At 67.4% G+C, this 55,458-nt stretch carries 49 protein-coding genes, 1 tRNA gene and 2 pseudogenes; 25 read left to right on the forward strand and 27 right to left on the reverse strand.

Annotated elements, in window-relative coordinates; genetic code table 11:
- Positions 1-403 precede the first annotated feature (403 nt).
- Positions 404-1,384 (forward strand): transposase, encoded by a 981-nt coding sequence (locus ORI27_RS26545; RefSeq protein WP_266000147.1) that lies wholly within the window; start codon positions 404-406, stop codon positions 1,382-1,384.
- Positions 1,385-1,400: 16 nt separating this feature from the next.
- Here ORI27_RS26545 and ORI27_RS26550 read toward each other — a convergent pair.
- Positions 1,401-1,676 (reverse strand): annotated as a pseudogene (locus tag ORI27_RS26550) (transposase); the annotation flags it as partial.
- 80 nt (positions 1,677-1,756) lie between these two features.
- Positions 1,757-2,893, reverse strand: a pseudogene (locus tag ORI27_RS26555) (IS256 family transposase); the annotation flags it as partial.
- A gap of 462 nt (positions 2,894-3,355) precedes the next feature.
- Between ORI27_RS26555 and ORI27_RS26560 the strand changes: the two are divergent.
- Both ORI27_RS26560 and ORI27_RS26565 read left to right on the forward strand, forming a co-directional pair.
- Positions 3,356-3,949 (forward strand): DNA-binding protein, encoded by a 594-nt coding sequence (locus ORI27_RS26560; protein WP_266000146.1) that lies wholly within the window; start codon positions 3,356-3,358, stop codon positions 3,947-3,949.
- Positions 3,934-4,596, forward strand: a complete 663-nt coding sequence (locus ORI27_RS26565; protein ID WP_266000145.1) for an RES family NAD+ phosphorylase — start codon at positions 3,934-3,936, stop codon at positions 4,594-4,596. The genes ORI27_RS26560 and ORI27_RS26565 overlap by 16 nt, the downstream gene beginning before the upstream one ends.
- Before the next feature lie 289 nt (positions 4,597-4,885).
- Here the strand turns inward: ORI27_RS26565 and ORI27_RS26570 are convergent, their stop codons facing one another.
- The gene (locus ORI27_RS26570) at positions 4,886-6,280 is read right to left on the reverse strand and encodes an ATP-binding protein (RefSeq protein ID WP_266000144.1); all 1,395 of its coding nucleotides are present in this window, start codon (positions 6,278-6,280) and stop codon (positions 4,886-4,888) included.
- Between the two features lie 11 nt (positions 6,281-6,291).
- Complete coding sequence (locus ORI27_RS26575; protein ID WP_266000143.1) at positions 6,292-6,975, reverse strand: response regulator transcription factor; 684 nt, start codon at positions 6,973-6,975, stop codon at positions 6,292-6,294.
- A gap of 135 nt (positions 6,976-7,110) precedes the next feature.
- Between ORI27_RS26575 and ORI27_RS26580 the strand changes: the two genes are divergently transcribed.
- Genes ORI27_RS26580 through ORI27_RS26595 form a run of 4 tightly spaced genes read left to right on the forward strand, consistent with a single transcriptional unit; the run spans position 7,111 to position 10,057 of the window.
- Positions 7,111-7,389 carry a hypothetical protein gene (locus tag ORI27_RS26580; protein WP_266000142.1) on the forward strand — a complete coding sequence of 93 codons (279 nt, stop codon included), beginning with the start codon at positions 7,111-7,113 and terminating at the stop codon, positions 7,387-7,389.
- Positions 7,373-7,660, forward strand: coding sequence for a hypothetical protein (locus ORI27_RS26585; protein ID WP_266000141.1), 288 nt, complete (start codon positions 7,373-7,375; stop codon positions 7,658-7,660). Before ORI27_RS26580 ends, ORI27_RS26585 begins: the two co-directional genes overlap by 17 nt.
- On the forward strand, positions 7,653-8,573 hold the full coding sequence (locus ORI27_RS26590; RefSeq protein WP_266000140.1) for an FAD:protein FMN transferase: 921 nt from the start codon (positions 7,653-7,655) through the stop codon (positions 8,571-8,573). Before ORI27_RS26585 ends, ORI27_RS26590 begins: the two co-directional genes overlap by 8 nt.
- Positions 8,570-10,057, forward strand: coding sequence for a 2Fe-2S iron-sulfur cluster-binding protein (locus tag ORI27_RS26595; protein ID WP_266000139.1), 1,488 nt, complete (start codon positions 8,570-8,572; stop codon positions 10,055-10,057). Before ORI27_RS26590 ends, ORI27_RS26595 begins: the two co-directional genes overlap by 4 nt.
- A 435-nt stretch (positions 10,058-10,492) precedes the next feature.
- Here the strand turns inward: ORI27_RS26595 and ORI27_RS33050 are convergent, their stop codons facing one another.
- Positions 10,493-10,798, reverse strand: a complete 306-nt coding sequence (locus tag ORI27_RS33050; protein WP_323055675.1) for a hypothetical protein — start codon at positions 10,796-10,798, stop codon at positions 10,493-10,495.
- Here ORI27_RS33050 and ORI27_RS26600 point away from each other — a divergent pair.
- Positions 10,761-12,440: a CocE/NonD family hydrolase gene (locus ORI27_RS26600; RefSeq protein WP_323055676.1), complete on the forward strand. Its 1,680-nt coding sequence runs from the start codon at positions 10,761-10,763 to the stop codon at positions 12,438-12,440. The two genes, ORI27_RS33050 and ORI27_RS26600, sit on opposite strands and share 38 nt — an antisense overlap.
- Before the next feature lie 2 nt (positions 12,441-12,442).
- Here the strand turns inward: ORI27_RS26600 and ORI27_RS26605 are convergent, their stop codons facing one another.
- Genes ORI27_RS26605 through ORI27_RS26620 form a run of 4 tightly spaced genes read right to left on the reverse strand, consistent with a single transcriptional unit; the run spans position 12,443 to position 16,123 of the window.
- Positions 12,443-13,663 carry an MFS transporter gene (locus tag ORI27_RS26605; protein ID WP_266000137.1) on the reverse strand — a complete coding sequence of 407 codons (1,221 nt, stop codon included), beginning with the start codon at positions 13,661-13,663 and terminating at the stop codon, positions 12,443-12,445.
- 4 nt (positions 13,664-13,667) lie between these two features.
- Complete coding sequence (locus tag ORI27_RS26610; RefSeq protein WP_266000136.1) at positions 13,668-14,432, reverse strand: GAP family protein; 765 nt, start codon at positions 14,430-14,432, stop codon at positions 13,668-13,670.
- 4 nt (positions 14,433-14,436) lie between these two features.
- Complete coding sequence (locus tag ORI27_RS26615; protein WP_266000135.1) at positions 14,437-15,057, reverse strand: DsbA family oxidoreductase; 621 nt, start codon at positions 15,055-15,057, stop codon at positions 14,437-14,439.
- 40 nt (positions 15,058-15,097) lie between these two features.
- Positions 15,098-16,123, reverse strand: a complete 1,026-nt coding sequence (locus ORI27_RS26620; protein WP_266000134.1) for a TIGR03617 family F420-dependent LLM class oxidoreductase — start codon at positions 16,121-16,123, stop codon at positions 15,098-15,100.
- Between the two features lie 103 nt (positions 16,124-16,226).
- Between ORI27_RS26620 and ORI27_RS26625 the strand changes: the two genes are divergently transcribed.
- Together ORI27_RS26625 and ORI27_RS26630 are read left to right on the forward strand one after the other, a co-directional pair.
- The gene (locus ORI27_RS26625; RefSeq protein ID WP_266000133.1) at positions 16,227-17,897 is read left to right on the forward strand and encodes an alkaline phosphatase family protein; all 1,671 of its coding nucleotides are present in this window, start codon (positions 16,227-16,229) and stop codon (positions 17,895-17,897) included.
- Between the two features lie 40 nt (positions 17,898-17,937).
- Positions 17,938-18,795, forward strand: a complete 858-nt coding sequence (locus ORI27_RS26630; protein ID WP_266000132.1) for an SDR family oxidoreductase — start codon at positions 17,938-17,940, stop codon at positions 18,793-18,795.
- 15 nt (positions 18,796-18,810) lie between these two features.
- On the opposite strand, the gene ORI27_RS26635 is transcribed toward ORI27_RS26630, so the two are convergent.
- Positions 18,811-20,547, reverse strand: coding sequence for an acyl-CoA dehydrogenase family protein (locus tag ORI27_RS26635; RefSeq protein WP_266000131.1), 1,737 nt, complete (start codon positions 20,545-20,547; stop codon positions 18,811-18,813).
- Between the two features lie 154 nt (positions 20,548-20,701).
- Between ORI27_RS26635 and ORI27_RS26640 the strand changes: the two genes are divergently transcribed.
- From ORI27_RS26640 to ORI27_RS26655, 4 genes are read left to right on the forward strand one after another with little or no spacing between them, the layout of a single operon-like run.
- On the forward strand, positions 20,702-21,250 hold the full coding sequence (locus ORI27_RS26640; protein ID WP_266000130.1) for a hypothetical protein: 549 nt from the start codon (positions 20,702-20,704) through the stop codon (positions 21,248-21,250).
- A 10-nt stretch (positions 21,251-21,260) separates the two neighbouring features.
- Positions 21,261-22,193 carry an LLM class F420-dependent oxidoreductase gene (locus ORI27_RS26645; protein ID WP_266000129.1) on the forward strand — a complete coding sequence of 311 codons (933 nt, stop codon included), beginning with the start codon at positions 21,261-21,263 and terminating at the stop codon, positions 22,191-22,193.
- 48 nt (positions 22,194-22,241) lie between these two features.
- The gene (locus tag ORI27_RS26650) at positions 22,242-22,892 is read left to right on the forward strand and encodes a hypothetical protein (RefSeq protein ID WP_266000128.1); all 651 of its coding nucleotides are present in this window, start codon (positions 22,242-22,244) and stop codon (positions 22,890-22,892) included.
- An 18-nt stretch (positions 22,893-22,910) separates the two neighbouring features.
- Positions 22,911-23,468, forward strand: coding sequence for a hypothetical protein (locus ORI27_RS26655; protein ID WP_266000127.1), 558 nt, complete (start codon positions 22,911-22,913; stop codon positions 23,466-23,468).
- Positions 23,469-23,471: 3 nt separating this feature from the next.
- On the opposite strand, the gene ORI27_RS26660 is transcribed toward ORI27_RS26655, so the two are convergent.
- The gene (locus ORI27_RS26660) at positions 23,472-24,947 is read right to left on the reverse strand and encodes a dynamin-like GTPase family protein (RefSeq protein WP_266000126.1); all 1,476 of its coding nucleotides are present in this window, start codon (positions 24,945-24,947) and stop codon (positions 23,472-23,474) included.
- A 57-nt stretch (positions 24,948-25,004) separates the two neighbouring features.
- Here ORI27_RS26660 and ORI27_RS26665 point away from each other — a divergent pair, with 57 nt between their 5' ends.
- Positions 25,005-25,451: a hypothetical protein gene (locus tag ORI27_RS26665; protein WP_266000125.1), complete on the forward strand. Its 447-nt coding sequence runs from the start codon at positions 25,005-25,007 to the stop codon at positions 25,449-25,451.
- Here ORI27_RS26665 and ORI27_RS26670 read toward each other — a convergent pair.
- The 3 genes from ORI27_RS26670 to ORI27_RS26680 all read right to left on the reverse strand — a co-directional run bounded on the left by ORI27_RS26670 (position 25,423) and on the right by ORI27_RS26680 (position 29,175).
- Positions 25,423-27,282, reverse strand: a complete 1,860-nt coding sequence (locus ORI27_RS26670) for a dynamin-like GTPase family protein (RefSeq protein ID WP_266000124.1) — start codon at positions 27,280-27,282, stop codon at positions 25,423-25,425. The two genes, ORI27_RS26665 and ORI27_RS26670, sit on opposite strands and share 29 nt — an antisense overlap.
- A gap of 89 nt (positions 27,283-27,371) precedes the next feature.
- Positions 27,372-28,385, reverse strand: a complete 1,014-nt coding sequence (locus ORI27_RS26675; RefSeq protein WP_266000123.1) for an IniB N-terminal domain-containing protein — start codon at positions 28,383-28,385, stop codon at positions 27,372-27,374.
- 223 nt (positions 28,386-28,608) lie between these two features.
- Positions 28,609-29,175, reverse strand: a complete 567-nt coding sequence (locus ORI27_RS26680) for an Rv0340 family IniB-related protein (RefSeq protein ID WP_266000122.1) — start codon at positions 29,173-29,175, stop codon at positions 28,609-28,611.
- Between the two features lie 231 nt (positions 29,176-29,406).
- On the opposite strand from ORI27_RS26680, the gene ORI27_RS26685 reads away from it, so the two are divergent.
- The 3 genes from ORI27_RS26685 to ORI27_RS26695 all read left to right on the forward strand — a co-directional run bounded on the left by ORI27_RS26685 (position 29,407) and on the right by ORI27_RS26695 (position 36,798).
- Positions 29,407-31,311: an Hsp70 family protein gene (locus ORI27_RS26685; protein ID WP_266000121.1), complete on the forward strand. Its 1,905-nt coding sequence runs from the start codon at positions 29,407-29,409 to the stop codon at positions 31,309-31,311.
- A gap of 6 nt (positions 31,312-31,317) precedes the next feature.
- On the forward strand, positions 31,318-33,819 hold the full coding sequence (gene iniR, locus ORI27_RS26690; protein ID WP_266000120.1) for an isoniazid response ATPase/transcriptional regulator IniR: 2,502 nt from the start codon (positions 31,318-31,320) through the stop codon (positions 33,817-33,819).
- Between the two features lie 129 nt (positions 33,820-33,948).
- A complete protein-coding gene (locus ORI27_RS26695; protein WP_266000119.1) occupies positions 33,949-36,798 on the forward strand; it encodes a (Fe-S)-binding protein in 2,850 nt (949 codons plus the stop codon).
- Positions 36,799-36,811: 13 nt separating this feature from the next.
- On the opposite strand, the gene ORI27_RS26700 is transcribed toward ORI27_RS26695, so the two are convergent.
- From ORI27_RS26700 to ORI27_RS26715, 4 genes are all read right to left on the reverse strand, one after another.
- On the reverse strand, positions 36,812-37,144 hold the full coding sequence (locus ORI27_RS26700; RefSeq protein ID WP_266000118.1) for a hypothetical protein: 333 nt from the start codon (positions 37,142-37,144) through the stop codon (positions 36,812-36,814).
- Positions 37,145-37,150: 6 nt separating this feature from the next.
- On the reverse strand, positions 37,151-37,558 hold the full coding sequence (locus ORI27_RS26705; protein ID WP_266000117.1) for a YidH family protein: 408 nt from the start codon (positions 37,556-37,558) through the stop codon (positions 37,151-37,153).
- Between the two features lie 26 nt (positions 37,559-37,584).
- Positions 37,585-38,919, reverse strand: a complete 1,335-nt coding sequence (locus ORI27_RS26710) for an HNH endonuclease signature motif containing protein (protein WP_266000116.1) — start codon at positions 38,917-38,919, stop codon at positions 37,585-37,587.
- 66 nt (positions 38,920-38,985) lie between these two features.
- Positions 38,986-39,402, reverse strand: coding sequence for a hypothetical protein (locus ORI27_RS26715; protein ID WP_266000114.1), 417 nt, complete (start codon positions 39,400-39,402; stop codon positions 38,986-38,988).
- A 167-nt stretch (positions 39,403-39,569) separates the two neighbouring features.
- Between ORI27_RS26715 and ORI27_RS26720 the strand changes: the two genes are divergently transcribed.
- Both ORI27_RS26720 and ORI27_RS26725 read left to right on the forward strand, forming a co-directional pair.
- Entirely contained in the window at positions 39,570-40,862 is a 1,293-nt protein-coding gene (locus ORI27_RS26720) for a pyridoxal phosphate-dependent aminotransferase (protein ID WP_266000112.1), read from the forward strand.
- 32 nt (positions 40,863-40,894) lie between these two features.
- Positions 40,895-42,136 (forward strand): YibE/F family protein, encoded by a 1,242-nt coding sequence (locus tag ORI27_RS26725; RefSeq protein WP_266000110.1) that lies wholly within the window; start codon positions 40,895-40,897, stop codon positions 42,134-42,136.
- Here the strand turns inward: ORI27_RS26725 and rfbA are convergent.
- The 7 genes from rfbA to ORI27_RS26760 all read right to left on the reverse strand — a co-directional run bounded on the left by rfbA (position 42,087) and on the right by ORI27_RS26760 (position 49,978).
- On the reverse strand, positions 42,087-42,953 hold the full coding sequence (gene rfbA / locus ORI27_RS26730; protein ID WP_266000109.1) for a glucose-1-phosphate thymidylyltransferase RfbA: 867 nt from the start codon (positions 42,951-42,953) through the stop codon (positions 42,087-42,089). The genes ORI27_RS26725 and rfbA overlap by 50 nt on opposite strands.
- A gap of 5 nt (positions 42,954-42,958) precedes the next feature.
- Entirely contained in the window at positions 42,959-43,333 is a 375-nt protein-coding gene (locus ORI27_RS26735; protein ID WP_266000108.1) for a nuclear transport factor 2 family protein, read from the reverse strand.
- 18 nt (positions 43,334-43,351) lie between these two features.
- Positions 43,352-44,116: a maleylpyruvate isomerase N-terminal domain-containing protein gene (locus ORI27_RS26740; protein ID WP_266000107.1), complete on the reverse strand. Its 765-nt coding sequence runs from the start codon at positions 44,114-44,116 to the stop codon at positions 43,352-43,354.
- Positions 44,117-44,126: 10 nt separating this feature from the next.
- Positions 44,127-45,455 carry a UDP-glucose dehydrogenase family protein gene (locus tag ORI27_RS26745; protein WP_266000106.1) on the reverse strand — a complete coding sequence of 443 codons (1,329 nt, stop codon included), beginning with the start codon at positions 45,453-45,455 and terminating at the stop codon, positions 44,127-44,129.
- Positions 45,456-45,535: 80 nt separating this feature from the next.
- Positions 45,536-47,323 carry a DUF7159 family protein gene (locus ORI27_RS26750; protein ID WP_456085469.1) on the reverse strand — a complete coding sequence of 596 codons (1,788 nt, stop codon included), beginning with the start codon at positions 47,321-47,323 and terminating at the stop codon, positions 45,536-45,538.
- Positions 47,324-47,480: 157 nt separating this feature from the next.
- Positions 47,481-48,062 carry a dCTP deaminase gene (dcd, locus tag ORI27_RS26755; protein ID WP_266000104.1) on the reverse strand — a complete coding sequence of 194 codons (582 nt, stop codon included), beginning with the start codon at positions 48,060-48,062 and terminating at the stop codon, positions 47,481-47,483.
- A 20-nt stretch (positions 48,063-48,082) separates the two neighbouring features.
- The gene (locus ORI27_RS26760) at positions 48,083-49,978 is read right to left on the reverse strand and encodes a glycoside hydrolase family 64 protein (protein WP_266000103.1); all 1,896 of its coding nucleotides are present in this window, start codon (positions 49,976-49,978) and stop codon (positions 48,083-48,085) included.
- A 212-nt stretch (positions 49,979-50,190) separates the two neighbouring features.
- Between ORI27_RS26760 and ORI27_RS26765 the strand changes: the two genes are divergently transcribed.
- Positions 50,191-50,264, forward strand: a tRNA-Gly gene (locus ORI27_RS26765).
- Between the two features lie 52 nt (positions 50,265-50,316).
- Here the strand turns inward: ORI27_RS26765 and ORI27_RS26770 are convergent.
- Entirely contained in the window at positions 50,317-50,511 is a 195-nt protein-coding gene (locus tag ORI27_RS26770) for a hypothetical protein (RefSeq protein ID WP_266000102.1), read from the reverse strand.
- A 367-nt stretch (positions 50,512-50,878) separates the two neighbouring features.
- Here ORI27_RS26770 and ORI27_RS26775 point away from each other — a divergent pair, with 367 nt between their 5' ends.
- From ORI27_RS26775 to istB, 4 genes are all read left to right on the forward strand, one after another.
- Positions 50,879-51,919 (forward strand): Fic family protein, encoded by a 1,041-nt coding sequence (locus tag ORI27_RS26775; protein ID WP_266000101.1) that lies wholly within the window; start codon positions 50,879-50,881, stop codon positions 51,917-51,919.
- A gap of 231 nt (positions 51,920-52,150) precedes the next feature.
- Positions 52,151-52,354, forward strand: coding sequence for a hypothetical protein (locus tag ORI27_RS26780; RefSeq protein WP_266000100.1), 204 nt, complete (start codon positions 52,151-52,153; stop codon positions 52,352-52,354).
- A gap of 135 nt (positions 52,355-52,489) precedes the next feature.
- Entirely contained in the window at positions 52,490-53,995 is a 1,506-nt protein-coding gene (gene istA, locus ORI27_RS26785; RefSeq protein WP_266000099.1) for an IS21 family transposase, read from the forward strand.
- Positions 53,992-54,789, forward strand: a complete 798-nt coding sequence (istB, locus tag ORI27_RS26790) for an IS21-like element helper ATPase IstB (protein WP_266000098.1) — start codon at positions 53,992-53,994, stop codon at positions 54,787-54,789. Before istA ends, istB begins: the two co-directional genes overlap by 4 nt.
- A gap of 390 nt (positions 54,790-55,179) precedes the next feature.
- Here the strand turns inward: istB and ORI27_RS26795 are convergent, their stop codons facing one another.
- Positions 55,180-55,380, reverse strand: coding sequence for a hypothetical protein (locus tag ORI27_RS26795; RefSeq protein ID WP_266000097.1), 201 nt, complete (start codon positions 55,378-55,380; stop codon positions 55,180-55,182).
- Between the last annotated feature and the right edge of the window lie 78 nt (positions 55,381-55,458).

Raw genomic sequence — 55,458 nt, forward strand, 5'->3', positions numbered from 1 at the left:
CCGCTGCGCCTATTCCAGCCCCGCCACCTACGAAAACAACCACACATTCGCTACGCTGCCACAAGCGGCGTAACCACAAATCCCGTGTCCACTACACCGGGGCAAGGCCCCCGAACCGCTCGCGCAACGCCGTGACGGCGCTGCGCGAGCGGTTCGGGGTCAGAAGTTTCCAGTGATGATGGTTTCTGGATGCCGGCCCCGAGGTTGTGACCCCGAAATTTCCTGGCCGATCGAGTGCCTTTCATAGGACCTGTCGAGCCTCGGACCGGCGCCCACCACACATCAACCTCGGGCGTCCGCACGAAGGGTGTGACCTAATAGGAGCGTGCTCGTCCGCGGCCCATCACTGGCCTGTCCACCCTTCTCCTAACGGCGCCCGGTCAACGAGAGGAACCAGCCCCACATGGCGCGCAGCAAACGATCCATCATCGGCGGAGTCGACACACACACGGCAACACATCACGCCGCGGTCATCGACCTCAACGGCCGACTGATCGACGATGCCGAATTCCCCTCCACACCTACCGGTTACGCATCGATGCTGACATGGATGCGCGGGAAGGGGAAACTTGGCCAGGTCGGCGTCGAAGGAACCGGCGCCTATGGGGCCGGGCTGGCTCGCTACCTGCACGATCAAGGCATCGACGTACTCGAAGTACCTCGACCTGACCGACGCCTCCGCCGCCAACGCGGCAAGAGCGATCCGATCGAAGCCATCCGGATGTTGCGCGTCACCCGCAACGGAGCAGTCAAGGCCCGCACCGCCGCCCTCAACACCCTGCGCTCGATGGTCATCACCGCCCCCGAGTCGTTGCCCACCCAGCTGCGGCCCCTGTCAAAAGCGCAGCTCGTCACTGCCTGCGCACGTCTGCGGCCCGACCTGGCCAACCTCGCCGAGCCCGTCCAGGCCGCGAAACACGCGTTGCGGTCGATAGCCCTGCGGGTTCAACATCTCGACATCGAAACTCGCTCTCTACGAAAGCAACTGGACGAGCTCACCCAAGCCGCCGCACCGGCCACCAGCGCCGTGTTTGGGCTCGGCCCAGACACCGTCTCGGCGCTACTGATCACCATCGGTGACAACCCCGACCGGCTACGCAGCGAAGCCGCGTTCGCCCACCTCTGCGGTGTCGCCCCGATCCCAGCATCGTCGGGCAAAACCAACCGACACCGGCTACACCGAGGGGGCGACCACGCCGGCAACAGCGCGCTACATATCGCCGCCGTCGTACGCCTTCGCTACGACCCCCGCAGCCGGGCCTACGCCGACCGCCGAACCACAGAGGGCCTGTCCATGCCCGAAATCATCCGCTGCCAGAAGCGCTACCTCGCCCGCGAAATCTTTCACACGCTCCGCGCCGACTACGCCAAAATCAGCACTTGACATCTATAGGAGCGTCCGCCGAAATCTCCTTGAGCATGTCGATGTCGAGGGCCTGGTTGGCAACCAACTTCTTCAGCCGGGCGTTCTCGGTCTCGAGTTCTTTGAGCCGTTTGGCCTCGTTGGCCTTCATGCCGCCGTACTGGGCCAGCCAGCGATGCCACGTCGACTCAGCGATCTCCAGGTGCCGGCACACCTCACCCAGCTCCTGGCCGGTCCCGAGGAGCTTGTTGCCCTCGGCCAACTTGCGGATGATCTGGTCCGGCGTATGCCGCCGGCGCTTATTCGATGCCATGTCGTCGTCGATTCTTCCTGCCCAAACACTCGGGCAACAGAGTCTCACAACGACTGGACCACTACGACGGGCTCACCTCATTCGGCCCATTCGTCGTGTTGTTCGGCCAGGACGGCGCCAACGAGGCGGATCAGGGCGTTGCGGTCGGGGAAGATGCCGACGACGTCGGTACGCCGTCGGATTTCCTTGTTGAGACGCTCCTGGGGGTTGTTCGACCAGATCTGGCGCCAGATCGCCTTGGGGAAGGCGGTGAACGCCAGCAGGTCCGCGCGAGCGTTCTCGAGGTGCTCGGCGACCTTGGGCAGCTTGTCGGCGAGGGCGTCGATGATCCGATCATATTGGGCACCAACGGATTCGGCGTCGGGCTGGTCGAACACCGAGTGCAGCAGGGTCCGCACCCACGGCCAGGACGCTTTCGGGGTGATAGCCATCAGGTTGGTCGTGTAGTGAGTGCGGCAACGCTGCCAGGCCGCCCCGGGCAGGGTGGCGCCGATCGCAGCTACCAGCCCGGCGTGGGCGTCGCTGGTGACGAGTTTGACCCCGGTCAGGCCGCGGGCGGTCAGCGACCGCCAGAACGCCAGCCAGCCGGCGCCGTCCTCACCAGTCGTGACGTCGATGCCCAGGATTTCGCGGTAGCCCTCGGCGTTGACCCCGGTCGCGATCAGAGCATGCACGTTGACCACCCGGCCGCCCTCGCGGACCTTCAGGACCAGGGCGTCTGCGGCGACGAAGGTGTACGGGCCGCCGTCCAGCGGCCGACTCCGGAAGGCCTCCACCGCGGCGTCAAGTTCCTTGGCCATCACCGACACCTGCGACTTCGACAGACCGGTGATGCCCAGCGTCTCGACCAGGCGATCCATCCGACGGGTGGACACCCCGAGCAGGTAGCAGGTAGCCACCACCGTGGTCAGGGCCCGCTCGGCACGCTTGCGGCGTTCCAGCAGCCAGTCCGGGAAGTAGGACCCCTGGCGCAGCTTGGGGATCGCGAGATCCAATGATCTTGCGCGGGTGTCGAATCGGCGCTGCCGATACCCGTTGCGGGAGTTGATGCGCTCGGCACTGCGTTCCCCGTACCCCGCGCCACACAGGGCATCGGCTTCCGCACCCATCAGGGCGTGGATGAACGTGGCAAGCAGATCGCGCAGCACGTCGGGATGGGCGGTGGTGAGTCGTTCGGCCAGCACCGTCGGCAGGTCGATATTGTGGGCAGTGGTCATCGCGTGTTTCCTTTGCTCGAGTGACTTTGGTCGGTCTCTCGAAGAATCACGCGATGACCTTCAATCACTCGGCTACGACACGCCGGTGACTCCGATCAGCTCCGACTCGTACACCACTCTGCTGGACGCAACCTTGCTCTCGAACACCCCGCCCGGTTCCGGCGCCTACAGTCACAGATTCGGGAGGTCGTGCCAGAAAGCCGTTTCCTGGTACAGCGACAGCCTGTCGCAATGGGCTGCTCGCCGCCACCGAGGATTCCGACACCTTAGCGAGAAGCCACCGTCCTACACGGTGTTGAGAATACCTAGTCACCGGTTCTCACATCCGACCCAAATCACCGACTTCCTACAGGCGGCTGTAGGCACATGGTCGTACGAGGCCAGTACGCATAGCACGTCATGGTTGATTAACGGTGATATGATTTCGTTAACTACCGTTACACAAGCGTGAAGGTTCCCACAATGACCACAGATGAGCTCGACCAACTCCTCCTAGACCGCTTCAACTTGCACCGCTCCGACCTGATCGCGGCACTCAAGACCCTCCCCGCGCATCGGCCGTGGGCGGCCACTCTCACCGCCGACGAAGCCCAGCTACTCGACGACGTCGGCTTCACCGAAGACCCAGAAGCGTACGCGGAGATCGCAGCCGACGTGACCGCCCACATGGCCAGGCTCTACAGCACGGCCTACACCGCCGCCGAGGTCAGAGAAGGACTGAGCGTCAACGATTCCCGCGTGCGGCAGCGCCGCCTCAACCACACGCTATGGGCGATCAACGACGGCGGCACATGGGTATACCCCGCGATTCAGTTCGAGATCGTCGACCGCGACAAACCACTCAAGCTCAAGCAGGTCCGCGGCCTCGACGAGGTGCTACCGGCCCTGCTCGCCAGGGAGCTGCACCCCACTGCGGTAGCCGGCCTTCTCATGACCCCGCAGCCCGATTTGCGAATCGATGGTCAACCGAAGTCGGTGCGGGAGTGGCTGTTGCACGGTGAATCCGTCGAGCCCGTACTCGGACTGATCGAGATCGGCGAATGGGCGGCGACTTGACCGTCGACCCCATGCTGCCGGGCCCTCCGCCACCGCACGTACTGCGTTCGCTCGGTATCGACGATGACGAGATGCGCGCGATCGACGTCGACGAGATCTGGTGGCGCGCCCATCGCACTGAGGGCGCGCACATACTCGCGTGGAACGCATTGCGCACTTTCGGGCCGGTGCTGCGGTTCGATCCTCACCCCTTCCCCAAAGGGGTACATGTGCAGCATGGCGTTTGGTACGGAGCCTCAACCCCGTGCGCTGCACTCGGCGAGGCCTACCAAGTGGACCGGACAATTGACCGTCAACGCGGCCGCCCATATCTAACGGGTTTGTCATTCACCCGCTCACTCATGGTCCTCGACCTCGCCGCTGACAGCCAGGGAGCGTGGGCCACACGCGCCGGCGGCACGTTCGCCATCTCCACAGCCCCGCATACCGTGACTCAGCAGTGGGCGCGGCACATTACAGAGGCGTTCCCCGATCTGGACGGCCTGCGGTACAACAGCCGATTCGCTGGCGACCCATGCCTAGCACTGTTTACACCGGCCACATCTGCGATGCCGGCGCGGCCGAGAATATCGCTGCCCCTGACCCATCCCGATCTAGCCGGCCGCATCGCCAGCGCTGCGAAACGTCTCGGCTATGGCGTGGTTTGACAGAGGATGCGGTGGGGATTCCCGACGCCCACCGCGGCAAGTCGGCGCCGAGGAATCCGACAGCCTAGTAACAATCGGCGACCGACACGTTACTGAGAACGCCGAGGTCGGATTGGTCAGGTTCCGACACATTCACTGAATTCCTACACTCGCCTTAGGAAATCGCGGGATGGTGTCCAAATCCCCCTTTCGTGTCCACGCCGCGGGAAACCAGCTCAAGCCTCCTCGACTTTGGCGACACCTCATTGAGAAGGCTGATCCGAGAGCGGGGTAGCGGCGGCGACATCACTCAGCTACGGCGCTCCTCGGCGCCGGAGAACCGGACGTGAGCATCGAGCCCGCGGGCGCCGGTGAGCGAGCGGGGTATCAACTCCGCAGTGGCTCCGCTGACGCGGGCGAGCCGGGCCACGATGGCAAGGCCCAGCCCGCTGCCACCGGTGTCGCTGCTGCCGCGCCAGAACCGGTCGAAAGCCCGCACACAGTCCTCGGCGGACATACCCGGGCCCTCGTCACGGACATGCACGTCGACAAAATCGGCATCCAAAGCCGGCGCCACGGCCACCTCGATGGTGCTGCCGGGCGGTGACACCGCTAGCGCATTGTCGATGAGATTGTCGATGATCTGTTCGGCGGCCCCCGGCACGGCCAGCGCGGGGGCAGTCGGCGGCGCCGCCACGGCGATCCGCACGTCTGACTCGTCGGCGAGTGGCTGCCATTGATCAGCCCGTGCTCGCGCCAACTCGGCGAGATCCACCTCTTCCGGTGCGATCCCAGCTTGGGTCCGGCTGAGCATCAACAGTCCATCGATGATGCGTTGCAGGCGAATTGCTTCCTCTTGCGCCGAAACGAGCGTGTCGCGTGCGGCATCCGGATCGGTGTCGAAGAGCTCGGCGGCGCTGTCCAGACGCAATCGCAGCGCCGTCAATGGCGTGCGCAGCTGGTGGGAGGCGTCGGCGGCGAACGCACGTTGCTGGCGCAGCAGATCTTCGAGCCGATCGGCCATCCGGTTGACCGACCTTTCCAGGCTGCGGATTTCGGGTGCCCCGCCGGCGAGGGGGGTCCGCGTGTCCAGCCGCCCTTCGGCTAGCAACTCGGTGGTGCTGCGCAACTGTCGCAACCGGCGCGTGACCGTGCTGGCCATGACGTAGGCCAGCGCACCGGCCAGCAACACCGTGATCCCCGCGACCAGCCACAGCATGGCTAGGTGCCCACGAACTTCATCGGTCACCACCTGTGTCGGGTAGGTCAGCCGCACCGCACCGATGACCCGGTCGCCGCTGACCACCGGAACCGCCACGTAAAGCAGATCGGTGTCGAGGCTGACCGAATGGCGTTGCCCCGTAGCGATTTCGCCCGACAACGCCGTCGCGATCTCGGGGCGCGACCGATACGAGGATCCAGTCGCGGACTGGTCGTCGTCGGAGGTCAGAATGGCGACACCGGCGGAGTTGACGATTACCACCCTGGCCCCGCTGCTTTGGCGGTAGCGGTGCACGTCGGCCGCCACTTGCGGGTTCGGCGCCGTAGCCGCTTCGAGCGTGTCCTCCACGCGGCCGGCGAGCAGGAACGCGTCACGTTCCAGCGCGGTGACGATGCGGTCGCGTTCGACGCGCTGGAGGTAATTGCCGAGCGGGATGTCCTGCACAACCACGACGACGAGCGTGACTGCTGCGAACGCGGCCATCAGCCGCCACTTCAAGCGAGAACCCCGATACGAAAGCCGACACCGCGAACCGCCTCGATCCACCGCGGATCTCCGAGCTTCTTGCGGATGGCCGCCACGTGTGCGTCGAGCGTCTTGGTGGTGCCATACCAATTCGCACCCCACACCTGATGCAATATGTCGGATCGGCGGTAGACCGCGCCCGGGTCCTCGGTGAGGTACCAGAGCAGATCGAACTCCTTCGGCGTCAGGTGCACCTCACGCTCGCCAAGGTGGACGCGCTGGGCGCGGCGGTCGATGTTCAGCGCGCCGAGCGAGCGAGTGGCCGAGGTCCGATCGACGTCGCCGCCGTCCCGGGCGATGACGCGTCGGCCGACGGCACGGATCCGTGCCACCAGCTCGTGCATGCCAAATGGCTTGACCACGTAGTCGTCGGCACCCATCTCCAGCGCTAGAACCCTGTCGATCTCCTCACCGCGGGCACTGACGACAATGATCGGCACCTGTGAACCTGCCCGGATGGCCCGGCACACATCGGTGCCGTCCATGTCGGGCAACCCCAAATCCAGCAGCACAAAATCCGGTGCGGTCCCCGCCACGGCATCAATGGCCTCGGCACCGGTCGCGACGTGGTGGGCGTCGAACCCGGTTCGGATCAGGCCGTCGCACACACCGGCGGCGACCGATTCATCATCTTCGACCACAAGAACCTGCACATGGAGAATTATGGGCTTGCCGGGTCGGCTGCCGGGGGCTTGCGGAGGCGTCCTCACCAAGTACCAACGCAATCTTGGACGTTTCTTGGACTTCGGGCGGACCATCCTTGACCGGCGCAAATCTACTGTGAAGTGATGAGATCGAAAGTAGCGGTGATCGCTTCGCTGCTGTTCGTCCTGGTCATCGGAGCGGCAGCGTTGGCGGTCAATACCAGGATCTTGGATACGTCGCCCCGGCCAGACATTGGTCGCGCCAATGAACTGTTGGCCCCCAACAGCGCGTCACCGACCGCGGCGACCGGCGTGCCTGCAGCTCCGGCCGACCAAACAGCCCCGCCACCGCCGCGAAGCGACGACGGTCCGCGCGACAACCACTACGAATCGGAAGAGCTTGACGATGATTTCGACGACTGATACCGGCCCGCGGCAGTCGCCGGCGCGGCGGTCCAAGATCGTCGCCGGCACGCTGTCCGCAGGGGCGCTGGTCGCCATTGTCACCGGGCTAGCCGGGCCCACACATGACGGGCCGGTCGCGCCGACCAGCACGGGCAATGCCGCCGGCTCGACGCCGACCGCGACCTTCCCGCCCGCCCGGCTGGCGACGCCTGCCGCGGTTCCCGCGCCCGCACCGGCACGCGGCGCGCCAGCTGCTCCCCACGCTGTGTCGAAAGCGTCCGGTGGTTGAGACCGAGGGGCTGCGGGTGCAGTCGGGTCGGCGACCGGCGATGGGCGGCACCGCGGCGGTCACCCTGGTCGGGGGAACACCCGAGCTTCTCGACGACTGCTTCGGGTTGTTGTTCGACCTCGAGCAGGCGTGGAGCCGATTCCTGGAAGGCAGCGACGTGTGGCGGCTGAATTGGTCGCAGGGACTGCCCGTCCGGGTCCGCCCATGCACCGCCCGGCTGGTGAGCGAGTTGATCGACGCGTGGGCGATGACCGGCGGCGATTTCGACCCGACCGTCTTACCGCGGCTCGTGGCCAGTGGCTACGCAACGAGTCGCGTCGATGCGTCCCGGCACACGGCGCTGCCCGACGCCGCAGTATGGCCGGGCGCTGCCGCCGACATCGAGGTGGCAGGGTCGTACATCAGGGTTCCGCTGGGCACGACCCTCGATCCCGGCGGGCTCGGGAAGGGTCTCGCCGCCGAGATGGTCGTCGAGTTCGCGCTCGATCGTGGTGCCGACGGTGCGCTGGCCGAGGTGGGTGGCGACGTTGTGGTCGCAGGGCAGGCACCCGACGGCGCTGCGTGGACCATAGGCATCGAAAACCCGCACGCCCCAAACGAACTACTGACGACGGTTCGACTCAGTAGCGGAGCCGTCGCCACCTCGAGTCGGCTGGTGCGGGCCTGGGCCGGCGCCGACGGTCTCGCACACCACCTGATCGACCCGGCCACCGGCCGCAGCGCAGCCACACCGACAGTGACCTCGACCGTCATTGCCGGCACCGGCGCACGGGCTGAGGTCTTGGCGAAACTCGCCTTCCTCCGCGCACCCGATCCGCTGCTGGCCTGGCTCCCCAGAATCGGCGCCGCGGCGCTGATCGTGGACGCCGATCACGAGCGACGGTACTCGGCGAACTGGGTGGATTTCGCGTGATCGATCCGCATCTGTGGTGGTACGTCACGCGCGCCAGCGGCCTGGTGGCATGGGCGGCGCTCACCGGCTCGGTGCTGTGGGGCGTGCTTCTCGCCACCCGGGTGCTGAGATCCATCGACAACCCCGCCTGGCTGCAGGACCTGCACCGCTGGCTAGGCGGGACAGCCCTCACCATGACGGGGCTGCACATGCTCTCGCTCATGCTCGACAGCTGGGCACATTTCGCACCGACGGACCTTCTCGTCCCGCTCGCAGCGGACTACCGGCCCTGGCCGGTGGCGCTGGGCGTCGTCGCGTTCTACCTGCTCGTCGCGGTCTACACATCGTCGCTGCTGCAGACGAGGATGCCCCGTCGCTTCTGGAAGGCACTGCATTACGGCAGCTACGCGGCGGTGGTGCTGGTGTCCTTTCACGCGGGCTGGTCGGGCACCGACGTCGGCGCGTGGGGGTATCGGCTGGTTGCCTTCGCCCTGCTGGGCCTGACCACCGCGGCCGTGCTGGTGCGGATCCTGACCTCGGCGGGCGATGCGCCGGTTTCCGCTTCGCCGCGACTCCCGGCACCACGAACGATGACCGTGACCGCGACATACCCACTAGCCCGCGACATCGTGGGCATCGACCTGGCATCCGCCGACGGGACCGACCTGCCGATCTGGACGCCGGGTGCCCACCTGACGGTGCACCTACCCAACGGGTTGCGGCGCTGTTACTCACTCTGCGGCGACCCCGCCGACCGGAGTCGATACCGGATCGCCGTGCATCGGGCGCCACATTCTCGCGGTGGCAGCGACTGGCTGCACACTGCCGCGACCCCGGGCACGACCCTGGATGTATCGGGCCCGGACAACAATTTCGCGCTCGAGCCCGCCCGGGAATACCTATTCCTGGCCGGCGGCATCGGCATCACCCCCATCAAGGTGATGATCGAATCGCTTCCAGCGCATCGGAGTTGGCAGTTGATCTACATCGGCCGCAGCAGGGTGACCATGGCGTTCGGCGACGAGTTGGAGCGCCGATTTCCGGCTAACGTGTCGGTGCACGCCCGCGACGAAACCGGCGCGCGACCGGATCTCGCGCGACTCCTCGCCGGCACCACCGCCGCCGTGTACTGCTGCGGACCCGCGTCGTTGACCGAGGCGGTCAACGCCCTTGTGCCGCCCGCGCAACTGCACGTCGAAAGATTCGCCCCAGCAGATCAGTCGACGCAACGTCCGCCCCGCCCGTTTGACGTGACCTGCAGCCGCAGCGGCACACACGTTCACGTCCCGGAGAACCGGTCGTTGCTCGACGCACTCGAGAAAGCCCACATACCCGTCTATTCCTCATGCCGCGAAGGAGTCTGCGGCGCATGCCGAATTCCGGTCCTCGCCGGCCGCGCCGAACACATGGATTCCGTTGCACCTGACGAGGACAAAGACGCAGCAGGAATCATGTACCCCTGCGTCTCTCGGGCGCGCACCCCTATGTTGACGCTCGATGTCTGACGGCCTTGTAGATCTCGAACCACGCGACGCCCGCGCCGACGGCAACGCCCTACCCCTCCGCAAGCCTGCATCACTTCACGCCGGTACCCTAGCGCTCGATTCCCCCAGGGACAGCGACCCAGATCGCGTCGAATAACACTGCAACAGAAAAGAACTCATAGCTAGCTCTAGTTGCGTCAGCGACCGCTACTTTTGACATACTCGTCAGACTTGTCTCAGTTCAGTCAACCTTCAGACAAACAGGACACGTCACGCTACCTATAGACGCATGGGTGCTGGGGCGTACGTGGGTCGAATCGGTGGGCTTGCTGTCGGGCTGGGGATCGGAGCGGCGATCGTCTCCGGCGCCGGATACGCCTCGGCACAGCCGTCCACCTCGTCAGATTCATCGTCGTCATCGTCCACGGCAGCATCCGCGTCGCGATCGCCGGCCCATCACGCCGGCTCGGCGAGAACGGCAAGAACCTCCTCGGCCGCGCGCGCCAAAGCCACGTCCAGCGTCGCCGCGAGCAAGACCGCGTCGCGGGCGACCCTGCGGCACGCACCGCTGATCCGCGTCGGAGCCACCGGGGCCATCAGGCGGGTCCACACGCCGGTCGACGTCCCGACCACGCCGGCCGATTCCCCGGTGACCCTGGCGCTGGCGGCCGCCTCCCGCCGGGAGCCGGTGGCCGGCACACCCGCCACCGCCACCACGACAACGGTGACCACGAACGCCGCCCCTGCGCCGGTGGTGGCCATCCCCCAGACCGCGCCGCTGGAGTTTCTGCAGCACGTGCCGGTCCTCGGACCGGTCGTGGTGATCCCGATCGTGGCGTTCATCCACCAGATCCCGGTTCTCGGTGACGTTCTCCACCCACTGCTCGGTTACCCGGTTGCGCCCGGTGCGTCGCCGAACGCCGCGCAGCCGTTCGACGTCAAGGTGGTCTCGTACGACGGCACGCAGATCTACGTCCACTTCATGCCGGCCACCGGACTGCAGAACGGCGAGCAGGCTCCGACGATCCTGGACGGCCCGGGACTGGGGATGCCCGGCCAGACCAGCATCAACGGCAGTTTCCTGGACGGCGTCCTCACCAACGCGCTGGGTATGCCGAGCATCCTGGACCTGCGCAATGCCGGCTACAACGTGGTGACGTGGGACCCCCGCGGCGAATACAGCTCGGGCGGCACGCTGCAGATCGACTCACCCGATTACGAGGCCAAGGACGTGTCGGCGATCATCAGCTGGCTGGCCACCCAGCAGGAGGTCCAGCTCGACGGCGATCCGGCGAACCTCGATCCCCGGATCGGCATGGTGGGTGCGTCCTACGGCGGCGGCATCCAATTGGTAACGGCGGCAACCGATCACCGGGTCGACGCGATCGTGCCGACCATTGCGTGGAACAGCCTGAACACCTCGCTGTACAAATCCCAGTCCTTCAAGACCGGCTGGGGTTCGATCCTGGCCGGCGTGCTGGTCCTCACGCTGGCGCGCACCAACCCGGAGATCATTCCCGCCAGCATCTACGGCGACCTGACCGGAATGCTGACCCAGTCCCAGCAGGACCTGTTGGCGCAGCGCGGCCCCGACTACCTGCTCGACCAGATCACCGCCCCCACGCTGTTGATCGAGGGCACCGTCGACACCCTGTTCACCCTGGCCGAAGCCGACGCCAACGCCCAGGCACTCATCGGCAACAGCGTCGAGACCAAGGTGCTCTGGTTCTGCGGCGGGCACGGGCTGTGCACCAACGACCCGTTCAACACCGGCGGCGTGCTGATCGAGCAGCGCACCCTCGACTGGCTGGACCGGTACGTCAAGGGCGACATCTCGGTGTCGACCGGCCCGCAGTTCGAATGGGTCGACCAACGGGGCCAACACCTTTCGTCGGCTTCTTACGAACTGACGCCCGGCGACCCGGTCGTCGCGACCAGCACAACGACCAGGACGTTGCCGCTGGTGCCCTTCCTGGGAGCTGGTGGGCTACTCGGCGTGCTGCCCATCGGGTCGGCGCGGGCGATCGACGCGCTGAATCTCACGACGCCGGCCGCCACGACCACCACCTATGTCGTGGGCGCACCGCAGCTCACCTTCACCTACTCGGGCACGGGCAGCGGCAACCACCTCTACGCCCAGCTCGTCGACAACTCCACCGGCCTGGTACTCGGCAATCAGGTCACCCCGATCCTCGTGACGCTGGACGGTGACGAGCACACCGTGAGTGTCCCACTGGAGATGGTGGCCCAGACACTCAAGCCCGGCCAGAAGGTGACCGTGCAGTTGTTCTCCTCGTCGGCGTCGTACCGGGCCGTCGGGTCGCTGGGTGAGCTCACCGTGTCGAGCATGCAGCTCACGCTGCCGACCGTCGATCCAACGAGCGTGACCACGGCGTCGGTATAGCCCTACAGATTCGGATCGCCCCTGCGGGCGTACAACCGAGCCAAGGCCAATTGGGCCACGGCGAAGATCCCCAGCATGCCCCCGACGATCCCGAATGCGCCGTACACGCCCACTCCCGACGAAAACGCCCCGCCGACAGCGCTGTTGACACCCACCGACACCGCGGTCCGGCCGAACTCCGACGCGGCGGTCACCCCGCCGGCGTGCTCGAGCGGGGTCAATTCCTGCCGCCACCGGGTCAGGACCAGCCGGGCGCACACGTTGCCGACCCCGAACAGGAACACCGCGGCGACCATCACCGGCAGGTTCACCGGCATCCACCCCACGGCGAGCACCACCGTCCCGACCACCCCGCCGAACACCCACCCCAGCCCGGTTTTCCGGTGCCGCGTCACCGAATACAGCAGCGCGCCCGCCACCCCACCCAGCGCGAAGGCGGCCCCCACCTGACCGACCGCGGCGGGATGGTGAAGCAGTCCTTTCGCGAAGAACGCACTGAGGATCTTGCGTAGCTCGTAGAGGTGGAACACCATCAGCCCGAGGACGACGAGCAACAGATACGGGTGGGCGAGAACGTATTTCAGGCCTTCCCACGATCCCCCGTGCGGCTTGGCCCCGGCGTCGGCCGACGGATCGGTCCGCTTGGGGATCAGCAGATAGCACGCCGCGGACGCGGCGAACCCGATCGGGATGACGATATGCGCGACGATGCCGGGGGCCCAGAGCATGAGGCCGCCGAGCATCAGTGGACCGGCCACCGCGCCGACCTCGAAGGCCACTTCATACCGGGAGTTGATCCGGTCCAGCAGATCGCGGCGATGGCCGACCATGTCGAGCGGAACGGTGTGCACCGCGGTGTCCACATACCCGCGGACCAGTGCCTCGAGTGTGTAGCAGCACATCACCCAGGGCAGGGTGGCGAACCCGAAGGCCATGGCGATCGGAATGCCGGCCAGCACGACGCCCCGAAGCAACGTCGAGAAGACCAATACCAGCCGGGCGCCGAACCGATCGGTCGGCCAGCCACCGAGGTAGGTGCCGAGCATGTGGACGGCGGTGCCGAATGCCGTGAAGAACGCGGCGGTGCCCAACGATCCGGAGAGATCGGCGACCAGCAGAGGCTGGGCCAGATGCACGGCGCTGTTGACGATCTGGGTGACCAACACACCGCTCAGCAATCCCCCCAGGCGGACCGAATCGGTATCGGCCCTGGTCGAGATCACGCGATCAGTGCTTCGGCATGTGATCGAACGCACCGTGGCCGACGGCGAGGGCGGCGGCCAACAGCAGCGTGGCGATGATCCAACGCCCGTGCACCTTCATGATGCGTTCGTAGCCCTCTTTGATCTGGCCGGCGGCACCCGGCCGGACGATTTCGATGACGGTCGGCGCCACCGCGGGGATGACGGCGATCGCGGCGAACACCACGACAGCTAGGGTGCGCTCGCCCCGAGCGCTGATGTCCAGGATCTGATGCCCGGCGGCGATGGCGATCGGGAACACCTTCGGATGCAGGCCGCACACCGCGAACCCGGACAGCGCGGCCCGGACGATCCGCTGCCGGACCGTCAGATCCGCTTCCGGGTTCAGCGCACGGGCCACCGTGGGGAACCGCTCGACGACCCGGGTCCGCAGCGGGTTCGACCGCTGTTCGGGTTTCGAGACGTCGGCGATCGGCTTGTGCCGGATCGCGCCGATCGCGCGGCGGATACCGATCGCCAACAGCGCCGCCGCGATCAGCAGGCGCACGATGAAACCCGGCCACGAGGTGTGGTGCGCGCCCGCCACGGCGCCGCCACCGGTCAATGCCGCGATCCCCACACCGATACCGGTGGCGAAGGCGATGCCCGCGATCGCCCCGGCCGAGAAGGCGAGGGTCGCCTGCCGGGGAACCTTCGTGTCGCTGGCGATGACCAGGCCCAGGACCAGGGTCTCGGGGCTGAACAGCAACGCGAGTGCGAGGGTGGCGATCACCGCCAGGTGGGTGGCCACCACCTCACCCCAGCAAGCTGTTGACGAAGTCCTCGGTGCCCTGCTTCCACGCGATCACGAAGTCGCCGACGTCGTCGCGACTGATGTCCAGGACCGGGCAGAACATCCCGGCTCCGCCGCCGACGAAGAAATGCGGTGACCCCACCACGCCCCGTTCGCGACCCTCGGCCCAGTCGGCCCGTACGGCAGCCGAAGTCGCGTCGGCGTCGAGGGGTTCCAGGCCGAACCGCTCGGCGATGGGGGCGACGACCTCCGGCAACCCGATGTCGAGACCCTCTTCGAACACCGCGTCACGCAGCGCGATGCCCACCGCTTCGCTGAGCGTGGCGTCATCGGCCCGGTCAGCGGCGGCGGTCAGCGCGAACGCGGTCATCGAGGTGGTGGGAAAGGTGTCGGCCGAGAAGCCGGCGAAGAGATCCGGGCGCACCGAGGCGCGCAGGGCGGCGACCTCCGTGCCGATGTGGTGTGGGTCCAGCGGCTTGCCGTTGATCAGCTCGAGCGGCCAGGCGCGGATACGCAGCCGCGGCTCGGTATGCCCGAGCTGGGCGCGCCGATCGATCAGGGTGTGCAGCCCGGCATGGGTGAACGGACACAGGACATCGGCGAAAACCTCAACCGTGCGCATTGCGGCAGGCTACCCCAGCCGACCACGCCGGGCACCGGCTCTATCCGGCCACCCGGCCCGAAAGCTGGCGCGCCACCTCGCCGTAACGTTCGAACCGCTCGCCGTCTCCCAGCGCGTTGTACAACACGATGCGGGTCGCGGTTCCCTGGTATTTCGCGGCGAGCGCGTCGGCCAGTCCGTCCCAGGTCGACTCGGTGGCGAACGCGGCGATATGGTCGTCGGTGATCTGGGCGGCCATCCCGGGCACGTCGCCGGATTTCTGCTTCTCCCGGATCCGTGCCGTGGTGCCCTCGAAGCCCGCTTCGTCCCAGATGAACGCGTAGTTGGGGGTGCTCCCGTAGAAACTCATGGAGAACCGCACCCGCTCCCGCTCGGCCGCGCGTTCGGAGTCGGTGTCGCCGACGATGGTCATCACCGGCACGATCAGCGCGATATCGGACGGCGAGCGCCCTGACTTCGCCGCTCCCTCGGCGACTTTGGGCACCACGTGGCGGGCCAGATACCCGGGTTCGCCGATCGGATGGACGTGCACACCGTCGGCCACTTCACCGGCCATCCGCAGCATCCACGGGTTCACCGCGGCGATGTCGACCTTGGGGTCGGGCGCTTCGATGGGACCAGCACTCCACTGCGGAGTGATGAAGTCAAGGTCGTAGAACTCACCGTGGTGATCGAGCGAACCGGTGCGGAATGCGGAGAAGCAGGCCTTGACGGCCAGCACATAGTCCCGCAGCCGCGGGCCCGGACGTTCGAACGGCATGCCGTAGCGCCGCGTGACGTGAGTGCGCACCTGGGTGCCCAGCCCCAGCCGGAAATGCCCGCCGGTCGACTCCTGAAGTTCCCACGCGGTGGCCGCCGTGACGAACGGGCTGCGCGGGAAGGCCACCGCTACACCGGTTGACAGCTCCAGCCCCGGCGCGGCCTGCGAGGCCACCGCCGCGTTGAGGTAGGGAGTCCGGCCGGTCTCGGTGAACAACATTCCGGAGAAGCCCACCGCCAGTGTGCGCTGCGCCAGGCTGCCGATCTGTCCGAGCGGAAGCGCGGTGGTCATGACGTCGACGTCCACCAAACGGATAGTAACGGGGTGTCGGATTCGCCATCCGCGGACTCGTCCCCGCTCTACTCTGTGACACAGCTGTGCAATAGCTGGGAGCCGATCGGAGACGACGATGACGACGATCAAGCAGGTATGTCTGGGAATCGCGGTGGCCGGCGTGGTCGCCGGCACCGGTTCGGCGGTCGCGACCGCGGTGGCCTCCGCCGATTCCGGATCACCGGGCGGGCAGGGCTCGGCCAAGTCGTCGAACTCGACGTCGTCGGGATCGACCGCCCGGTCGCGCAGGCCGGCCGTCAAGTCCGGCGGCCTGGCCACCGGACCGCGCCGCACCGTGATCAAGGGCGCGCCCAGCGCCGCTGCGACAGGCACACCGGCGCCCGCGGCCACGGTGAGCGCCCGAACGGTACGGCGCACCATCACTCCGATGAAACTCGCAGCGGCGCTGCCCCTTCCGGCCCCGATTCCGGCGCCGCCGCTGCCGCTTGCTCCAGCCGGCAGCGGCGCCACCGGCTACTCCTACCGCGCCCGCAGCGCCAGCGCGACGGTGGTGACCGTCACCAACGACGCGGCCGACCCGACCGATGTCCACGTGCTGGTGCTCGGCGTGGACGGCACCAACCTGCGCCGGGTCCTGGCCCAGCCCGACATCAACGTGAACTTCATCGACCTGATGAACGACAGTGTCACCGGGGTCGCCAGCATCGTCGGGCACACCACGATCTCGAACCCGTCGTGGACCGCGATCCTGACCGGGGCCTGGGACAACCAGACCGGCGTCATCAACAACATCTTCAGCGCGGACACCTACGTGAAGTGGCCGACGGTGTTCAACCAGCTCGAGTACTACGACTCCGACATCGACACCATGGCGATCGCGGACTGGGACGTCATCACCGATATCGCCGGCGCCGGCCTCTACCCGGCCGACACGGTCACGTTGGTGCCGCAGGTTGCCGGCGACAGCAACTGGTCGCAGACCGACGCCGAGGTCACCGCGCAGACGGTTGCCGCGATCGAGAGCGGTGATCCGCCGAACTTCCTGTTCTCCTATCTGGTCCAGGTCGACGAGGCCGGCCACCAATACGGCGGTGCGTCACCGCAATACGCGGAAGCCATCAACCGCACCGACACCAATATCGGCGCGATCATGGACGCGGTGATGAACTCCGGTGAGAACTGGACGGTCATCGTCGTCACCGACCACGGCCATCAGCCGCAGCTCGGCTTCGGGCACGGATTCCAGTCTCCCGACGAGACGGCGACGTGGGTGATCGCCTACGGCGCCGGTTTCGACCCGGGGCAGATGAACCTGTCGTACTCGATCGTCGACGTCACGCCCACCGTCATGGACCTGTTCGGCGGGCCGCCGCCGGCGGGCTCCGACGGGGTGTCGCTGACGACGCTCGGGTCCAGCCAGGTCGACCCGGCCGATCTGCAGCAGGCACTCCAGGACGCGATCGCCATGAACGGCTGGCCGGATATCGCCACCAATGTGGCGCTCAGCGTGCGGACCATCTTCGCCAGCATCCCGTACTTCCTCGATGGCGGCATCAGCAGCCTCACCGCGACGCTGCAGGACATCGCCGAGGCGAACATCTTCCTGATCAGCCAGCTGGCCGCGGTGTCTGAGGTGGTGGTGCAGGTCGCCGGTGACGCGCTGGTCTCTGCCACCGGAGTCGTCGCCGAACTGGTCGCGTGGATGACGGGGGTGGACATCTTCTCACCGGGACATCCGCTGCCCCCGCCACCGGTCGCCACGGAACCGTCCCGCCTGGCGGTCTAACCGTTCCGGACCCCGACGCCGATAGGCCATACTCGCGTCGATGGGTACCTACGCAGTCACCGGCTCAGCGTCGGGAATGGGGCAGGCCGTCGCGGCGAGGCTGCTGGCCGACGGCCACACCGTGATCGGTGTCGACGTCCGCGAAGCCGACGTGGTGGCCGACCTGTCGACACCGGCCGGTCGCCGGGCCGCCGCCGAGGCCGTGCTCGACGCCTGTGGCGGGCGACTCGACGGCGCGGTACTGGCGGCCGGGCTCGGCCCCACCCCGGGCTCGGGGCAGTCGACGCTGATCACCCAGGTCAACTATTTCGGCGTGGTGGAGTTGCTGGCGGCGTGGCGGCCCGCGCTGGCGGCCGGTGAACGGGCCAAAGTGGTGGTGTTCTCCAGCAACTCGACGACGACCATTCCGGCGATACCGCGCCGTGCGATCCGGGCGCTGCTGGCCGGGGATGGCGACAAGGCCGTGCGGACCCTGCGGATCTTCGGCCGCGCCGCGCCGTCGATGGCCTACGGGGCCTCCAAGGTCGCGGTGAGCCGCTGGGTCCGGCGCCACGCGGTGACCCGCGACTGGGCGGGCGCGGGAATCCGGCTCAACGCCATCGCCCCGGGCGCGATCCTGACACCACTGCTGGAAAAACAGCTGTCCACCCCGGCCGAAGCCAAAGTCATCCGCGCCTTCCCGGTGCCGATCGGTGGATTCGGCGACGCCGGCAAGCTTGCCGACTGGGTGATCTTCATGCTGTCCGATGCCGCCGATTTCCTCTGCGGCAGTGTGGTATTCGTAGACGGTGGGTCGGACGCGTATTTCCGTGCCGATGACTGGCCGACTCCGTTGCCGGCCCGGCGGCTGGCCCCCTACCTGTGGCGTCTCAAACGGTTCACCAGCTTCGCAGAGTGAGCGCCCAACGCAGCGCTACGGACGCATCGCGTACGCGCCGTCGAGCGCCTTCACCTGTTGCCACACCCGATCGAAGCGGTCGGGGTCGCTGACCGGCTTGCGCACCGCCGCAAGCGCCCATTCCTGTTGCACCGGAGTCGAACTGGGCTTGCCGTGTAACGCCACCGCATAGGCGGAGAAGTCCCTGACCTGGACATCGAAGATCTGGTCGGTCAGGTCCGGGTCCAGGCCGCGCAACTCCGCCTGCTCCAGGATCAACTGGCCATACACCACCAGCGTGAACAGATGGCCGACGACCAGCATGAAGTCGAGGTCGCGCTGCTGCTCGGCATCCGGCGCGGCGGTGGCCAGCAGCTGCTGCAGGGCCCGCGCCTGCTCCAGGAAGCGAGCCACATTGCCGATCGTCGAAGCCTTTTCATACACCGGAACCCAGTCGGCGAACTGCACCTTCGACGCCCCACGGGCCGGGCCCTGCGACCAGAAGAACACGTCGTCGGCCGGATCGTCGCGAGTCCCGATCTCCGGGTAGGCCGCGGGACTGAAGAGATAGTTGGGCATGAACTTCAGGATCTGCGCCACGTTGACGTGCACGGTGCCTTCCAGTCGCGGCAGCGCACCGATCAGGTCCTTGACTTCGGCGAAATAGGTATTGCGTTCGAAGCCCTTGGCGGCCAGCACATCCCACAGCAGCCTGACCACGTTCTCGCCCTCGGAAGTCACCTTGGCCTTGGTCACCGGATTGAACAGCAGATAGCGGCGGTCGGAGAGGCTGGCGCTGCGGAAGTAGTCGATCGCGCGGTCACTGAACAGCTTCATCGCGATCAGCCGGGCGTAGGCGTCGACGAAACCGGCCCGCACGTGCGGGAAATCGGTGACCGGGTTGCCGTAGAGGATGCGATTGTTGGCATGGGTGATCGCCTCGTAGAAAGCGTGCTCACACATCCCGATCGAGGCGGTGCACAGGTTGAACTTGCCGACGTTGACGGTGTTGAGGGCCACCGAGAACGCCTCCGGCCCGGTGCACAGGATGTCCTCGGTGTGTACCGGATAGTCGTGCAGCGCAAAGTTGCTCACGAACATCTGGCCGTGCACGACGTTGCCGATGAGTTCATAGGCGGGATGCGTACTGTCGGCGACGAACCACACGTACCCGTCGGGTCCGTCGACGTCGGCGCGGCGGGAGAACACCGACACCATGCCCGCCACGTTGCCGTTGCCGATGTAGTACTTCTGACCGGTCGCGCGAAAGACGACCCCCTCGTCGTCGGTCGCGGGTGTCAGGATCATGTCGGTGTTGTAGATGTCGGCACCGTGGTCACGTTCGGACAACGCGAAGGCCATCACGCCGCCGCCGTCGAGTTGCTCGGCGGCGCGTTGCTTGGCTTTGACGTTGTCGCTCTGCCAGATCGGGCCGAGCCCCAGGATGGTGACCTGCTCGGCGTACCAGTACGCCAGGCCGTAGAAGCCGAGGATCTCGCTGAGCGCGGCGTTGCGGGAGGTGTCCCAGCGTTTGTCGTCGTCGCCGAGACCGTACTCCGACGGGGTGAGGAAGGTCGCGAAGATCCGCTCACGCTTGATGAATTCCAGGAAGTCCGACACCCAGGCCGCATCCAGGTGGTCGTGCAACAACCTGGCCTTCCCGCGCTCCTCGAACCAGGCGATCAGCGCCCGCAGCCGACGCCGGGTCTGCGGATCGAACTGTCGCGGGTCGTAGGTGTTCGGATTGAACAGCAGCCCGCCGGCGTCCGTCATGGCGTGCCCTCCCGTCGTTGAGGCGTCGAATCTAACGCGATCGTGGGCACCGGATGCCGGTTTGCGGGATGCCGGCCAGGCACCGCCCCGCGAGTCACTGGAGTCACTTCCGTCACTGGTTGCGTACCCTGACATTCGACGGCGGGAGTTCGGTGTGCGGATATCCAACGGCGTGAGGGCCGGTGTGGCGGTGGTGTGGCTGGTGGCCGCCGGGGCGCTGGGGGCCGGATGCAGCAACACCGTCGACGGCGCCGCCCAGTGCCCCGGCTGTGGTCAGGGCGGCGAGCCGGGCTTCCCCACCACCAAGCCGACCGTGTCGCCGCCGACGTCGTCAGTCACTCCAACCCTGCCCCCTCCAGGCGGACAGACACTGGCCCCCAGCGACACCGGCTACGTCTACATCGAGACGAAGTCGGGCCTGACCCGCTGCCAGATCAACGCTCGGACGGTCGGCTGCGAATCGGACTTCACCAACCCGCCCGTCGTCGACGGCGCCCCCGCCAACGGGGTCGAGGTGACCGCCAGCGGCAGCGTCCGCTGGATCGTCGGCAACCTGGGCGACATCCCGACCACCCAACTCGACTACACGACATACCACGCGGTCGGCTGGACCATCGACGCCAGCAGCGACGGAACCCGGTTCACCAACGACGGCACCGGCCACGGACTCTTCATCAGCACCGAAGGGGTCGAGGTTTTCTAAGCTGGCGTCCATGGATTTCCGTGTCTTCGTCGAACCCCAGCAGGGCGCCAGCTACGCCGACCAGCTCGCGGTGGCCCAGGCCGCCGAATCCCTCGGCTACTCAGCGTTTTTCCGCTCCGACCACTATGTCGCGATGAGCGGAGACGGGCTGCCCGGGCCCACCGACTCCTGGGTGACGCTGGCCGGCATCGCGCGGGAGACGTCCACGATTCGGCTCGGCACGCTGGTCACCTCCGCGACATTCCGTCATCCCGGACCGCTGGCGATCTCGGTGGCACAGGTGGACGCGATGAGTTCGGGCCGGGTCGACCTCGGGATCGGTGCGGGCTGGTTCGCCGAAGAACACCTCGCCTACGCGATCCCGTTCCCGCCGCTGGGCGAGCGGTTCGAGCGACTCGGCGAGCAGCTCGACATCATCACCGGGCTATGGACCACCCCGGCGGGCCAGACCTTCGACTACGACGGCGCCCACTACACCGTCAAGGACTCCCCCGCGCTGCCCAAGCCGGTTCAGGACCCCCATCCGCCGATCATCATCGGCGGCAACGGCGCCAAGCGCACCCCCGCGCTGGCCGCGCGGTTCGCCGCCGAGTACAACCTGGCGTTCCCGGCTCTGGACTTCGTCGGCCCGCAGATCGGCAGGGTGCGCGCCGCGCTGCAGGAGGCCGGCCGCGCGCCCGACGGGATCGTCTATTCGGCGGCGTTCGTGGTGTGCGCCGGACGCGACGGCGCCGAGATCGGCCGCCGGGCACAGGCGATATCCAGGGAGGTCGACGAGCTGCGCACCAACACTCCGCTGGTCGGGACGCCCGCCGAAATCGTCGACCAGATGGGACCTTTCATCGAGGCGGGTGTGCAGCGGGTGTATCTGCAGCTGTTGGATCTGGCCGATCTCGACCACATCGAATTGTTCGCCAGCGAGGTGGTCCGCCAGCTCGCCTGATTGCGGAATGCTGCATCGGCCCTGGCGAGCCCTTTAGCATGGGTAGCCATGCGGAAGCAGGACCCCGCTGGGGGGGAAGTCGACGAGGCTGCCACGCCCGTCCCTTTCGGGGATCCGTTCGGCCCCTATCCCGAGGAGCCCTACCCGGGTTCCGTGCTGGCGGCCGAAGCACCGACCGAGGCGCCGCCGAAATCCGCCACGACCTCCCGCGACGACGACCAGGATCCGCCGACCGACCCCGCGCTGCCCGCCGTCGTCCTCGAGGAGGGTTTCGACCCGTTCGCCCCCGACGCGTTCTGGTTTCCAGAACGGCCCTGGTATCGCAAGAAGCAGGCGACGCTTGCCATGGGCGCCATCGGTGCGGCGGTGGTGGCGATCGTGGTCGCGGCGGTCCTGCTCGCCTCGCTGGACGGCGGTGACGACGGCCGCTCCAAGAACAACCCCTCGGCGACGACCAGCGCACCGACGACCACCGCTTTGACCAGTTCACGGCCGCCCGAACCGCCACCACCGCCACCACCACCACCGGAGAGTCCGCCGTCGGCGCAGACTCAGGGCACCTGGGCGCCGCGGTATCCCCAGTACCCGCAGAACAACGGCGGCCGTCCTCACGTCACCACTCCGCAGACCAGGCCGCCCCAGATCAGCGTCCGCCCCAGCCACCGACCGGCATTCCCGGGCCAGCCCGGCGAGAACTGACCGTTACTATCGGAACCCGTGGCACGTGACGGTTCCGACGACCCGAACAACTACTCCGACACTGACCCGACGCAGTACGCGAACTACGGCGGCACCGGCGGTGAGGCCTACAGCGACTACCAGCAGCCCGGCTACGGCGCCTACCCTCCGCCCGAACCCACCCCGTGGTATCGGAAGCCGGCGGCGCTGGTCGGCCTCGGGGTGCTGACCGCGATCATCCTGGCCTTTCTCGTCTACGCCATGGTGAAGTTCACCGGCAGCGGCGGGTCGGGCCCGGCCACCACGACGTCCCCGGCGACCCCCACCACGGCGACATCGGTGACGGTCGTCCCTGGGCCCGGCGGCACCACCCAGACGGTGACGGTGTCCCCGACCGAGACCCCGACTTCCGAAGAACCCACCACCACAACGACGGAGTCGCCGGTCACCACGACCACCGAAGCCCCGTCGACCAGCACCAGCACCAGCACCAGCACCAGCACCTCGGTGAGCACGGTTACCGAGACGGTGACCTCGACGCAGCGAGTGCTGCCGACGTTCCCGCTGCCGCGCCCGGGCGGCGGTGGCGGCGAGTAGCCGTCAGCTGGCGTACATCGCGACCAGCGCCTCGGCGCTGCGCACGGCGCCCCGGCACGCCCGGGTGGTGAACGGGTCGTTGAGCGGGTGTTCCGAGCGGCGGCGCCAGCGAAGCGCGGCGGCGAAGGCGGCCCGTGGCCCGTCGTCGGGGGTTTCGGCGGTCAGGCCGAGCCTGCTCGCCGGGTCGGTCCCGGACCCGCCGATGATACGGCGCAGCGACACCATCTCGTCGTCAGTCAAAGTCGTTGGGCGCGAACGAAGTTGACTGAGCAGGCGAAGTTCTTCGAAGGCGTGGGTGTCGGCCAGCAACGGGTCGATGTCGGCGATGATGTACGGCGTCGCCGTGATGGGATGCCGCTCGACGAACCGGCGCAGCGTGACCAGCGCGGTGTGCGCCTTGAGCAGCTCCGATCGCTGCGCGAACTGCTGGTCGATCACGTCACGCAGCGCGACCAGCCCGCTGCGTTCCAGCAGCTCGTCGGCCAGTCGAACGGAATCGCTGACCCCCGAGCGCAGTACCGCGATGGAGATCCGGATCCCGAACATGCCGAACCGGTCCAGTAGTTGCGCCCGGGTCGGCGCGTCGACCGGCAGTGCGCTGTCCGCGCGGACGAATCGGTCGACGGAAAGCATCGCCTTGTTCAGCTCGCCCACGTCGACGGCCGCCAGTTTCTCCAGCGCCGCGAACTCGCTCTGCCGCAGCGTGCGTGCGGTCAGCGCCAACAATCCCGAGACCGGCACCACCGCCTGGCAGATGCCGGTCCGGTCCAGCTCGCTGGTGAATCGCTGCGCGACGTCCTTGGCCGACAGCATCGCGTCGAGACGGCCGGCGCCGATCTCGTCGGCCCGCGACGCCACCCCGATCACACCGAGGGCCCCGGAAGAACCGCCGACCAGCTCGCCGATCTGCTGGAGCAGGGCGATGTCGGCGGCATTGAGCGTGCGCAGCAGAAATACCACCGCGTCGACCCGGGGCACGCCGTCCTCGGGCACCAGCAGCCGCAACGTGCGTTCGGAGACGTCCCGCGACAGCGAGGAGGTGCCGGGGGTGTCGATGATCGTGGCGTCGATCAGCTCGGCGGCCGGCCACTCCACGTCGAGGTCGACGATGTCGTTGGCGTCGAGGCGACCGAAGTCGAAGGTCAGGCCACCGTCGCGGGCGATCGGCACGTTCGAGCGCCGCCCACCGACGTGGTTGGCGGTGACCTTCGGGATCGGCCCGTGCCGAAACCACGTGACGATGCGGGTGGCCTCGGTGGCATCGGTGGGCGCGATACTCTCCCCCACCAGGGCGTTGACCAGGGTGGACTTACCTGCCTTGAGGGTGCCGGCCAATGCGATGCGAATGGGCTGGTTGAGCCGTCCGGCGATGCGGTCCAGTTCGCCCCACACATCGGGCCGCTCGCGGTAGGCCGGTTCGCCCTGGTATGCGCGACGGGTGCCGCTCAGGATGGCGCGAACCTGATCGCTGGTGCTCATCGAACGACGAGTCTACGGTTCGGCGGGTCGCGCGCATCGCAGCTAGGATCAGCCGCCATGCCCCAGCAGACGACGACGCCGTGGTATCGCACGTCGGCCGCCACCTCCGCGGCGGGGCTGCTCGGCCTGGCCCTGATTGCGATCCTCGTCTACGCCGTGATCACGATGTCGAGCAAGTGGAGCTCGCCGGAAAGCGATACTGTGCTGCCGCCGGGCACGCATCTGCCCGAGCCGCCCCATGTCGTGGGCAAGTCCTCCTCGTCGACGTCCACGTCCTACCCCAACGTGCGGCTGTCGACCACCGACATCGGGCTTCCCGGCGAGAGCACAACGACCAGCGGCACGCCATCGTCAAGCGTCGATCCCGAAGCTGATATCCCGCCCTCGGAGCGGGTGGCCCCGACGTTCCCGGGAACCTTCCCGACCCGCGTCACCAATCCGCCCGGGCCGCGCACCAATCGCTCCGGGCCCCGTCTCAACGAGACTCGGACGGCCTCGCCCTAGCCGAAAGCGCTGCCGAAGAGAGCTTTTCGGCATTGTCGATCACCTGGGTGAGGATGTTCAGCTGCCGCTCGAGTTCGCGGACCCGATTGTTTCGGTCGGCCTCTTCCAGCCGCGCGGCGGCGATGGTGGACTGCAGCGACTCGTTGAGCGATCGGGTGGTCTGGTTGGCGATACCGCGATAGTGGTCGCGCAGCTGTCGCTGAACGTTCTTGAGCCGATCCCGGGATTCCTTGGATACCACGAACAGCACATCGTCGACGAATCTGCGCAGGTTGGTCTTCGCCTCGTTGCGCACCCGCAGCATGCGGTTCTCCATGTCCTCTTTGTAGGCCTTGCGTCCCAGCAGCAGACCCGCGCCCAGCGACAGCGGGTTGAACATGCCCAGGCCGGCCACCGAGGTGAGCATGCCGAACATCAGCACACCCCCGTAGGAACCACGCATGCTGGTGATCGCCTTGTGGCCCTTGCCGATCGGCTTGGACTCCAGACGGGCCAGGGATTTGAGCCGGCCCACTCCGGCACCCATCTCCGCCGCGCTCACCTCCGGCATCTCGATGGCGTCCAGGCCCGCTTCGACGAAGGTGCGGCCGACTTCGGCCGCCAGCGCCTCGGCCCGCTGGTAGGCCCAGACGAAGTTGTCGCCGACGGCGTTGGCGACGCTGTCCTCGACTTCGGCTCCGATCTCGGCCCAGTGCTGGGTGGGATCGCACGAGTCGATGACGCCCTCGATGTGCTGGGTGATGGCCCGGAACCGGGCGCGCAGGTCGTGCTCGACATCGGCGGTCAGGTCGGCGATCCCGTCGTTGAGGACCTGCTGCCACAGGGCGGTCTGCTGCAGCGCGTCCTGAGCCTCCAGCTTGCGCCGCTCCAGGTCCTCGGTGAGCCGGCGCGCCTCGTCCGGGTCACTCAGGGCAGCCAACTCGGAGTTCACCGACAGGCTGAGATGTTCTGCCGACGAACGAATTTCGGCGACCACCTGGTCGCGGACCCGGTCGTCTTCCCGGGACAGGACCCGTTCGGACAGGAAGGCGACAATAGCCGGGAAGTTCGACTCCTCGTTGAGTTCGGCATCGTTGAGCTCGATCGCATGGCTGCGCAGCAGCGACGACGCCGGGATCAGCGGCAACGCCAGGCCGGCCCGCTGCAGATGGGCGGTGTTGGCGGCCACGATCTCACGCCAGTACGGATACAGGTCGGTCTTGGTCGCCACGACCGCGCCGACCGGGCAGATCTCGTGGGCCTGGCGGATGAACCGCATCTCCGGTTCGGTGAATTCCTGGCTGGTGTCGCTGATCATGAACATCGCGTCGGCGTCGGGCAGCAACCCCAGGGTCGCCGACAGGTGCGGCTGGCCGTGCCCGCCGACGCCGGGTGTGTCGATGAACGCCAGGCCGCCCTTGAGCAGCGGGCTGGGGGCGCCGACCTCGACCCGCAGCACCTCGGCGCCCTGGGCCTGCGGGGCGCGGCGCAGATCGTGGCGGATGTCGTCGATCGGGATGTCGATCTCCTGCGGCGGCACACCCTCACCGACCGAGACGATCAACCGGGCCGACGGCTGCTCGGCGTAGCTGATCACGGTGACCAGCGCGGTGGTCTCGTCGTCGCCGACCCGGGCCACCGGCATATTGAGCAGCGAGTTCAGCAGTTGGCTCTTGCCCTGTTTGAGCTGGCCGGCGATGACCACCCGGATCTGCGGATCGGTGATGCGCTCCTTGGCGACGGCCAGCCGCGCCGCCAGGTCGCCACGGTCGTTCAGGTCGGCGATCGCGCTGGTGTGGTCGATCAGCTCGATGAGCACTTTGACCCGGCGCGGGTCCTGCGGTTGCGTCACATGCCCTCCCAGAGGTCGCGGTTAACACGGTATGCGCACGGCACGCGGCGGGGACCTCCGGACACCTGGAGGTCCCCGCCGTCTCTTGCTCAGAAACCCAGCAGGTGGTTGCCGGACGCCAGGGCCAGGTCGTGGCTGGCGTCGAGGTGGCTGTTGACCAGCGTGGTGTCGTGGCCGGCATCCAGCGACGTGTGGCTGGACGTGTCGTGCGTCGAGCTGTCGCTGACCGTGGCCTCGTGCACCGAGTTGTCCGAGTGGTCGGTCACCGTGGTCTTGGCGGTGGTCGTCGCGTGGGTGTCGACATACACCGGCGAGCTTGCCGAGTTGTCGCTGTTGGTCGACGTCGGGCTGTCGACGATGGTGATGCCGCCACCACCGGCGTTGCCGCCCGAGGCGTGCGAACCACCCAGGCCGATCAGGCTGCCACCGGCCGATGCCCCACCACCGCTTCCGCCGCTGGCGTCGACATCGTGGAAGACCGGCCCGCCGTTGTCCTTGATCACGGTGCTGCCGCCGGTCGCGGTGGTGCCGTCGTCGTCGATGTGGCCGTGCCCGACCGCGACGTTCGATCCGGTGCCGGCCAGCACGTCGCCGTTGTTGACGTCGTTGTCATTGCCCAGCACCGCGCCGTCACCACTGACGATGTCGCCGTCGTTGGGACCGTCGACAACCACGCCGCCGTCGGTGGCGGTGTTGGTGGTCTTGTTGCCGAAGGTGATGTCGCCGAAGCCGAGGTTGAAGGCACCCTGCTGCGCGTTGGCGCCGGCGTCCTGCTGCGGGCTCATCAACGAGGTGTCGTTGTGGCTGGCCAGGTCGGTCTCCGGGGCGAAGGTCGGCGCCGGTGCGTAGACCGGCTGGTAGGTCGGTTGGTAGGCCGGCGCGAACCCGTACTGGTTGGACACCGCGCGCTGCAGGCCGACGATCGGGTCACCGCCGCCGAGCACCAGGCCCGGGACCGCGGTGGCCGCGATGGTCGAGACCTGGGCGGCCGACACACCGGCGAAGCCGGCGTCGCGCATGGTCTGCTCCGGCGCGGCGACAAACGCACGGGCGGCGTCCTCGTTGCGGAACAGGTCGAGGATCCAGTCGAGGAGAGTGAGCATGATCGGAACCTTTCGGTGAAGGTGCTCGCCGGCCTGTCCGGCGATCTGCAGACCACGCTATGGAGGCCGCAGGCGACCGAAAACGGGGTAGAAACCCCTCTTCACCGCACCCCCACTAGGGATCAGTAGGGGTGGCATCGTAGGGGATTAGGGGGGCCCTAGGGCTGGCGTTGGATACGCAGAAACCCCACGTCACAGGGACGTGGGGTTTCTGCGGAGGGGATCAGAACAGGTCGAAGCCGGGATGGTCGTCCGGAGCCGGAAAACCGGCGGCATCGGACCCGGCGCCATGGGTGTCGTCGACATGGGTGTGGTCCCAGGCGGGCTGCTCCGCCCAGTCCGGGCCGACGTCGGTGACCGCGTCATGGTCGAAGCCGACGTCGGTGACCTGCACCGAGGTATCGGGCAGGGAAGTGTTCACCACGCCGGGGTCGATGATCACCGCCGGATCCGGACCGGCGGGCTGGGCGACGTCGGTGACCACCGGATGGGTGTCGGCTACAACAGCAGCGGGCAGGTGCGCGTCGAAGGCGTCGAACGCGGCCGTCGCGGCTCCGCTCGCCCACACGTTGCCGTCTGCACCGGCGCCGGCACCGGGACCGAACGCCGCTCCCGAGAGTGGACCCGACAGCGAATCGGCCACCATGGGGATCAGATTGTTGACGTCGGCACTGGTCACGTCGGACAGATGCGCGTCGGCGATCGCCCCGGCCGGATCGGCGGCGTACCGCGCGGCGGCATCGGGATCCCGCACGAGCGACATCACGAAGTCGAGCAACGTGTTTGCCATGGAACGCCTTCCCTCCTACCGGCGATAGACAGTGAAACTCCAGCTGCTGCCCAGAATGCTATCGGGCACCACGTCCGCCGGGATCGGTGTCGAAGCCACCCGACACGCGGCAGCGTTAGGGGGTGGGGCCTTAGGGGTTCCGACACCGTTAGGGGATTGCTGCCGGGTTTTGGCATGGGCAGCCACTAAGGTGAAGACGGCCGCCGACCCGGCGGCGGAGGGATGTGCGAATTGAGCGAATCGCTGGGGTTGTCGATCGGGGCGACCAACCTGGGGGCGGCACGCCCGGGCCGCCAGCCGGTGACCCGCCGCTCGGTGCTCACCCTGTGGGCCAATCGACCCGCCGAGGTCGGGGTCCCTTCCCAGAATCCGGAGTTGACCAGCCCGAACATCACCGAGGCCGGCCAGGTGTTCCGCGGCTTCGTCGAACGGGTGGGTGACCCGGTGCCGCTGGTGGCCGCCGACGGCTCACCGCACCGGGGCGAGGATCTGGTCGCCGAGGCCCTCGAGGCGATGGCCCGCGCCGTGGACGATGGCTCGCCGCCGTCCAGCCTGGTGATCGCGGTGCCGGCCTATTGGGGTCCGGGGGCGGTCGGATCGCTGCGGGGTGCGTTGCGCACCAGGCCGGCTCTGTCGCCCAACGGCGTCCCGCCCATGCTGATCTCCGACGCGACGGCCGCGTTGGCGGCCCTGCAGGCCGACCCGGGGCTGCCCGATCGCGGCGTTGTCGCGTTGTGTGACTTCGGCGGCAGCGGCGCCAACATCACCCTCGCCGACGCCGGCGCGAACCTCCAGCAGATCGGCGAGACGGTGCGCTTCGCGGAGTTCTCCGGCGACCAGCTCGACCAGGCTCTGTTGACCCAGGTGCTCGCGGGCGTCCGCGAGGCCGCCGATATCGACCCGGCCAGCACCAACGCCGTCGGCGCGCTGACTCGGTTGCGCGAGGAATGCCGGCTGGCCAAGGAGCGGTTGTCCGCGGAGACGGCGACCGTGATACCCGTCGAGCTGCCCGGCTTCCGTTCCGACATCCGGTTCACCCGACCGGAATTGGAAGCCCTGATCGCCACGCCGCTCGTCGGATTCCTCGACGCGCTCGGAGACGCACTGGAACGCAACAGGATTCCCGCGGTCAATCTCGCCGCGGTCGCCACCGTCGGTGGCGGAGCAGCGATACCCCTTCTCACTCAACGACTTTCCGAGGAGCTGCGGGTTCCGGTCGTCACCACGCCGCTCGCCGGGCTCAACGCGGCCATCGGCTCGGCGGTGATCGCGGCGCGCGGCGGTGCGCCGGATGCGCCGACGGGCATGGCGGTGGCTCCCGCCGACGCGCCGACCGGCCTGGCACCGTCGGCGTGGGCGGCCGGAACCGCCGGCGCGGCCGCCACGGAGTCGGCGACCGACGGCTCGCCGTCGGCGACGTTCCGTGCGCTGGCGTGGTCGCAGGACGACGACGCCGGGGCCGAGCCGGTGCCCTATTCGGGCGAGGACTACACCTTCGATTACGCCCAGCAGGCGCAGGGCGCCACCGGGGCCCGACCGATGCTCGAATTCGAGCAGGAGGATGCCGAGACCGCCCTGGTCGACACGCCGGTGCCGTGGTATCGGCGCCCGCCGCTGTTGTTCGGCATCGCCGCGGCACTGGCCGCGGTGGCGGTCGGCGGTCTGGCGATCACGTTGACCAGTTCCGACAGCACCCCCACCACGACGACCACCCGGGTCACCAAGCCCGGTGAGCAACCCGCCGACGCATCGGTCACGAGTGTCGTACCGCCGCAGACGGTCACGATCACCGGCTCGAACGGGGTGCCCACCGAGTCGACGATCCCGGCGAGCACCACCGTTGTGCCGACCACGACGACGACCACCGAACCGACCACAACGACCACGACACCCTCGACGACCACCACCACAACCACGACGACGACCACCACCACGACCACGACGACACCGCCGACGACGACCACCACCACCACGCGAACGACGACGACCACCCCACCGCCGACGACCACGACCACGGTCGCCCCGCCCACGACGACAGTGGCACCGCCGACCACGACCGTTGCACCGCCGACGACCACCGCCGCGCCGACGACGCAGGAGATCCTCACCGGCGTGACGCCCACTCCGCCGAGCTAGCCGACAGTGGCCGATCCGATTCCGGTGCAGAGTCTTTCGCCGACCGCCACAGACGCGGTCAGCGCACTGGGGTCGGCGCCGGTGAAGCTGGTGGTGACCGGCGGCATCGGCACCGGAAAGAGCGCTGTTCTGGTGGCAGCTCGCGACACCCTCCGCGAAACCGGGGTCGCCGTGCTGACCAGGCCACCAGCGCCCGGGGATCCATCGGAGGCCGCGGTGGTGGTCGATGACGCGCACCTGCTGGCCGGCGCCGAATTGGCCCGGCTCACCGAGTTGGCCGGCGATCCGTCCTCCACCGTCGTCGTGGCGGTGCAGCCACGTGACCACGACGAGAACCTGCAGGCACTGATCACCGCCATCGAGCGGGAACGACCACGAGTCACGCTGGCCCCGATGACATCTGGCGATCTCTCTCGGCTGATGACCGATCCGTCCGGACACCCGCCCCGCACCGAGTTGGTGAGCAACGTCCTCGCCGCGACGGCGGGCATCCCGTTTCTCGTCGATGCCGCGCTGAGCTCCGCTCGCCCCAACTCCGCCGAGGCGATCGCGCAGGCCGCGGAGTTCGCACTCATCGACCGGCTGCGCCGGCTCAGTGAGCCCGAGCTCGACGCACTGCTGATCGCGACGCTCAGCCGTGACCTGGGAGCCACTGATCTTGCTGCGGCCCTGGATATTCCGCCCGAAGAGGCCCGGCTGCTGATCGACCGGGCCCGGGCCTCCGGGCTGGTCGAGCCGGTGCACAGTCCACACTTTCTGCGTTCGGTGCATCGCGCGGCCGCGCAGATCCTCGGCAATGCCCGCCATCACGACATCGAGACGGCACTGCTGCGTTCACAGATCGCGATGTCCACGCTCTCAGGAGATCTCGCGCTGCGACTGGCCGAACACGGCGTGCGCGACGAACAGCTGGCCGATGTGCTGCGACAGCAGGCCGGCGCGGGACGCGCCGACCCGGCCCTCTACCGGGCCGCGGTCGACGCCGGAGCGACCGAACTGCGTGCGCGGTTGGCCGATGCGCTCGCGCTGGCCGGCGAGTGCTCGGCGGCCGCGAGCGAGGCCGACGATCTGCTCGCATCCGACGACCCCGCCGAGCGGGCCGCGGCGGTGCGGATCGCGGCCAGCGTCGCCATGCAGAACGGAAACGCCGCGCAGGCGGCCGATCTGTTCACCTGGCTGGGGCCCTATCCCGACGCGGCGGTGAGCGCGGCCGCGACGATCGCACTGACCGCGACCGGCGATGCCGCCGGGGCCGAACGCGCGCTGGCAGTCCAGAGCACCGGCCCGCCGACGGCCGCCGCACGCGCCGCGCGCAGCCTCGCCGAGGGCCTGCTGTCGACGCTGCAGACGCCGTACTCCACCGCGGCGGTCAAACTCGGCGCGGCCATGGCCACGGACTGCTCGACGGATCAGGTGCTGCCGGACAGCCCGGCGGCGCTGGTCGCGTTGGCGGCTCTGCACGGTGGTGACCCGGTCCGCGCCCGCAGCGTCATCGCCAGGGCGGTGCGCACCGACCGGGACAACGAGGACACCGGATACGCGCACCGGCACCGGCTGCTGCTGGGCTGGGTCAAGATGCAGGACGGTCACCTCGCCGCGGCCGCCTCCGACATCGCGGGTATCGATGGTTCGCTTCGCCGGGACGCGCTCTGGGCGGCGGCGTTGCGCACCGCGCTGGCACGGCGCGGCGGTGACACCGGCGCGCTCCAGAAGCATTGGTATGCGGCCATGGAGGTGCTGGTCGAATACTCGGTGGACCTGTTTTCCCTGCTGCCGCTGGGCGAGCTGTGGGTGGCCTCGGCCCGGATCGGGCAGCAGGACCGCCTGGCGCCCGCGCTCGAGCAGGCGTTCGGAGTGCTCGAATCGCTGGGCGATCCGCTCACCTGGTCGGTGCCCTTGCGCTGGGCGGGGGTGCATGCCGGGATCCTGGCCGGCGATCCCGCCGCGGTGGCCCCGCACGGTCAGGCCCTCACCGCCGCCGCCCCACACAGCCCGTTCGCCAAGGCACTCGCCGTGGCCGGCCGGACCTGGCTGCGGGTGCTCGCCGGGCAGGTCGACGCCGACGAGGTCGGTGCGGCCGCGCGGGGGCTCTCCCAGTTCGGCCTCACCGCCGACGGCACCCGCCTGGCCGGGCAGGCCGCGCTGCAGACCTCCGACCCCAAGGTGTCCGGCCTGATGCTTCAGGTGGCGCGGGACTTGAAGTTGTCGGTGGGCGAGAGTGCGGGCGACGACGGGCAGCCACCGGCGGCGGAGTTGGCCGGGGCGGGGTCGGCGGGCAACCGGCCGATGGCGTCACCGTTGTCGGACCGCGAGCGGGAGGTCGCCGAGCTCCTGCTGCTGGGCATGCCGTACCGGGACATCGGCGGCCAATTGTTCATCTCCGCCAAGACCGTTGAGCATCACGTCGCACGAATCCGCCGCCGGCTCGGCGCGGAGTCCCGGTCCGAGATGCTGTCGATGCTGCGGGCGATCCTGTCCCCCGACGAGTCGGCATCGGGAACCCATTAGCCAGGTTAGGACAACCTTGGTCGCGGCGTCGACACCCAGGGTGCCAGTATGAACAGGCAGCACGCATAAGTTACTGTCCAGTAACATGAGTTAAGTTACCCGCAGGTAACTTACGATTTGGAGGCATCCGTGGAAACGCAGACGCTGATCAGACTCGTGGTGGGGCTGTCGATGACAGCGATCGTCGTGTTCTTCGCCGCGCGCCGCGTCCTGTGGCTGTACACGCTGATCCGGTCCGGCCAGCCGGCGAGCGGCCGCGCCGACGATCTCGGCGAGCGGATCAAGACCCAGATCATCGAGGTCTTCGGGCAGACCCGCATGCTGCGCTGGTCGGTGCCCGGGCTCGCCCACTTCTTCACGATGTGGGGCTTCTTCATCCTCATCACCGTCTACATCGAGGCGTACGGCACGCTGTTCGTCCCCAACTTCGCCATACCGCTGGTGGGGCACTGGAACGCGCTGGGCTTCGTGCAGGACTTCATTGCGCTGGCCGTGCTGCTCGGCATCATCACGTTCGCGATCATCCGGTTGCGCAGCGAACCCAAGGAATACGGCCGCTCGTCACGGTTCTACGGTTCGCACACCGGCGGCGCCTGGCTGGTTCTCTGGATGATCTTCCTGGTCATCTTCACCTTCGCCTTCTTCCGCGGCGCGGCCGTGGTCACCGGAAACCTGCCGTACGGCTTGGGCGCGTTCTTCTCACACGGCATGGGCCAGCTGCTCGCCCCGCTGGGCCACACCGCCAACGAGTGGATCGAGACGGTGGCGCTGCTGGGCCATATCGCGGTGGCGCTGATCTTCCTGCTGATCGTGCTGCACTCCAAGCACCTGCACATCTTCGTCGCCCCGGTCAACATCACGTTCAAGCGCATGCCCAACGCGCTGGGCCCGCTGCTGCCCGTCGAGTACAAGGGCGAGGCGATCGACTTCGAGGATCCCGCCGAGGACGCGGTACTGGGACGGGGCAAGATCGAGGACTTCACTTGGAAGGGCATGCTCGACATGGCCACCTGTACCGAGTGCGGTCGCTGCCAGTCGCAATGCCCGGCCTGGAACACCGGCAAGCCGCTGTCCCCGAAGCTGGTGATCATGGACCTGCGCGATCACCTGTTCGCCAAGGCCCCCTACATTCTCAACGGCAAGGCCGAGCCGCTCGAGGGACTCGACCTGGAGACCCCCCACGAAGAAGGCCACCACGTGCCGGAATCCGGATTCGGCCGGATTCCCGGAAGCGGCCCCGCACAGAACGCCCGTCCGCTGGTCGGCACCGCCGAACAGGGCGGCGTGATCGACCCCGACGTGCTGTGGTCCTGCACCACCTGCGGCGCCTGCGTGGAGCAGTGCCCGGTGGACATCGAGCACATCGACCACATCGTCGACATGCGCCGCTACCAGGTGATGATGGAGTCCGAGTTCCCCGGTGAGCTCGGCGTGCTCTACAAGAACCTGGAGGCCAAGGGCAATCCGTGGGGCCAGAACGCCAAGGAGCGCCTCACCTGGATCGACGAGGTCGAGTTCGACGTGCCGGTCTACGGCAAGGACGTCGAGTCGTTCGCCGGTTTCGAGTACCTGTTCTGGGTGGGCTGCGCCGGCGCCTACGAGGACCGCGCGAAGAAGACCACCAAGGCGGTCGCCGAACTGCTCGCCACCGCCGGGGTCAAGTTCCTGGTGCTCGGCGACGGCGAGACCTGCAACGGCGATTCGGCTCGTCGCTCCGGCAACGAGTTCCTGTTCCAGCAGCTGGCCGCGCAGAACGTCGAGACCCTCAACGATCTCTTCGAGGGCGTGGAGCGGGTCGACCGCAAGATCGTCGTGACCTGCCCGCACTGCTTCAACACGCTCGGCCGGGAGTACCCGCAGGTCGGCGGGAACTACACGGTCGTGCACCACACCCAGTTGCTGAACCGGCTGGTGCGCGACAAGAAGCTGGTCCCGGTGAAGGCTGTGGATGGCGGGGCCAACGTCACCTATCACGATCCCTGCTACCTGGGTCGGCACAACAAGGTCTACGACGCGCCGCGCGAGCTGATCGACGCCTCCGGCGTCACACTCACCGAGATGCCCCGGCACGCCGACCGTGGCCTGTGCTGCGGCGCCGGCGGGGCCCGGATGTGGATGGAAGAGCACATCGGTAAGCGGGTGAACCACGAGCGCGTCGACGAGGCGCTGTCGTTGGATCCGGCCAAGATCGCCACCGGTTGCCCGTTCTGCCGGGTGATGATCACCGACGGTGTCGGCGACCGCGAAAAGGCCGACGAGGTCGAGGTTCTCGACGTCGCGCAGCTGCTGCTGGGCTCGCTGGACCTCAGCACCGTCACGCTGCCGGAGAAGGGCGCGGCCGCCCGGGAGGCTGAAGCCGCCGCCGCGGCGGCACCGGCCGAGGCGCCCCCTGCGCCCAAGGCCGTGCCCGAACCCGCCGCCGCCGAACCGGCCGCGGCGGCACCGGCTGCGCCGGCCAAGGAAGCCCAGCCGGTCAAGGGTCTCGGCATCGCGGGCGGGGCGAAGCGGCCCGGCGCCAAGAAGGCCACACCAGCCGCCGCGGCTCCCGCTGCCGAGGCTCCGGCCGCCCAGCCCGCCACAACCGAAGCACCGGCCGCCGAGGCTCCGGCCGCCGAGCCGGTGAAGGGGCTCGGCATCGCCGCGGGCGCCAAGCGACCCGGCGCCAAGAAGGCCGCGACTCCGGCTCCGGCAGCTCCCGCCGCGGAGGCTCCGGCCGCCGAGGCACCGGCCAAGGCCGCCGAACCTGTTCAGGAACCGCCGGTCAAGGGTCTCGGGATCGCCGCGGGCGCACGTCGCCCGGGCGCCAAGAAGGCCCCGGCCGCGGCTCCGGCTGAAGCGCCGGCACCGACGGCCGAACCCGAGCCTGCCGCAGCGCCCGAACCGAAGGCCGAAGAGCCCAAAGCCGCCAATCCTGTGCAGGAACCGCCGGTCAAGGGACTCGGCATCGCCAAGGGGGCACGCCCACCCGGCAAGCGTTAGGAGCCGCGCCCTCTCACTCGAGAACGATGAGCAGGGTGACGACCACGCTGACGATCGCGAACGCGACCGCCGAGCCGAGCACGAACCACCCTCCCCGAGTCCTGAGGATGGCGTAACCGAGCTGGGTCTCCTGGACGTATCGGTGCCGGGACGCCGCGGCGAGCGCGGATACGACGCCGACGCAGATCAGCGAGATCCCGAGGACACTGGTGACATCGGCGTGGACCAGCAGGATGACGGCGACGGCGAAGATCCCGGCGAGCCCGGCCAGTGTCATCGAGCGCTGCACATGATTGCGCTCGAACGGGTACTGACTTCCCCATAGCTTTCCCGGCCTGGTGTCCATCGGCGGTCAGCCCCCCGGCGTGAGAACGAGGACGACCACCCCGGCACCCGCGAAGAGCATGGCCACGACGCCCAGCAGCGGCGCGCTGAATCCCGGCAGCGGCTCGCGTCGCCGCACCGCGCGCTCGGTCAGGCACCAGCGCCACACCCCGAGGCCACAGGCGGCGACGGCGATCACGACGAGGCCCAGGGCGAGGATCCGGCTCCCGAACCACGGGTGCTCGAGAAAGAGCCGGTCGATCGCGACGGCGCCGGCGAGCAAGGTCACCGCGAGCCGCAGCCACGACAGGTAGGTGCGCTCATTGGCCAGGCTGTAGAGGGGGTCCGGCTCGCGGCCCTCGTCATAGACTCCGCGCGGGAAGCGCGACCCGCGCGGCGCGTCGCTCTGGAAGTGCATCACCTCGTTGTCGGCCACCAGGTCACGGTAGCCCCCGACCGCACCTAGGCTGCGTCATCACCCTCAGTCCCGAGTAATCGCTCGGGGTGGTGGAAGTCGTTGGTACCGCTGGCGAGTGGTAGCTGCGGTGGGGGAATCCATTCGGTGTCCCCGTTGGCGAGTTTGCGGGTTTTCCAACCTTGGTCGAGGAGTTTGTGATCCGACGGGCAGGCCAGGGTGAGTTTGTCGATGTTGGTCAGGCCGCCGTCGACCCATTCGTCGACGTGGTGGACTTCGCAGCGAAATCCCGGCGCATCACAGCCGGGTCTGGTACAGCCACGGTCCTTGTTGTGCAACATGATTCGTTGGTCGGCGGTGGCGATTCGTTTGGTGCGGCCCAGCCACAACGGCTGGCCATTCACCCCGTCGAACAGCGCCAAAAAGTGGTAGGCGTGGGTGGCCATGCGGATCACGTCCGGAATCGGCAGTAACGTTCCACCGGCGGTGACGGCATGCCCGGTCTTGTTCTGCAGCTCCTGCAGTGTGGCTGACACGATAACGGTGACCGGTAACCCGTTGTGTTTCCCCAGCTTCGGATCACCCAACTGGCCGCGCACCAACGCTGTGAGCGCGTCGTGTTGACGTTGACCGTGACTACGCAGATCCCGCTCTGCCACCTCATCCGATGGCGCCGTCGTCGGCGATTCGTCGGCGGGGTTGCACACCCCAGGCGCGGCGAATTTGGCGAACCAGGCATCCAGGTAGGACCGCAGCTCGGGGTCGGCGATCAGCCTGCCCACGCTCATCCCGTCCACCCGTTGCCCACCGCACCAGAGGAAGCCGCGCTTGCGGGCGCGGTCCTCATCGGAGAATTTCCCGTCCGGGTTCAGATGCAGCGCCAACCGGTCGGCCAACTTCTCCAACTGATCAGGGCGCAGGTTCACCGCATGCTCGGCCAACGAACGCTCGGCCTTCTCGACCTCCAGCAGCCCAACATGCTCGGGCAGGTCGCGGAAGAACTTCTGAATCACCGACAGGTGCTCGCCGTCCAACAACCCGGCCTGCCACGCCGTGGCGGTCTCCGGGAGCAGCGGCGGTAACGACTCCCCGGTCAGCGTCGCGCGCGGGGCCAACTGTTCAGCGTCGCGGATGCGGCGTTTGGCCTCCCGTGGGCTGATCCGCAACACATCGGCCAGGGTGATCGGCACCGGCGGACAGCCCTCGAACTGCTCCAACCGGGCCACCACCCGATGGGCCACCGCCACCTGACGGCGCCGCGCGGTTTCCAACCGCTCCAGCACCACAAACCGCTCCGGCGGCGACAACACGTCGAGATCGACCGCGGCCAGGCGCTCGACGACATCGTCGAGCGCCTCCAACACCGCATCAATCGAACTCATGTTCGAGAGACTACGCCGCCCCACCGACAGGATTGAGCGACCGGACCTCGCCGATGAAACCCCAGGTCAGCTGAGCTTGGTCAGCTGGAACGGTGCCTCGGTGATCTGACCGCCGGGGCAGTCGCCGTTGGAATCGGCGACCAGCGTGCCCTTCAGGCTGGCGGCATTCACCGTGTAGGCGATCCGGACCGGTGCGTAGCTGCCGTCGTCGCACACCACGCCGTCGGGCTTGGTCACCGTGAAGTTCCACTGCCCGTTTGTCAGGGTCGCCACGCTGGTCCAGCCCAGATTGCTGGCCAGATTGGCCGTGCACCCATTGGTCGCGCAGTTGGACGACACGGTCACGACCGCCCCGTCGGCGCCGTCGTCGACGGCGTAGGTGCCGTTGATCGGTCCTGGATCGGCCGACGCAGAAGCAGCAAAGCCCAGCGCGGCAGCCGCCGCCACCGCAGCAGCAGTCGTCAGTGTGCGTGTGATCTTCACGTTGTTCCCTTTGCGCCGTCAGGCCGGTAGTGACGACCCAAGCTAGCAGTCAATTCACCGGCGATCGGCGCGACTACACAGCAGAGTCACAGTTGTATCCGAGGTGTCCCTCAATCGTGACTTCTCACGTCACAGCAAAGCCACAATCCGTCTCACGGGAAACCGGTTTGCGCAGGAATGGGACAATCATCGGCGTGACTACTCACCAGTTACCGTGGCATGGCACCAGCCAGCACCCTCGGCAACGCACGTTCACGCAGTCGACCAAGCTGCAGGACGTTCTGTACGAGATCCGCGGGCCTATCCACGAGCACGCCAACCGGCTGGAGAACGAGGGTCACCGCATCCTCAAGCTCAACATCGGCAACCCCGCACCGTTCGGCTTCGAAGCCCCCGACGTCATCATGCGCGACATCATTGCCGCCCTGCCCGACGCCCAGGGCTACTCCGACTCCAAAGGCATCATCAGTGCGCGGCGCGCGGTGTTCACCCGCTACGAACTGGTGGAGAACTTTCCTCGCTTCGACATCGACGACGTGTACCTCGGCAACGGTGTTTCCGAGCTCATCACGATGACGCTGCAGGCGCTGCTCGACAACGGCGACCAGGTGCTCATCCCCGCGCCGGACTACCCACTGTGGACGGCGTCGACCGCGTTGGCCGGTGGCACCCCGGTGCACTACCTGTGCGACGAGACCAACGGCTGGATGCCCGACGTCGCCGACTTGGAATCCAAGATCACCGACCGCACCAAGGCGCTGGTGGTGATCAACCCGAACAACCCCACCGGCGCGGTGTACAGCCGCGAAATCCTGGAGCAGATGGTCGAATTGGCCCGCAAGCATCAGCTGCTGCTCCTGGCCGACGAGATCTACGACAAGATCCTTTACGACGACGCCAAACACATCTGCCTGGCGTCGTTGGCGCCGGACCTGCTGACCCTGACCTTCAACGGTCTGTCCAAGGCGTACCGAGTGGCCGGCTACCGGTCGGGCTGGCTGGTCATCACCGGACCCAAGGAGCATGCGAGCAGCTTCATCGAGGGCATCAGCTTGCTGGCCAACATGCGACTGTGCCCGAACGTGCCTGCGCAGCATGCCATTCAGGTCGCGTTGGGCGGCCACCAGAGCATCGACGATCTGGTGCTGCCGGGCGGGCGGCTGCTCGAGCAGCGCGACGTCGCCTGGAACAAGCTCAACGAAATCCCGGGCGTGTCCTGCGTGAAACCCACCGGCGCGCTGTACGCGTTCCCGCGACTCGATCCGGAGGTGCACGACATCCGGGACGACGAGCAGTTGGTGCTGGATCTGCTTCTGCAGGAAAAGATTCTGGTCACCCAGGGAACCGGGTTCAACTGGCCGGCACCCGATCACCTGCGGATCGTGACCCTGCCGTGGTCACGTGACCTGGCCAGTGCCATCGAACGGCTGGGCAACTTCCTGGCCGGTTACCGCCAGTAACCGCACAGATCAGCGGTTCTACTCTGGTCCGGGTGACGCACTCACATTCCCACACCGGCCCGGCGCCGCTGAGTCCCTTGGCCGCCCGGATAGTCGTGGTCGCGCTGGGCCTGGTCGGCCTGGCGGCAGTGATCGGTGCGGTTCTGCTGTGGCCCAACGGCTCGAAGGTCGATATTCCCCTGCCGTTTCAGAGCGGCACCGGCGGTGCGGTCACCACCGAGGGTGGTCACGTGGTGTCCAGCACCCTGACCGACTGCGGCAGTCCGTCGGCCGGCCAAGTGCTCACCGCCGCGCCCGCCCCCGGAGTACCCGGTAACGGCACCTGCGTCCAGACGGTGGTGTCGATCGACAGCGGACCCAATCAGGGCGCATCCACGATGCTGGAATTCTCCCCCGGCCCGGGCCAGCCGCACCTGGTGGCCGGCGACGCGATTCGCATCTTCCGGCAGGTCGACCAGCAGGGTGCGACGAGCTATGGGTTCTACGACTACGAGCGCACCTGGCCGCTGGTCGCCCTGGCGGCGGTGTTCGCGATCGTCATTGTGGCGGTCGCGCGCTGGCGCGGGCTGCGGGCGCTGGTCGGTATCGTCGTCGCCTTCATGGTGCTGGTGGTCTTCCTGCTCCCGGCGTTACGCGACGGCGCCCCAGCGGTTCCCGTCGCGCTGGTCGCCTCGGCGGCCATCCTCTACGCCGTCATCTACTTGGCGCACGGCATCAGCCTGCGCACCAGCGCGGCCCTGCTCGGTACGTTGACGGCCTTGTTGTTGGCGGCGGGACTGTCCTGGGCGGCAATCGAACTCGCGCATCTCACCGGGCTGTCGGAAGATCAGAACAACGAAGTCGCGGCGTACATGGGGCATATCTCGATCCAGGGGCTGCTGCTGGCCGGGTTCATCATCGGTTCGCTGGGCGTGCTCAACGATGTGACGATCACCCAGGCTTCGGCGGTGTTCGAGCTCGCCGAGGGGCATGGCTCCCGTCGGCAGATCTTTGTGGGCGCCATGCGTATTGGCAGCGACCACATCGCCAGCACGGTCTACACCCTGGTGCTGGCCTATGCCGGTAGTTCGCTACCGCTGCTGCTGTTGTTCAGTGTGGCCAATCGCTCGCTGTCCGATGTGCTGACCAGTGAGAGCGTGGCCATCGAGATCGCCCGCTCGGCGGTGGGCGGGATCGCGCTGGCGTTGTCGGTGCCGCTGACCACGGCGATCGCCGCGGTGCTGGCTACGCCTGGTCCAGCAGTGTCAGTAGGTAACCGCCATAGCCTGACTTGATCAGTTCCGCTCCGCACCGAGCCAGTTGTTCGTCGTCGATGAAGCCCATCCGCCAGGCGACCTCTTCGGGGCAGGACACCTTGAGTCCTTGACGGTATTCGATAGTGCGGACGAAATCGCTTGCATCCAAAAGCGAATCGAAGGTTCCGGTGTCCAGCCAGGCGCTGCCGCGCGGCAAGACCTCGACCACCAGCCGGCCCTGGTCGAGATAGGTTTGGTTGACTTCGGTGATCTCCAACTCACCTCGCGGTGAGGGCCGCAGCCCCCGGGCGATCTCGATGACGTCGTTGTCGTAGAAGTACAGCCCGGGAACCGCGTAGTTGGACTTGGGGTACTTCGGCTTCTCCTGCAGCGACAACGCGGTGCCGTCCGCGGCGAATTCGACCACACCGTAGGCCGACGGATTGGCGACGCGGTAGGCGAAGATGGCTGCCCCCTGGATGTTTCGGAACCGGCTCAGGCTGGTGCCTACTCCGGGACCGTAGAAGATGTTGTCACCCAGGACGAGCGCGACTGTTCCGGTGCCGATGTGGTCGGCTCCGATCAGGAACGCCTGCGCCAGCCCGTCGGGCCGCTCCTGCACCGCATAGCTGATGTTGATGCCCAATCGCGAGCCGTCGCCGAGCAGCCGGTGAAAGGCCGCGGCGTCGTGACCGGTGGTGATCACCAGGATGTCGCGGATGCCCGCCATCATCAGCGTGCACAGCGGGTAGTAGATCATCGGCTTGTCGAAAACGGGCAGCAGCTGTTTGCCGGCACCCATCGTGATCGGGTACAGCCGCGTCCCCGACCCGCCGGCGAGGATGATCCCCCGCAAGTCCGTCAGACCTGCAGGTCTTCGTCGGACATCTCGGTGGCTGCCAGGGCCGCGGCGAGGTCGTCGTGGCGGAACACCGAGGTGACGTGGTCGTGCACTACCCGGAACGCCGATGCCGCGCTGCGGACGTCGGACGGGTCGGTGTGCGAGGTCATCCGCTCTTCGACGACGACGACACCCTCGTGGTAGTAGATGTCGCCGACCTCGATGGTGGCCGCCGAGCGCTGCGCCCACTCCCGTAGCGCGGCGTGGCCCTGCGCGGCGCCGTCGGCGTCGCCGATCTCGATGTCGTCGCTGGACAGCGAGATCAGCGTATCCAGGTCCGCGGTGTTCAGCGCGTCATGCCAGGCCAGGACGGTGGCGATCTCCGAGGTGCTCATTGGGCTCAAACTACCGGTCTAGAAGGGAGTGCGGGCCAACCAGGTGTCCCAGACCTCCGGGGCACCGAACACCTCCAGGCCTTCCTGCGCGGCGGTGCGTCGACGCACGACGGCCAGCAGCAGGCTGCGGGCGGGCCCCCGCAGCGCCGCGGTGGCCTTGCCGTGTTCGTGGTCGAGCGCGATGCCGTCGAGGCGCCCCAGGATGGTCCACTCTCCGGCCTCTCCGAGGCCGGGGTCGGTGGCGTGCAGATGCAGTGACTGTCCGTCCCCCAGCGGGCGATCGCCGCCGGCGGGGCCCTCCTCGTCGGCCTGGATCACCACCCGCTCCAGCCACTCGGTGATCGCGTCGGCCGCGATGGCCGGATCGACGTCGAAATGGCTGCCCAGCGCGATCGCGGCGTCGGCCCGATGGACCACGACCTCGTGCAGGCGTCGCCGGATCCACCATTCGGCGGGCCGCGGGCCCAGGAAGGTCCAGACCGGGGTGTCGGCGCCGGTCGCCGCCACCGCGTCGATGAGCTGTTGAGCCCCGGCGTTCAGCCACGCGATCTCGTTGTCCCGGCCGGCTGGCGGCTTGCCGTCGGCGACGGTACGCGGGTCGATGAAGTCCATCGACTGCTCGGCGACGATCTGGGCGCACCACCGGTCGCCGCGGCCGACGTGGCGCATCAGCTGCTCGAGCGTCCACTCCGGGCAGGTCGGCACCGGAGTCGACAGATCGGCGTCACGGAGCAGGTCGGCGAATGCCGCGGTTTCGGCGATCAGTGCCGTCGCAAAGTCCACGCGATCGAACTTACGTCACCACCGGCCGGCCCAGGGCATGAACCTTCCATCCCGCATCTGCCCAGCGTGCGGTGTCAAGGCAATTGCGGCCGTCGACAATGACTCTGACGCGAACGGTCTGCGCCAGTTCGTCGGGGTCGAGGTCGACGAACTCCTGCCATTCGGTCAGCACCAGCACCGCATCGGCCCGGTCGCAGGCCTCCAGCGCCGAGGTCGAGTAGTTGAGCGTCGGGAAGAGCCGCTGCGAGTTCTCCATCGCCTTCGGGTCGTAGACGTTGACGGTGGCGCCGTTGAGTTGCAGCAGGCCGGCGACGTTGAGCGCCGGGGAATCCCTTACGTCGTCGGATTCGGGTTTGAACGCCGCGCCCAGCACGGCGACGTTGGCGCCGAGCAGCGAGCCACCGCAGGCGGTGGTGGCCAACTCGACCATCCGGGTGCGCCGGCGCATGTTGATGCTGTCCACCTCGCGGAGGAAGGTCAGCGCGTGGTTGGCGCCGAGTTCGCCGGCGCGGGCCATGAAGGCGCGGATGTCCTTGGGCAGGCAGCCGCCGCCAAAGCCCAGTCCCGCGTTGAGGAATCGGCGACCGATGCGCGGGTCGTAACCCAGCGCATCGGCCAGGACGCGAACGTCGGCGCCGGCGGCCTCGCACACCTCGGAGATGGCGTTGATGAACGAGATCTTGGTGGCCAGAAAGGCATTCGCGGAGACCTTCACCAGCTCGGCGGTCTGCAGGTCGGTCAGCAGGAAGGGAATGTCCTCGGCGAGCAGCGGTGCGTACAGCTCCCGCAACACCGATTCGGCGCGCGCCGAATCGGGCTGCACGCCAACCACGATGCGGTCCGGATGCAGGGTGTCCTGTACCGCGAAGCCCTCGCGCAGGAATTCCGGATTCCAGGCGATCTCGACGTCCACACCGTCACGCGTCAGCGACCGTGCGCGGCGGCTCAGGTCGGCGGCCGTGCCCACCGGGACCGTGGACTTGCCCACGATCACCGCCGACCGGATCAGCCGTGGCACCAACTGGTCGATGACGGCGTTCACGTGACGCAGGTCCGCGCCGTATTCGCCCTTCTTCTGCGGCGTTCCGACGCCGAGAAAATGCACGTCGGCGAAATCGGCTGCCACGTCATAGTCGGTGGTGAACTGCAGGCGACCAGCAGCGAGGTTGTCCTGCAACATCTTTGCCAGTCCGGGTTCGTAGAACGGGATGTCGCCGGAGGACAGTTTGGCGATCTTGCCGGGGTCGATGTCGATCCCGACGACGTCATGACCCAGTTCGGCCATGCCGGCGGCGTGGGTGGCGCCCAGATAGCCGGTGCCGAAGACGGTGCATCGCATACTGCCCTCTATAGGCAGCCGCAATGAGCTAACCGCGTCGCGACACTGAGCGTGAGGCTAACGGCCGGTGAACTCGGCCCTCAGTGGCCGAAACTGGGCCACGGCCACATCGGGCTGCCCGAACCCCGGCCCGAGCTGCCCGACCCGCTGGAGTGGGAGCCGCTCGACCCAGAACTCGAACTGGACCCGCCCGAGCTGGACCCACCCGAGCTGGAGCCGCCGTAGCCGCCGGAGCCCGAGCTGCTGGAGCCTGAACCACTGGAACCCGAGCCGTACCCGCCGCTCGATCCGGCCGCGGGGCTGGGATAGCTCGGCACCTCGGTGACGGGCGCCGAGGGAGATGACGGCTGCTGCGAGGGCGACGACGGCTCCTGCGGCGACGAGGGCTCCTGCGGCGAGGAGGGCTCCTGCGGCGAGGAGGGCTCCTGCGGCGAGGAGGGCTCCTGGGGCGAGGAGGGTTCCTGGGGCGAGGAGGGTTCCTGGGGCGAGGAGGGACTCGACGGGTACTCGTGCTGTCGCGGTGGACGCAGGAACGGCGGAATCAGGTTGCGCGGCAGCACCACGACCGGTGGTGGAAGGACCGGGACCGGAATCACCGGGGCGATCACGGGTGCCGGCGCCGGGGCCGGCGCTACCGGAGCGGGCGCCGGGGCCTCAGGTGCCGGCGCGGGTGCCGCGGGTGCGGGCACGGGCGCCTGCGGCGGCGGGGTCACGTACACCGTGCGCGGTGCCTGCTGAACCACGGGTACCGGCTCCGGGATGGTGTCGGGCACCGACGGGGTGGACGGCGGTGGCGGCGCCGCTTCGGGAGCGGGCGTCTGGCTGCTGGGAACGATCACGCTCTCGGCCGGGTTGGGCCGTTGATCGACGGTCGGGCGGATGCTGACCGCCAGCGAGATCACCAACGCCACCACACCGACCACGAAGATGGACGTCAGCGCGCTTCCGACCAGCAGGAACGGCTTGCGACCCGGCTCGTCGGGGGCGAAGTCGAGTTCGGCGGGCACCGAGTCGTAGCCGAGATCCCCGTCCGGGTCGTCGGGAACCTCGCTGTAGCCCAGCGGGGCCATGTAGCCGGCGGCGGCCATCTGGGTTCCGGCTTCCGACATCTCGGTGGCCGCGCCCGCGGGGTAGACCTTGCCGGCAGTGGTGCCGTCGGGATCCCGCGCGTAGCCGAGTCCGACCGTCGAGGCTTCGTAGCGGGGTGTGGCCGCCGAGGCCAGCGCCGCACCGCGCGCCAGTGCCAATTCGGCCTCGTCGGGCGCGTGCACGGGCAGCGTGGTGCTCAGCGAGAGCTGCGACTTGACCGCGGCGACGTCGACGCCGGCACCCAGAACGAACAGGCCCTGCGGCGGCTGGTCGAGGGCTTCCAGGTCGGCGATCATGCGCTGCAGTTCGGCCACCGCGTCCGGGGCGTGCAGGCTCTCGGTCTGCACCTTGACGATCGCGCCGCTGGCGGTCTCCACCACCGACACGGTCGCGGTGTCGCGCTCCAGGAACATCAGCGCCGTGCGGTCGTAGCCGACGGCCTGACCGACCGCCTGGGCCAGCGCGCCCGCGGCGTGCAGTTCGGACACCAGGACCACGTCGTCGATCCGGTGAGCCTTGAGCGCGTCGCGCAGCCCGGCCGCCGCGGTGTGGTCGGTCCACGCGACGCCGGTGGAAACCAGGCGGTGCCCACCTTCGGTGGCGCTCTCGCGGGTACCGAGGATCGCCGCGACCACTTGGTCGGCCACGGTTTGCGCGCCTTCGCCGGTCACGATGTCGAAGGTGTCTTTGTCGACGGTCACGCCGTCGGCTTTCTCGCCTTCGACCAGCACCATGCGGACCGTCGTTGGCGTCATGGACACACCGAGTGCGATGTCCACTACCCCTCCAAGGTTGTTTGCTGGATCACCCCGACCCGCTGCTGCACTCCACCCTGCCAGAGCCGCTCGACTAGAAAGTTCATCGCCGCAGGTAGCGGCGCCGTTACAGCCGAACGGGTTAGCTGGTGAGTGCTGGCCGACCCCTGGTGGTTCGAGGCTACCCGCCCGGCCGGGACTGGATGAAGTTCTGATACGAACGCGATGGAGTGGGTCCGCGCTGGCCCTGGTACTTCGAGCCGACGCGGGTGCTGCCGTACGGGTGTTCGGCCGGACTGGTCAACCGGAGCAGACACAGCTGGCCGATCTTCATCCCCGGCCACAGCGTGATCGGCAGGTTGGCGACGTTCGACAACTCCAGGGTGATGTGCCCGGAGAAGCCGGGGTCGATGAAACCGGCGGTGGAGTGGGTCAGCAGGCCCAACCGGCCCAGGGACGACTTGCCTTCCAGCCGGCCGGCGAGGTCGTCGGGCAGGGTGCAGCACTCCAGCGTCGAGCCGAGGACGAACTCACCGGGATGCAGCACGAACGGTTCCCCGTCATCGGGCTCGACCAGGCTGGTCAGTTCATCCTGCTGTTTGGCGGGGTCGATGTGGGTGTAGCGGGTGTTGTTGAAGACCCGGAACAGGCTGTCCAGCCGGACGTCCACGCTCGACGGCTGCACGAGGGTGTCGTCGAACGGGTCGATGCCCAGTCGTCCGTCGGCGATGGCGGCACGGATATCACGATCGGAGAGCAGCACGCGACGAGCGTATAGCCGCGTCAGTTGATCGCGATGGTGACCACGTCCGGTGGCAGCGAATTGTTGAGGATCAGCACCGAACTCTGGTTGTTCACGTCGTCGTAGGGGAAGCCGTAGTTCTTGCCGTCGAGGCCGAGTTCGTGGAAAACCTGCGCGTAGGCGTTGGACTTCACGTCGGCGGGATAGTAGGCCGTGGCGTCGTCCCACAGGTCGGGCGACGCTGCCACCCCGCGGTTGAAGGCGGCGTCGAGTTGGGCCAGGAACGCGCCCTGCTCGTGGGTCCCGACGAACGGGCCGTCGCCGGCGAAGACCTGTGCGGTGGTGGGCTTGTCCATCACGTAGCTGCCCGAGACACCGGCGGGGTTGAGGGCGGTCACGGTGTAGGCAAACCGGTTGTCCGCGTCGACCTGCCCGGTCACCGTGTAGGTACCGGGGGAGGTGAAGGTGAAGGTGTCGGTTCGGTACTTCGTCCAGAAGGCGTCGATCGGTTCATCGAGGTAGGTGGCCAGACCCCCGGGTTGCGTCGAGCGGGGCGAGGCGATCCGCAGCGGGTTGCCCTGGGTGTCGGAGATGACGAGCTGCTGGAACTCCGCGGGTACCGAGCTCTGGTAGGTGCTGAAGACCTGGTCTCGTCCGACGGCGGTGCCGCGGGTCGCTGAGAATCCGCTGGAGGCCTGCACGACGGTGAAGCTCAACGGCAGTCCGAACTGGTCGACCTGGGTGGTGTTGCCGCCGAAGGGCACCGCCCCGTATGCGTAGCTGAGCTCGAACCAGTCGTAGACGGTGTCGTAGTTGGGGTTGGTGACGCCGACCGGGTCCGGCACGGTCCAGCCGGTGTTGTCTGTGCTGATGGCGATGTAGAGCGGTTGGTCCACCGAGACGTAGATCCGGGCGCCCTGGAGTTCGGGCGGGATCCGCAGGTTCCCGGCCTCGTCGAGGGTGTAGGACATGTTGGCGTAGTTGACGCCGTCCTTGACCAGATGCCCCGGTGCATTGGCGTCGTCATGGTTGATCGCGTGCGCGGTGCCGTTCTGGTCGACCCAGGCCCACTGGTTCTTGGACGTCTGGCCGATCGCGAAGACGTAGAGCTGGTTGCTCTGATACGGCGAGTTGTTGACGAAGTCGACCGGGAACGTCCCCGCCGAGTATGGCTCGACGGCGACGGTGAGTGTGCCGGTGGCGGTGTGTCCGCTGGAGCCCAGCAAGCCGAACGTCACCAGGTTCAGCAGGCCGGACAGGCCGTGGATGTGTGGCGGGCTCCAGAGGTCCGAGGTGGTGACTTGGAAGGTATCGGAATACGGGGTGGCGCCGTCCCAGCTGCCCGGTGGAGTGTAGGTGGCATTGCTGCCGGAAATGCTGAGAGTCCCTCCGGCCGTGCCGATTCCGCTGTCCTGGCCGTGGATGCCGTAGACCAGGTGCCGGCCTTCGGTGTCGAGGCCGCCGAGCGCGAACGGGGTGCTGGTCTCGCCTGCGTCGAGTGCTTCGGAGTGGGTCTGCGCCGGGAATGTCGGCGACGCGGCGTCGAAGGTGCGCTGCAACCAGTCGCAGATGGATTGCCCGATCGAGCGCAGCGAGGTGGGACTGGCCGCCGCTTTGGGCACGGTCACACGGGCGGGGCCGGACACCGCCGGCAGTGCGACGGTGACCGTCCTGGCCCGAACCACTCCGGCCATGCGGTTTCCGGTGGCGGCCGCCCTGGTGTGGCCGGTAGCTCGGGCGCTGGTACCCGTCGCCTTGCGGGTCTCCCCCGCGCTTTGCCGGCCGGGGCTCGAGTCTCGTGCCGACGACGATTTGCTAGGCGTGTGGGCGCTGGAGAGCTCGGCAGAACTGATGGCCGGGCTGGCCAGCAGGGCGGCACCGATACCGCCGGCCACCGCCAATGCTCCGACCCACCCGAGGTGCGCGGCCCACTTCATCTGATTCCGTTCGCCGTGGCTAGATGTCGTCACAGTACGCTGGAAACCGTTTGCTGGTGAGCGCATTGGGCAGCTGATTCCGAACCTTCATCGGGCCGTTGGATTCGGGTGGCGCGAAGGCCGGGCTTGGCCCGATTGTCGGTTTGCTGCTCGCCCTGCGCGCGTACAGTCGCTTCCGCCGGTTGCGCAGGGTGCTAACGTCTGTGTCCACCGCCGATGTAGTTCAATGGCAGAACATCAGCTTCCCAAGCTGAATACGCGGGTTCGATTCCCGTCATCGGCTCCACGTCTCACCTGCGACAACACCTTTCGAACGGTGTTCGATCAGCTCCCCGATGTCACCCGTTGTCACGACTCGCGTCGAACGGACGGTCGAGAACGGCACCGGCCAGCTTCAGCGCATCGTCCTGGCTGTGTGCGTAGAGCCGCATCGTCAACGTCGCGTCCTTGTGGCCGATCCAGGCGGCGATCACCGCGACCGTGGCGATGTGGAACGCGCACTCGATCAGGATGCCCAGACCCCCTCCCCCCACCCCACACAGGCAGTCGGCACGGACTGCTGATTTTCCTGCGTACGCCTTTGAGTGCGTGGCGTGTGCGCTGGGAGTGATACCTCTCGCGCGGACCGCCGTGCCTAGTCGTGACTATAAATTTCAGCGATGGAATTATAGGAAACGGGGATTTACTATAAATCTAAGCGGTCGTCTTGAGTGATCCTATAGAAGTCCGGAGGAGCGCTATAGTTTGCGCGCGAAAGGTATAAAAGTGCAGGTAGATGTATTCCAGAGGTCGCCAGTGGGTCGACTCGTACCCATCTCTGGCCACGATGCCTACCTCGGGCGCGACTACACGCATGTGGCCTTCGTACCGGACCCACTACCCGATAACGTTCGGCTCTCGATGGCGACCCACAAGATCGCGAGCGACGCGAGCATGTCGGTAGGCCGACTCGACTTCGCCGTCAAACGACTTCCGGACCCAAGCCTTCTGGTTCGCCCAGCGCTGCGCCGAGAAGCTCAGAGCACATCGGCTCTTGAAGGGACCTACGCAACACTGGATGAGCTGCTAGAAGCGGACTACGTAGACGAGGCGAACCGAAGGGCCGAGGTTAGAGAGGTCCTCAACTACGTTCGCGCCGCAGAAAAGGGCTTGCGGTACATAGAACGAAAGCCGATCTGTCTCAACGTGATAGCTCCCCTTCAGAAGATCCTCGTGAGGGGTACACGTGGCGATAGCTACGACAGCGGTCGGTTGCGTGAAACGAACGTCTATATCGGCGAGCGCAGCCTCGGCATCGAGGCCGCTCGTTTCGTACCCCCACCAGCGGGCGATGAGCTAGCTCTGGGTGTATCCGCGTGGGAGAAGTGGATTCACCGGGAAGACGACTTGCCTCTGCTTGTCAAGATCGCGATGGCTCACTATCAGTTCGAGACGCTTCATCCCTTCTCTGATGGGAACGGTCGTCTTGGCCGACTAATCATCGCTTTGCAACTGGTCACTGCAGGGGCCTTGACCTACCCGGTCCTCAACATCTCGCAGTGGCTGGAACAGCGTAAGGACGAATACAAGGACGCGTTGTTGGCGATTAGCAGGACGGGAGACTTTGATCCCTGGGTCGCGTTCTTCTGCGAGGCCGTCCACCACCAGGCCGAAGATGGCGTGGCGCGTATCGAAGAGCTGCTCGAATTCCAACTTGAACTCCGACAACGCCTGGCCGACATCCGTGCTCGTGGGGTCGTTAACAACATCGCTGAGAGTCTGCTCGGCTATCCGGTGATCACAATTTCTCGTGCTGCAGAGTTGCATCACGTGACATATCCACCGGCGAGCAATGCCATCGAAACGCTAGTTCGACTTGGAGTTCTCCGGGAGTCAACGGGTCAGCAATACGGTCGTGTGTACGTTTGTGATCGGATCCGGGCCATTCTCAACCGCTCCTGATGAGATGCTGTCGGGCCTCGTAGTGCCGGTTCTACCCTGAGCCCCCGCTCCCGATGGTGAACTTGCCGCACCGATCCTGGAAAAACACAGGAGTGGATTCTCCGAGCAGAGGTCCAGTGGGCGCAGAATGCGGGCTGTGGAGCTTGTGGATATTCGACGCCGGGCGTTAGCTCCGCGTCGTGGCGATGTGGTGGCGTCCGGCCAGGCGGGTGCCGTTGTTGCCTGCGCGCCGTGATGACGGGCAGCGGCTGGCGAGATGCCTGGCGGGTGGCTCTGCGCCGGGCCCTACAGATCGGGCAGTCGGCGAACGGGACGCTGAAAGTGTCGCCCGGCGACGGCTCAGTACTCGTCGGGGAGCTGACGCTGCCGGATCTGGAGCTGTGGCTCGGGCTGACTGTCCATGGCCATGAGAAAGTCCCCAGTGGTGGCCAGTAGGAAGTCCCCGCTGGTGGCCATGTAGAAGTCCCCACTCCTTTGCAGGGGTTCGTCGTGTCATTTCCGGGAGCTGTGGGCCTGGGCGGTGACGGTGATAGCGCCAACTGTCACCTGAACACCGCCCAGGGAGCTCTATTGAAGTCTGCAAGGGAGCGTATGAACATCATTTCGGTCTATCGCCAGGTGGGCACGTATCGTGGGGCCGCTGAGCTGTGTGGCACCACGCACAAGACGGTCAAGCGTGTCGTCGAACGCGCGGAAGCCGGCGGCCCGCCGCCGCGGGTGCCTCGCCCACGCAATTTCGACGCGGTTGCCGACCTGGTGGCCACCAGGGTTGAGAAGTCCAATGCCAGGATCTCGGCCAAGCGGTTGTTGCCGGTCGCTCGTGCCGCTGGCTATGTGGGCTCGGCGCGGAACTTCCGTCGTCTGGTCGCACAGCAGAAAGCGTTGTGGCGCAGTGAGAATCATCGTGGTCGCCGTCCGGCGGTGTGGACCCCGGGTGAGTATCTGGTGATGGACTGGGCCGAAGCCGCACCGGGGTTGTTTCTGTTCTGCGCGGTGCTGGCGTATTCACGGTGGCGGTTCGTGCGCTTTGCCGCCGATCAGAAAGCCTCGACCACCCTGGCGATGGTCGCCACAGCGCTCGCCGAGGTGGGCGGGGTGCCGGCCAAGGTGCTGGCTGATCGGATGGGCTGCCTCAAAGGCGGGGTGGTCGCTAACGTGGTGGTCCCCACCCCCGACTACGTGCGGTTCGCCTCTCACTATGGGTTCGCCCCGGATTTTTGTCACGCATCGGACCCGCAGTCGAAGGGTGTGGTGGAAAACCTTTGCGGCTATTCACAATCCGACCTTGCGGTCCCGTTGTTGACCGAAGCCGCCGTCACCGGCGAACCCGTCGATCTGCAGGCCGCCAATGCGGCCGCCATCGCGTGGTGCGCGGAGGTCAACGCCGCGGTGCACTCGGAGATCTGCGCGATCCCCGAGCAGCGACTGGCCGAAGAACGCCAGGTGCTCAACACGTTGCCGTCGTTGCGCCTGGAGATCGGTGCGGGATCGGTGCGTCGCAAGGTCGATCGTCTGTCGTGTGTCCGCTACGGCTCGGCTCGCTACTCGGTGCCCACCCGTTTGATCGGCACCCAGGTGGCGGTCGTGGTCGATCACGGCGCCCTGATCATCCTGGAACCGGCGACGGGGGTGATCGTAGCCGAGCACGAACTGCGCGGCCCTGGGGAGACCTCGATCCTCGATGAGCACTACGACGGGCCCAGACCGGCACCCTCGCGCGGACCGAGACCGAAAACCAAAGCGGAGAAACAGTTCTGCGCTCTGGGTGAGGAGGCCGAGCAGTTCCTGGTGGGGGCGGCCGCGATCGGTAACACTCGCCTGGGGACTGAACTCGATGTGCTGCTCGGGTTGGGTGCGGCTCACGGAGAGAAGGCGTTGGTCGATGCCCTGCGCCGTGCGGTGGCGTTCCGGCGGTTCCGTGCCGCTGACGTGCGCTCGATCCTGGCCGCCGGCACCGGCACCCCGCAACCGCGACCCGCCGGCCAAGCCTTGGTCGTGGATCTCCCGTCGGCCCCGACCCGATCACTGGACGCCTACAAGATCACCGACGGTGCCACCAATGGGACCGCGTCATGACCGCCGCGACGAAACCGGTGGCGCCGACGTCGGTCCCGCCGCTGGCCGCCGATCTGGATGCCGCGCTGCGCCGGTTGAAATTGGCCACGGTACGTCGCAACGCCGCCGAGGTGCTGCAGGTGGCCAAGACCCAGCGCTGGACCCCAGAGGAAGTGCTGCGCACTCTGGTGGAGGCTGAGATCGCGTCACGAGATGCCTCCAACACCGCCAACCGACTTAAGGCCGCCGCGTTCCCGGTGACCAAGGCTCTCGACGGGTTCGACGTGGCAGGCTCCTCACTCACCCAAGCCACCTTCGACTACCTGGCCAGCCTGGAATGGATTCGGGCACAACAGAACATGGCCATCATTGGACCGCCGGGCACGGGTAAAAGTCATCTGCTCATCGGGTGCGGCCACGCCGCGGTGGCGGCCGGCTTCAAGGTCCGCTACTTCACCGCCGCGGACCTCATCGAAACCCTGTATCGCGGTCTTGCCGACAACACCGTCGGCAAGATCATCGACACCCTGCTTCGCGCCGACGTCGTGATACTCGACGAAATCGGCTTCGCTCCCCTCGATGACACCGGCACCCAACTGCTGTTCCGCCTGGTCGCCGCCGGTTACGAACGCCGCTCACTGGCCATCGCCTCGCACTGGCCCTTCGAGCAATGGGGACGTTTCCTGCCCGAACACACCACCGCCGCCAGCATCCTTGACCGCCTGCTGCACCACGCCACCATCGTGGTCACCTCCGGCGAGTCCTACCGGATGCGCCACGCCGACCATAAGAAGGGAGCCGCCAAACCGAGTTAACCAATCACCCGCACAGGAGTGGGGACTTTTCCTGGCCACCAGCGGAGACTTCTACATGGCCGTTGACAGGCTGACCGTCGCCGACCGGTGATTGTCCCGATATCGGGACACCTCTCGTTGTCACGCCGTTGTCACGACACCTGATTCACAGCCATGCCCACCAATACACACCCATGCACAGAATCTACTGGTCACAACGGTTTTGGTGACATCGATGCGGCGCCCGTGCACACCCCGAATCTTTTTCCCAAGCTGAATACGCGGGTTCGATTCCCGTCATCGGCTCCACGTTGAGCAGGACTTTCACCCGTCTGCTAACGGCGCTCGCGGCGCGGGCGGTCCCGTCCGCGCGGCGAGGCCAAAATGCCGCGCTGGTGCGCTCTCATCACGTCAGTCGAATGCCGGTGCGACGAACCGTTGCACGATTCGGTGTTCGACTTCGCTCTTGCCGATGGGCCAGTACGCCAGCGACATCACGACCCGAACTATCCATTGGGCAGCAGTCATCATCCTCATCCCGGTGAGGTCGGCGGCGAGTTGGCCCAGCACCGGCGACCAAGGAAGCTCCGTCAGATCACGACCGGCGCTCAACCCGCCGTCGTCTTGACGTATGAGTCCGATCGGATGTGTCCGGGCCTGACGTGTTGTACATGTTGCTGACGGTCGTCA

Source organism: Mycobacterium pinniadriaticum (genome assembly GCF_026242045.1).
GTDB classification, from domain to species: domain Bacteria; phylum Actinomycetota; class Actinomycetes; order Mycobacteriales; family Mycobacteriaceae; genus Mycobacterium; species Mycobacterium pinniadriaticum.

Excerpts from the sequence above, each read along its gene's own strand:
- ORI27_RS26545 (WP_266000147.1), top strand. The coding sequence starts at position 404 with ATGGCGCGCAGCAAACGATCCATCATCGGCGGAGTCGACACACACACG.
- ORI27_RS26560 (WP_266000146.1), top strand. The coding sequence starts at position 3,356 with ATGACCACAGATGAGCTCGACCAACTCCTCCTAGACCGCTTCAACTTG.
- ORI27_RS26565 (WP_266000145.1), top strand. The coding sequence starts at position 3,934 with ATGGGCGGCGACTTGACCGTCGACCCCATGCTGCCGGGCCCTCCGCCA.
- ORI27_RS26570 (WP_266000144.1), bottom strand. The coding sequence starts at position 6,280 with ATGGCCGCGTTCGCAGCAGTCACGCTCGTCGTCGTGGTTGTGCAGGAC.
- ORI27_RS26580 (WP_266000142.1), top strand. The coding sequence starts at position 7,111 with ATGAGATCGAAAGTAGCGGTGATCGCTTCGCTGCTGTTCGTCCTGGTC.
- ORI27_RS26585 (WP_266000141.1), top strand. The coding sequence starts at position 7,373 with ATGATTTCGACGACTGATACCGGCCCGCGGCAGTCGCCGGCGCGGCGG.
- ORI27_RS33050 (WP_323055675.1), bottom strand. The coding sequence starts at position 10,798 with ATGGCCACCACCGGCGCAGGGGCGGCGTTCGTGGTCACCGTTGTCGTG.
- ORI27_RS26615 (WP_266000135.1), bottom strand. The coding sequence starts at position 15,057 with ATGCGCACGGTTGAGGTTTTCGCCGATGTCCTGTGTCCGTTCACCCAT.
- ORI27_RS26625 (WP_266000133.1), top strand. The coding sequence starts at position 16,227 with ATGACGACGATCAAGCAGGTATGTCTGGGAATCGCGGTGGCCGGCGTG.
- ORI27_RS26630 (WP_266000132.1), top strand. The coding sequence starts at position 17,938 with ATGGGTACCTACGCAGTCACCGGCTCAGCGTCGGGAATGGGGCAGGCC.
- ORI27_RS26635 (WP_266000131.1), bottom strand. The coding sequence starts at position 20,547 with ATGACGGACGCCGGCGGGCTGCTGTTCAATCCGAACACCTACGACCCG.
- ORI27_RS26645 (WP_266000129.1), top strand. The coding sequence starts at position 21,261 with ATGGATTTCCGTGTCTTCGTCGAACCCCAGCAGGGCGCCAGCTACGCC.
- ORI27_RS26650 (WP_266000128.1), top strand. The coding sequence starts at position 22,242 with ATGCGGAAGCAGGACCCCGCTGGGGGGGAAGTCGACGAGGCTGCCACG.
- ORI27_RS26660 (WP_266000126.1), bottom strand. The coding sequence starts at position 24,947 with ATGAGCACCAGCGATCAGGTTCGCGCCATCCTGAGCGGCACCCGTCGC.
- ORI27_RS26665 (WP_266000125.1), top strand. The coding sequence starts at position 25,005 with ATGCCCCAGCAGACGACGACGCCGTGGTATCGCACGTCGGCCGCCACC.
- ORI27_RS26675 (WP_266000123.1), bottom strand. The coding sequence starts at position 28,385 with ATGCTCACTCTCCTCGACTGGATCCTCGACCTGTTCCGCAACGAGGAC.
- ORI27_RS26680 (WP_266000122.1), bottom strand. The coding sequence starts at position 29,175 with ATGGCAAACACGTTGCTCGACTTCGTGATGTCGCTCGTGCGGGATCCC.
- ORI27_RS26700 (WP_266000118.1), bottom strand. The coding sequence starts at position 37,144 with ATGGACACCAGGCCGGGAAAGCTATGGGGAAGTCAGTACCCGTTCGAG.
- ORI27_RS26710 (WP_266000116.1), bottom strand. The coding sequence starts at position 38,919 with ATGAGTTCGATTGATGCGGTGTTGGAGGCGCTCGACGATGTCGTCGAG.
- ORI27_RS26735 (WP_266000108.1), bottom strand. The coding sequence starts at position 43,333 with ATGAGCACCTCGGAGATCGCCACCGTCCTGGCCTGGCATGACGCGCTG.
- ORI27_RS26745 (WP_266000106.1), bottom strand. The coding sequence starts at position 45,455 with ATGCGATGCACCGTCTTCGGCACCGGCTATCTGGGCGCCACCCACGCC.
- ORI27_RS26760 (WP_266000103.1), bottom strand. The coding sequence starts at position 49,978 with ATGAAGTGGGCCGCGCACCTCGGGTGGGTCGGAGCATTGGCGGTGGCC.
- ORI27_RS26775 (WP_266000101.1), top strand. The coding sequence starts at position 50,879 with ATGGCGACCCACAAGATCGCGAGCGACGCGAGCATGTCGGTAGGCCGA.
- istB (WP_266000098.1), top strand. The coding sequence starts at position 53,992 with ATGACCGCCGCGACGAAACCGGTGGCGCCGACGTCGGTCCCGCCGCTG.